This is a genomic window from Mycobacterium sp. DBP42, assembly GCF_005924235.1.
Taxonomy (GTDB): domain Bacteria; phylum Actinomycetota; class Actinomycetes; order Mycobacteriales; family Mycobacteriaceae; genus Mycobacterium; species Mycobacterium syngnathidarum.
Map to the genome: position 1 here is coordinate 1 of NZ_VCMY01000016.1, position 57452 is coordinate 57452.

Below are 57452 nucleotides of genomic sequence, written 5' to 3' on the forward strand. Positions count from 1 at the left end.
ACCACGTGCACCTGCTCGTCTCCTACCCACCGACGCTGGCGATCTCCACGCTGGTTCAGCGGCTCAAGGGCCGCGCCGCCTACGCGGTGCGCCACGAATACACCGGCGCGTGTGTCCGCGCTCGCATGCGCGGACACCTCTGGTCGCCGTCCTACTTCGCCGTCTCCTGCGGCGGCGCACCCTTGTCGATCATCAAGCAATACATCGACGGACAAGCCCGACCACCTTGAACGCCGGGCTACGCCCGCCGACAAACGGGATGGGCTCACCCCGGACTGAAGTCCGAGGCTTGCGCCCAAGAATCCGGTCACAATGCGTGGTGAATTCGGCGGGCACCGTCATCGATTTCATCGGTGTCGGCGTTCCATCGAATGTCTGCTTCGAGAAGTCGATGGACAAGTCGTAGGACTTGTATATCGGCGGCGGTTCGACCCGATCGGCGCGGGCGGCCGGCGACCCGAGCGCCAGCAAGGCTGCGGCGAGGGCTACTCCGAGCGTGGTTCTCACGCCGCTAGCCGTCCTTTTCATCATCGCGGTGTGCCGCCTCGATCACCTCGGGCGGCACCGGCTTTTGCAGCCAGGCACGAATGCGCAATAACCCACCGGCGACGACGCCGATGGCGAATACCGCGACGAGTACCCACAGCAGGGCGTCCATGGCACCGCATTATCCCGCCCCCGCCGCGCACCGCGGCGGATTACCCACGAGTAGGCCACTGCCGGATATCGCACACGTCTCAATAGTGGCCGACTATCGAAAATCGGAGGACAGTGATGTGTATCACACCACTTGCAAGAAGTCGGTTAGAACGAAAGGCAACGAGATGATCGGAGCAATTATCACCGCAGTCATCGTGGGCGCGATTATCGGCGCATTGGCGCGGCTCATCATGCCCGGCAGGCAGAACGTCAGCACACTCATGACGGTTGTGCTCGGCATTGCCGGAGCCCTGATCGGTTCGTGGCTCACCGCGGTCGTCGGATACACCAATTCGAACGGCGGGTTCGCGATCATTCCGTTCGTGGTGGGCGTGGTCGTCGCGATTGTGCTGATCGCGATCTACACCTCGCTGACAGGACGACGCGGCACACCCGTCGGCCACTGAACAACTACCCCACCGACTCCGCCGATCTCCCCCCTCGATCGGCGGAGTCGCTTATGCAGACGCCGCGCCCGAGCAAATACGTATTCTCCAAGTGGTTTTCCGCAGACAATCTCGGATCCCGAAATTCGCACCGCAGCCCGCGAATACGAATATGCGGTTCTCGGCCGCGCCACCGATCGAGTCGGGATCCGCTGAACCCGCGTCGAGGGGTGGCCTGTTTAGATCTTGTTGGCTGGGTCGGGTTTCGAATGACGGGGGCGCGCATGAACTATCCGCAGAGCGGTAACAGCTGGCAGCAGACGCCGCCCCCGAACATGCCGCCGCAGCCTTACCCGCCACAGCCGTATCCGCCTCAGCCCTACGCGCCGGGTTACTACGCGTCCCCACCGACGAGGAAGAAGAAAACCTGGCTGTGGGTCGTCCTGGCGATCGTCGTCGTCATCGCGCTGGTCTACGGCGGCCTCTTGGTGTTCGCTCGCTACCAAGCCTCTCGTGCCGTGACGGTGACGTACGAGGTCACCGGCACCGGTGACAAGGCATCGGTGCTGTATTCGATGCGCGACTTCGAAAACGTGACCACCGAGGAAGCGGTCGACCTGCCGTGGAGCAAGGACGTCGAGATCGTCGACGGCCTCACCAAGGCATTCCAATTCATGGCGCAGCCCCAACCGGGCGAAAGTGTCGAGTGCACAGTCACGGTGAACGGCAAGATCCGTGCGCAGGACAGATCTACCCTCGCGGGTAAAAAAGCGTTCTGCTTCGGCACCGCTTAGCCGTGTCCAGCGTCCGCGCACTCGCAGCCCGGGAACGCCAGGAATTCGCGGATCTGCTGGATGCACTGAGCCCTCGGCAGTGGCAGGCGCCGACATTGTGCGCGAACTGGACTGTCCGCGACGTCGCCGCCCACACCATTGCATATCTCGGACAGACCCGGCTGCAGCTCACCGCGGCAATGCTGGCCGCGCGGGGACAGGTGAACCGGATCAACGACCGCGCGCTTCGAGCCAACGCCGGATCCGGACCTGACGAACTTCGCAACCTGATGCGGGCGGGCGCAGACCCCTCTGGCGCGGGCGCACTGTACGGCTGCCGGGTCGCACTCATCGAATGCGTGATCCACCAGCAGGACATCCGGCGTCCGCTCAGCCTTCCCCGCCTCATTCCGGCCGATGCGCTGCTGGCTTGCCTCACGTTCGCGCGGGTCAGCCCGGTGATCGGCGGGGCTCGCCGCACCCGGGGTCTGCGCCTGGTCGCCACCGACCTCGACTGGTCGGCCGGCCGCGGGCTTGAGGTGCACGGACCGGGCGAAGCGCTGTTGCTCGCGATGACCGGGCGCATCCATGCGGTTACATCCGAGCTGGGCGGTCCCGGTCTGGCGCGGCTGAACGCCCGTTGAACCGCCCGCCGACTCGCCATCTTCTCGGCGAAACCGGCGACAAATCAGCGGCCGGCAACGCCCCCGAGCATCACGCCCCCGTCTCGAATGGCTTGCGATCCGTGCCGGAGGGGTGCTTCACAGGTGTCGGCCACCTACCGTGAGTAACAGGTGGGGACTGTCGACCGATCTTGAAGATGGCAGCGCAAATCTGACAGACAACGCACCGCTGCCGCAATACCACCGCACCTGTGCAGGAGACGAATGCCCGCCACGACCGTCATCGCAGGCACCTGCGCGCCGGAGTTCACCCGGGTGCGCGATGCCTTCGAGGACAACTTCGCCCACCGCCGGGAGGTGGGCGCCGCGGTCGCGGTCTGGGTCGAGGGTGATCTGGTGGTCAACCTGTGGGGCGGATCGGCCGATGCCGCGGGCACCCGGCCGTGGCAGCAAGACACCCTGGCCAGCGTCTATTCCGGCTCCAAGGGCCTGGCCAGCACCTGCATCCACCTTCTGGCCGACCGTGGCGAGATCGACCTGGACGCTCCGGTAGCGCGCTATTGGCCCGAGTTCGGCCAGGCCGGCAAGCAGGACATCACCATCGCGATGGTGTTGGGTCACCGTTCCGGTGTGATCGGCCCACGCGAACCGATGAATTGGCAGCAGGTCACGGACTGGGATGCGGTGTGCGCCCGGATCGCCGCCGCGACGCCATGGTGGCCGCCGGGCAGCGCGCAGGGCTACCAGGTGGTGACCTTCGGCTTCATCCTCGGCGAGATCGTGCGCCGGGTGACGGGCCGCACGATCGGTCACTATCTGCGCACCGAGGTGGCCGAACCGCTGGGCGCCGACATCCACATCGGCCTACCCGCCTGGCAGCACCACCGGTGTGCGGAGATGGTGAACAAACCGTCGGTACGCAGCCTGCTGGCCGACAATCAGGTGCACCGACCGCCCGCCTCCCTCCACGAGCATCCGATGGCCGGTTGGGCGGTGTCGATGGACTTCGTGCCGGACGACGAATTGGGCGTGCAGGCGCTGGACGCGTGGCGCGCGGCGGAGTTTCCGAGCACCAACGCGCACGTGTCCGCGCTCGGCATGGCGACGTTCTACAACGCGCTGGCCCAGGAAAAACTGTTGACTCGCGAGCACATGGAGCGCTGCCGGATCTCGCAGGGCGGATTCGACGCCGATGTGGTGCTCGGTGCACGGGTCGCCGACCATGGCTGGGGTTTGGGCTACATGCTCAACCAGCGTGGTGTGGCAGGGCCCAACACCGGCATCTTCGGCCACGGCGGGTCTGGCGGCTCGTTCGCATTCGTGGACCTGGAGCATCGGATCGGCTACGCGTACGTGATGAACTATTTCGACGCCACCAAGTGCAATGCCGACCCCCGCACGGTCGCGCTTTCCAACGAGGTGTACTCCGCTCTCGGCGTAATTTGAGTTCTCTACGAGGGCCCGGCAGCGTCGTTTTCCGTCGGTACGCTGGACGCCATGAACAGCATTTTGCTGGTACTCATCATCCTTGTCGTCGCCGCGATCGCGTTCGCTGTCTACAGCTCGTCGAAGGCCAACGGCCGTCGCTCCGCGGAGTCGCTGGCTGACGCCAAGGCCGACGCCCGCAGGCTGATCGAACGTCTCGGCGGCCAGGTGCTCAATCTGACCGGCTCCGACGATGCGTCCAAGCAGGCGTTGGCCGACGCCTCCGAGCGTTACACCGCGGCGTCCTCACAGATCGATCAGGCCACCACCGCCAAGCAGGCCGCGCTGGCCAAGGAGAGTGCCATCGAGGGCCTCTACTATGTGCGCGCGGCCCGTACCGCCATGGGCATGGATCCCGGCCCCGAGCTGGAGTCGTTGACCGGGCAGCGTTCGGCTGGGGCGGTGACCGAGGACCGTCGGATCAACTTCGAGGGCCGCGAGGTCGAGGCCTCGCCGAACCCGTCACAGCGCACCCCGAACTACTACCCCGGCGGCCGGGTCGCCGGACGCCCGGTGCCCGCCGGTTGGTATTCCGAACCGTGGTGGAAGCCGGCCCTGGTGGCCGGCGCCTGGGGTCTGGGCTCGGTTCTGCTGTTCGACGCGATGTTCTCCGGTATGCACGGAGTCGACTACGGCGCACAGGGTTTCGAGAGCGGTTACGGCGACGGCTATTCCGACGGTTTCGCCGCGGGTCAGGACTCGGGTGGATTCGATGGCGGCGCTGACGGTGGTGGCGACTGGGGCGGCACGGACACCGGCGGTTGGGATGGCGGTGGCTTCGACGGCGGCGGATTCGGCGACTTCGGTGGCGATTTCGGGGGTTTCTGACCTCCGCCGAGCAACCGGCTCACACCTGGCAGTCGGGGCACCAGAACAGGTTGCGGGCCTCCAGTTCCGCGGTGCGCACCGTCGCGCCGCACACCCGGCAGGCCTCGCCCGCCCGGCGATAGACGTAGGTGCGGGGCCGGCCCGGACCGTAGGACGGGGCACCGTGATCGTGCTCGGGGCGGACGACGACGATCTTGCCGCGGCGCACCCCGACCTTCATCAGCTCGACGAGATCGGTCCACATGGCGCTGAATTCGGCCTGCTGCAGGTGGGTACCCGGCCGGTATGGATCGATGTGATGACGGAACAGCAGTTCGCTGCGGTACACGTTGCCGACGCCGGCGATCACCGACTGATCCATCAGTAGTGCACCGATTGACCTGCGCGACTTGCTGATTCGCGCCCAGGCGAGCGCAGGGTCGGCGTCCTTGCGCAGCGGGTCGGGGCCCAGACGGGCCACCACATCGGCGATCTCGGGTTCGGTGATCACCTCACACACGGTGGGGCCACGCAGGTCGGTGCCGTACTCGCTGCCCACGATCCGCATCCGCACCTGGCCGACGGGCAGCCCCAAGGGAACGGGAGCCTCGGTGAACGTCCCGTACAGACCGAGGTGGATGTGCACCACCCGGCCACCGTCGTAGTGGTGGAACAGGTGCTTGCCCCAGGCGTCGGCCTGCTTGAACATCTGGCCGCTGACCGTGGCCGCACCGTCGGTGAAGCGGCCCTGCGGGCTGGACACCACGACGGGTTTCCGGCCGAACCGCTTCTGGTGCAGCCGGGCCAGCCGGTGCAGGGTGTGCCCTTCGGGCATGGGTCAGGCGGGCGCGCCGGGAACCGGCGGGGCGACGTGATCCTTCTCGTAGGCGGCCAGGATGTCGATGCGGCGCTGGTGGCGCTCTGCCTCCGACCACGGCGTCGACAGGAACGCGTCGACGATGGCCAGCGCCTCTTCCTCGGTGTGCATGCGTCCGCCCAGGCCCATCAGTTGCGCGTTGTTGTGTTCGCGGGCCAGCTTGGCGGTCTCGACGCTCCAGGCCAGGGCACAGCGGGCACCGGGCACTTTGTTGGCGGCAATCTGCTCACCGTTGCCGGAGCCGCCGAGCACGATGCCCAGGCTGCCCGGATCGGCGACTGTCTTGACCGCTGCGTCGATGCAGAACGCCGGGTAGTCGTCATCGGCGTCGTAGGTGTAGGCACCACAGTCGATCGGCTCGTGACCGGTCTTCTTGAGGTGCTCGATGATGGTCTGCTTGAACTCGAATCCGGCGTGGTCGGCACCGATGTAAACGCGCATGGCGGTCATTCTCGCAGACGCCACCGCACGCCCAGAGCTAACCGAGGGTGATGGCGTCCAGGCGTTCCTTGATGAAGGCCGACGACGTCACGGGCTCCAGGCTGCCGACCCTACCGACGGGCGGCTCCAGCGGGGTGACGACTGCGTCGTGGTTGGCCTCGTAGAAGTAGATCAGCGAAACCAGGTCTTCTTCGGGAGCGTGCGCCTGCGGCGGCAGTACGCGGTGGCGGCCCGACGGCCAGCGCCGTCCACTCCAATACTCCAAGAGGTCACCGATGTTGACCGTGAGCGATCCGGGCTCCCACGGCGCGTCCTCCCAGCCCTCCTGCTCGGAGTAGACCTGCAGTCCGCCGGCCCCCGGTTCGCGGTCCAGGACGGTCACCGTGCCGAAGTCGGTGTGCGGGCCGATGCGGAACTGGCCCGGCTCAGGCTCCCCCACCACGCTGACCGGCGGATAGTGGTTGATGTTCATGGTCCAGGTCGGCCGGTCTGCCAGGGCGACAAAAGGATTGACGGTCAGCCCGAGAGCGTGGGCGAACAAGGCCAGTAGGTCGTCGGACAGCTTCCGCATCGCGGTGGTGTACTCGTCGACCAATGCCTGCAGCGCGGGCACCTCGGCCGGCCACACGTTGGGCGCGAACCAGGTCCGGTCGACCTCGGGGTCACCCGTCGCCGTTTCGGCGCCCAGGCTGTAGCTCTCCTTCAGATCCGGCGGCGTCTCGGTGCCCTCCGCGTAACCGTTGGCCTCGGCCCCCGGCCCGATCCAGCCGTGCCCACCGACGGGTACCGAGTAGCACTGCTTGATGTGGTCGGGCAGCGCGAAGAAGTCCCGGCTGGCCGCACGCACCTTGGCCGCGAGGTCGGGGTCCACGCCGTGGCCGGTGACGACGATGAACCCGGCGCGCTGCAGCCCGGCGTCGACCTCGGCGGAAACCGCGTCGGCCTCGGACCCGCCGGCGTACCAGCGCGACATGTCCACGGTGGCAATGGCACTCATTCCCCGATGTCCTCCGCCCACAGGTCCGGCCGCTCGGCGATGAAGTCCTCCATCATCGCCACGCAGCGCTCATCGTCGAGCAGGGTAACGGAAACCCCGTGCTCGGCCAGCCAGTCGTGACCGCCGGTGAAGGTCCGGCTTTCGCCGATCACCACCGCGCCGATGTTGAACTGACGCACCAGCCCGCTGCAGTACCAGCATGGCGAGAGCGTCGTCACCATGGTCGTGGTGCGGTAGCCGCGCTGACGGCCGGCCGCGCGGAAAGCGTCGGTCTCGGCGTGGATCGACGGGTCGTCGTTCTGCACGCGCCGGTTGTGACCGGCACCCAGCAGGGTTCCGTCCGAGCTGAACAGGGCAGCGCCGATCGGAATCCCGCCCTCGGCCAACCCTTTCCGGGCCTCCTCGACGGCGATGTCGAGCATCTGTTCGGGGGTCATACGGCCACCGTCCGGTCCGCGGTGAGTTTCGACCGGCTCAGCACGAGGTAACAGGCGCCGGCCATCAGGAAGCCGACGAAGAATGTGATGTCGCCCAGCTCCGGAACCTCCCGCGCGATGTAGCCGACGAACTTCGCCTGGTTGCAGAACAATGTCACCGACACCACCAGGCCGACGAGGAACGACACCAAACCCGGCCAGTTGGTATAGGACCGGTCGTAGAGAAAGTGCGCGACGGGCGCATCGCCGCGCAGGTACTCGTCGGCGAACACCACACCGAGCCACGGTCCGATCCAGTACGCGATGATCAGCAGGAACGCTTCGTAGCTTGCGGCGGCGTCGGCCAGCGCCCACCACGCGATGAGGAATCCGACCACACCGAAGAACGCGGTCGCCAGGGCCCGGGCGATGTGATGTGGCAGCTTGATCCCGATGGTCACGAAAGCCATTGCGCCCGAATAGATGTTGATCGCATTCGCCGCGACCGCGCCGATGGCGATCGCCAACAGGGTCAGGCTCGCCAGCCACGGCGCCAGCTCCGAGGTGAACGCCGTAGTCGGATTGTCCGAAACCGCGGGGCCGATGGTCACCGAGGCCGCACCCACGGTCTGGAGCACCATGCAGGACACGAACAGCCCTGCGGCAGCGAAAAACCCGGTGCGTGGTCGGGCCTCGGCCCGCGGCAGGTAGCGCGTGTAGTCGGCGGCGTACGGCGCCCACCCGGCGACGTATCCGAACGCGGTGCCCACGGTCAGCAGGAAGCCACCCATGCCGCCGACACCACCGGTGACCGCGGGCGCGCCGAGGTCGGCCTTGGCCAAGATCACCACCGAGGTGATCGCGAAAATGACCGCGAGCACCGGGAAAGCCCACCGCTCGAACGCCTGAACCAGGTTGTGCCCGAACACGGCCAGCGCGGTCTGCACCACGACGACGAGCACCAGGGCCAGCACCGGCGCGATTCCGAACAGCGTGGAGAGCGCGAATGCGCCACTGACGCTGTTGGTGGCGAACCACCCGATACCCGCGGTCACCGTCATCAGCAGCGAGGGCACGGCGTTGCCCTTGAAGCCGAACGCCAACCGGCCCAGCACCATCTGCGGGACACCGTGCAGGGGCCCGCGCTTGGACAGGAAGTAGTGCGCGAGCGCCCCCAGGCCGGTGCCGATTCCCAGGCCGGCCACCGCCTGCCAGAACGTCATGCCGTAGACGGAGACCGCCAGCACGCCGAGGAAGATCGTGGCGAATTCCAGGTTCGGCGACGTCCATGTCCAGAACAACTGGCTGGGCTTACCGTGCCGGTCGGCCTCGGCGATGTGCTCGTTGCCGCCCGGCTCGACAGCTGCGATCCGGTCGCGGTAGGAACCGTCGGTACTGGGCTCAGCCGCTGTCATCCGTACACCGTGGCGTGAGCCGCGGTGTTACGCAACCGGAATCGCGATTTTGGGTGCGGTTCACCCCTCAGTCGAACTGGGGTGCCTCCGTGCGGGACCGCTTGAGCTCCCAGAAATGCGGGTACGACGCGAACGTCACCGACGCATCCCAGAGCTTGCCGGCCTCTTCACCGCGCGGGATCTTCGACAGCACCGGTCCGAAGAACGCGACACCGTTGACATGGATGGTCGGGGTGCCGACATCGTCGCCGACGGCGTCCATGCCCTCGTGATGGCTCTTGCGCAGCGCCTCGTCGTATTTGTCGGTGGTGGCAGCCTCGGCCAGTTCGGCGGGCAGGCCGACCTCCTCGAGCGACTGTGCGATCACCTGGTCGAGGTCCTTGTTGTCCTGGTTGTGAATCCGGACGCCCATGGCGGTGTAGAGCGGTCCGAGGATCTCGGGTCCCTTGAGCTGCTCGGCGGCGATCGCGACCCGGACCGGGCCCCACGCCTTCTTCATCAGTTCTCGATAGTTCTCCGGCAGGTCGCGGCCCTCATTGAGCACCGCCAGGCTCATGACGTGGAACTGCACGTCGATGTCGCGGACCTTCTCGACTTCGAGGATCCACCGGGAGGTGATCCAGCACCACGGGCACAGCGGGTCGAACCAGAATCCGGCGACATCTTTCTGAGCCATCTATGCGTCCTCTCGATGTGGTTCAGGGCACAACTGCATCCAGCACAACTGTGTACCCGCACCGGGATGTTCCCGACACGCGTAACTATCCGGGGACGGTTTACGACAACCTTGGTGGCTGGCATGTCGGACATGCATGCTGAAGTCACGGCAGCAGCACAGGAAACGCATAGTGCGTGAACCTTTACCGGAACGTGTTGTTCCTGTGACCCTGGTAAACCACTGTTGCCCAAGTGAGCAGAGCGATATAAGAGTTCTGCGTGATAGCTGAGGAGCTCAATATGGCCGCTCGTGCCCTTCTGGCGACCGCGGGTGCCGTGGCCGCCGCCCTCGCGTTGGCAGTCCCTGCGCAAGCCGATCCCATCCCTGTCCCTGCCCCGGCCCCTTCCCCTGGCAATCCGGCCGACAGCTCGTTCCTCAATGCGCTGAACGACGCAGGTGTGGGCTACGGCGATCCCAACGCCGCCGTTCAGATGGGCCAGGACGTGTGTCCGATGCTGGTCGAACCGGGCAAGGATTTCGCGTCGGTGGCTTCCCAGATGCGCGGCGACGGCGGCATGTCACCACAGATGGCGTCATTCTTCACCGGCATCGCCATCCAGATGTACTGCCCGCAGATGATGTCGTCGATCAGCGACGGTTCGATCCTGAACAACCTCGGCGCGCTGAACGGACTCGCCGGGATCGCCGGCTTCCCGCAGTAGGCCGGATCTTGTCGACGTCCAGCCACTAGGTTGGACGGGTGGCACTTCCCAATCTCACTCGCGATCAGGCCGTCGAGCGCGCCGCTCTGGTCACTGTCGACAACTACCGCGTCGTGCTCGACCTCACCGACGGCAACGGCAACCCCGGCGAACGCACTTTTCGGTCCACCACGACTGTGACGTTCGACGCACTCGCCGGCGCCGACACCGTCATCGACCTGGCGGCCGAGACCGTTCGCAGCGCAACGCTCAACGGCGTCGCACTGGACGTCTCCGGCTACGACGAGTCGACGGGCATCGCGCTGTCCGGCCTGGCCGCGCACAACGTTCTGGTGGTCGACGCCGACTGCCTGTACTCGAACACCGGTGAGGGCCTGCACCGGTTCGTCGACCCCGTCGACGACGAGGTTTACCTGTACTCGCAGTTCGAGACCGCCGACGCCAAGCGGATGTTCGCCTGCTTCGACCAGCCCGACCTCAAAGCCACGTTCGACGTGCAGGTCACCGCACCGTCGCATTGGCAGGTGATCTCCAACGGGGCGACCGTGGGCGCCGAACCCGCCGGGGCGGGCACCGTGCACACCTTCGCCACCACCCCGAAGATGAGCACCTACCTGGCGGCGTTGATCGCCGGTCCGTACGCGGTGTGGCGCGACTCCTACTCCGACACCCACGGCGAGATTCCGCTGGGTATCTTCTGCCGGGCCTCGCTGGCCGAATTCATGGATGCCGAGCGGCTTTTCACCGAGACCAAGCAAGGTTTCGGCTTCTACCACTCCAATTTCGGCACACCGTACGCGTTCGGCAAATACGACCAGTTGTTCGTGCCCGAGTTCAACGCCGGCGCCATGGAGAACGCCGGTGCGGTGACCTTCCTGGAGGATTATGTCTTCCGGTCCAAGGTGACCCGGGCTTCCTACGAGCGCCGCGCCGAGACCGTGCTGCACGAGATGGCGCACATGTGGTTCGGCGATCTGGTCACCATGCAGTGGTGGGACGACCTGTGGCTCAACGAGTCCTTCGCGACGTTCGCGTCGGTGCTGTGCCAGGCGGAGGCCACCGAATACGACACGGCATGGACCACATTCGCCAACGTGGAGAAGTCCTGGGCCTACCGGCAGGATCAGCTTCCCTCGACCCATCCGGTGGCCGCCGACATCCCGGACCTGGCCGCCGTCGAGGTCAACTTCGACGGCATCACCTACGCCAAGGGCGCCTCGGTGCTCAAGCAGCTGGTGGCCTACGTCGGGCTCGAAGAGTTTCTGTCCGGGCTGCGGGACTACTTCCGCGACCACGCGTTCGCCAATGCCACGTTCGGAGATCTGTTGGGCGCCTTGGAAAAGGCGTCCGGCCGTGACCTGTCGGGCTGGGGTCGACAATGGCTCAAGACAACCGGTTTGAACACGCTGCGGGCTGACTTCGACGTCGACGAGTCGGGTGCGTTCGCCCGGTTCGCCATCGCCCAGTCAGGTGCGACTCCGGGTGGCGGGGAGACCCGGGTGCACCGGTTGGCCGTCGGGATCTACGACGATGACCCGGCCGGCTCGGGCAAGCTTGTGCGCGTCCACCGCGAAGAGCTCGACGTCGAAGGCCCGATCACCGAAGTCCCTGCGCTGGTGGGCGTTTCGCGCGGAATGCTGATCCTGGTCAACGACGACGACCTGACCTACTGCTCACTGCGGCTGGATCCGGCCTCGCTGTCGACCGTGCTCTCGCGCATTGCCGACATCGCCGATCCGCTCCCCCGCACGCTGGCCTGGTCGGCGGCCTGGGAGATGACCCGCGAGGCCGAGATGAAGGCCCGTGACTTCGTCGCCCTGGTGATGAGCGGAGTGCACGCCGAGACCGAGGTCGGTGTCGCGCAGCGACTGCTCATGCAGGCACAGACCGCACTGAGTTCCTACGCCGATCCCTCCTGGTCGGCCGAAATCGGCTGGCCCGCATTCGGAGACGCACTGCTCGATCTGGCCGGCACGTCCGCGCCGGGTTCGGACCACCAGCTCGCATTCGTCAACGCGCTGTGCGCCTCGGTCCTGTCACCGAACCACGTCGCGGTGCTGTCGAGTCTGCTCGACAACGAACCCGCTGCGGTGAACCTGCCGGGCCTGGTGATCGACACCGATCTGCGCTGGCGGATCGTCACCGCACTGGCCCGCACCGGCGAGATCGACGCTGACGGGCCCGAGACGCCGTTCATCGACGCCGAGGCCTCCAACGATCCGACCGCGGCCGGCAAGCGGCACGCCGCGGCGGCCTCGGCCGCCCGCCCGCAGGACGAGGTGAAGTCCGCGGCGTGGGAGCAGGTCATCGAGGACGACACGATCGCCAACATCACCACCCGTGCAATCGTGGGCGGTTTCGTGCAGCCCGGCCAGTCAGAGTTGTTGGCGCCGTTCACCACGCGCTACTTCGCGGCGATCTCCGGGGTGTGGGAGCGGCGGTCCAGCGAGGTCGCCCAGACCGTGGTGATCGGGCTGTACCCGTCCTGGGACATCAGCCAGAACGGGCTCGACGCGGCGGACGCGTTCCTGTCCGATCCTGAGGTGCCGCCGGCGCTGCGCCGCCTGGTGGTCGAAGGCCGTGCCGGTGTGGAGCGTTCCCTGCGCGCCCGCGCCTTCGACGTCAGCTAGTTTCCCCGGCACCGCGAGGGTGCGCGTCTGCTGCCCGACACGCCGTGTCAGAGCAGCATTCTGCGCACGCTCGCGGTCATACGCTGTGCCGATGGCAGTCAGTCGAACCCGCGCGGCACGGGCTGCACGCAAGCGCAAGCGCCGGATGGATCTCGTGGTGCACGATCTCACCGACGACCAGTGGGAGACGCTGAAGGCCGCTTGGGGCGGGTGCGCGTACTGCGGCAGCACCGGCGGGCCGTTCCAGAAAGATTGCGTGATGGCGATCTCGCGGGGTGGGCGCTACACGGCGGACAACGTGGTGCCGGCGTGCGCATCCTGCAACGCCAGCAAGTGCAACTTCGAGGTCAGCACCTGGATGCGGCGCAAACGGCTCGACGAGCGTGCGTTCTTGACGCGCTACGTGGAGATCCGGGCCGGCCTGGCGCAGTGATCGCGGCGCTGTGCGAGCGTGCGCAAAACGCCGACCGCGAGCGGCGTGTCGGGCAACAGACACGCGCGCTCGCGGTGAAGGTGAATAGGACTAGGCAGGCGAGACGCCGGCCGACAGCACCCGTACGGCGCTGATCAGACCGTCGATCAAGTTGCCTTCCTTGAAGGAGGCGGCAGCCGCCGAGACGCCCAGCGGGGCGGCCTCTTCGATGCCACGGCCTTTGACGTCGGCGCCGTAGACCACCTCGATCGCATGCTGGTCGGGTGAGACCGCGAGCAGCACCGCGTTGTCGGGGGTCGGGACCTTGGCCAGGATCTCGCGTGCCGTGGCCGCGGTGTCGGCGCCCAGCGGTCCGATGTAGACGGCGAACCGAGCCTTGGCCGCCCTCGAGCCGTACTTCAGCGCATCGTCGAGCACGACCAGATCCATCGTCGGGAACGGGTAGTGCACCGAGAGCTCACCGGGCTCGGTAACCCCGGAGATCCGACCGCTGTAGGTCAGCGCGTAGCCGTAGGGCAGGTCCACATCCGAGGACGTCCGGGTCGCAGTTGTCACTTCACCACTTGCCACTTGCGCCGCCTCCGATCGTCACGCCGTGCGAATCATGCCCGCCGTGCCCGTGATCCTGCGGCTCCTCGGCAGCCCACAGAATGGGCTCGTGGGTCCACGGCTCGGACATCTTGTAGGTAGCCGGGTGCGGTCCCTTGCGGGTCAGGTAGATCAACGCCAGGACCACGAACAACACCAGCGGAACCCCTCCGAGGAGGGAATGGGTAAGTGCTGTGCTCACGCGCAAACCGTATCAGCCGCAATGCGCCGACGCGCCGAGAGTGCCCGGCAACACGACGTCAGGCCGCACCTTCTCCGAGATAGCGCACCCAGGCCGGGTCGAGCTCCTTGATCGTGGACAGCAGTCGCCAATGCTGACCCTTCGGCGGCATCGGCACACACCGCAGTGTCCAGCCCAGTTCGGCCAGCAGCCGGTCGGCTTTGCGGTGGTTGCACGCCGCGCACGCCGCGACGCAGTTCTCCCAGGAATGCTCGCCGCCGCGGCTACGCGGAATGACGTGGTCGACGGTGTCGGCCCGCCCGCCGCAGTACGCACAGCGGAAGCGGTCACGGTGCATGAGCGCAGCGCGGGTCATCGGGATGCGGGCCCGGTACGGCACCCGCACGTAGGTGCGCAGCCGGATCACCGAGGGCACCACGATGGTGCGGGTGGCCGAGTGGATGACCGGCCCGGACGGGTCGTCGTGCACGACGTCGGCCTTGCCGCACATCACCATGATCACCGCCCGCCGCAGTGGCAATGCGGTCAGCGGTTCGTAGGTGGAGTTCAGCAGCAGCACCCGGCGGCGGCCCCACAGGGAGGCGTCGGGATTGGTCGTAGGCAGGGCCTCGACGCTGTGCAAGGGCCGATTTGGCACATGGGGTCCCGATGGGCCGGGAATGTGGCCGGTCCGTCGCATATGGCTTTTTTTGCTGTGCGCCATGGAGCCTCCGAGGAGACAGTCCACCACGGATCAAGGAGATACGCACGAAAATTCTTTGTGTGTTCGCAGGTCAGTCCAATGAACACCAGGTGACCACAGTGCCGTGACCGGCCCGGACGTGCCGTCGGGCCACAATGGACCACAATGAGTGACGTGACACAGGTGCAGCGATCTTTCTACGACGAAGTCGGGGGCCACGAGACGTTCGCAGCGATCGTGTCAAGGTTCTATGAGCTGGTGCGCGAGGACGAGATTCTGCTGCCGTTGTATCCCGAGGACGACATCGACGGCGCCGAGGAGCGGCTGCGGATGTTCCTCGAGCAGTACTGGGGTGGGCCCCGGACGTACTCCGACCAGCGCGGCCACCCGCGGCTGCGGATGCGGCACGCACCGTTCCGGATCGGCTACCTCGAGCGCGACGCCTGGCTGCGCTGCATGCACACCGCGGTGGCCTCGATCGACTCGGAGACGCTCGACGACCCGCACCGGCGCGCGCTGCTGGATTACCTGAACATGGCCGCAGACTCGATGGTGAACTCGGCGTTCTGACATGCGCCGGTGGTGGGCAGACGCGGTGTTCTACCAGGTCTATCCCCGCTCGTTCGCCGACAGCAACGGCGACGGGGTCGGTGATCTCGACGGGGTGAGCGCCAGGCTCGATTACCTGGCCGCGCTCGGCGTGGGCGCCCTGTGGCTCAACCCGGTCATGGTGTCGCCGATGGCTGACCATGGCTACGACGTCGCCGACCCGCGCGATGTCGATCCGCTGTTCGGCGGCATCGCCGCGCTGGACCGCCTGCTCGACGCCGCTCACGCCCGCGGCATCCGGGTCACCATGGACCTGGTGCCCAACCACACCAGCTCGGCGCATCCCTGGTTCGTCGAGGCGCTGGCCGATCCGCGGCGACGCGACCGCTACATCTTCCGTGACGGCCGCGGCCCAGGCGGCGACGCGCCACCCAACAACTGGGTGTCGGTGTTCGGCGGCCCGGCGTGGACCCGGGTCACAGAACCCGACGGCAGGCTGGGCCAGTGGTATCTGCACCTGTTCGACCCCGGCCAGCCCGACCTCAACTGGAACCATCCGGAGGTGTTCGAGGATCTGGAGAAGACCCTGCGGTTCTGGCTGGACCGCGGAGTCGACGGGTTCCGCATCGACGTGGCCCACGGCATGGCCAAACCGCCTGAGCTGCCCGACATGGTGGTCACCGACAGCGCGCTGCTGCGCAACAGCGACGACGACCCACGATTCGACAACGACAGCGTGCACGACATCCATCGCTTCATCCGCAGGGTGTTCGACGATTACCCCGATGCCGTCGCCGTCGGCGAGGTCTGGGTGCACGGCAATGAGCGCTTCGCCAAGTACCTGCGCCCCGACGAGCTACACCTGGGCTTCAATTTCCGTCTTGTGCAAGCAGATTTCGACGCCACCGAGGTTCACGACGCGATCGACAACGCGATCGTCGCGGCCGATCTCGCCGGGGCGGCACCCACGTGGACGCTGTCCAACCACGATGTGGAACGTGAGGTCACCCGCTACGGTGGCGGCGCCCGTGGGTTGGCGCGGGCCCGGGCGATGGCCCTGGTGATGCTGGCACTGCCGGGAGCGGTGTTCGTCTACAACGGCGAGGAACTCGGGCTGCCCAATGTCGATCTGCCCGATGCGGTGCTGCAGGATCCGGTGTGGGAGCGCTCCGGTCACACCGAACGCGGGCGCGACGGATGCCGGGTGCCGATGCCGTGGTCGGGCGATACCCCGCCGTTCGGGTTCTCCTCGAACGCCGACACCTGGCTGCCGGCCCCTGCCGACTGGGCCCCGTTGACCGTGCAGCGCCAACAGGACGATCCGTCCTCGACACTGCATTTCTACCAGCGGGCGATCGAATTGCGTTCCAGTCGTGGGGAATTCACTGGCAGCCGGGTCGAGCTGGCAACCGCCGGCGATGTTCTGACGTTGCGACGCGGAGGCGGCCTGGTGTGTGTCCTCAACACCGGCGCGGTGCCCATGCCGCTACCGCCCGGCGAGGTGCTGCTGAGCAGCGGCGAATTGATCGATGGGCGGCTGCCCGCCGATACCGCCGTGTGGGTGGTCTAGCAATAGCGCCTCGGCACATGGTCGTCCGCCGCATGTTCGCCGGCGCATCGTCGCCCCTACGCATCGTCACGCCTACGCATGGTCGCCCCTACGCATTGTCACGCCAGAGTGGCCGTCGCCTCCCAGTGCCACTCCAGCGTGGCAAAGCAGCGCTGGAAGCCAAGCCAAGCCTCGCAGGCGCCACGCCAGCGTGACGCTCGGGCCCGAGAGCCACTCTGGCGTGACACGGCGGGACTCAGCCCAGGATCAATGCGGCACTTTCGCGACGGCGGTACACCGAGCCGAAGCGGGCGTCGATGCGCAGCCACGACGGGTGCGCGCGGACCCGTACGATCTCCTGCTCACTGACCTCATTGCCGGTCGGTGGCAGAAAACCCATGGCGGTCAATGCGAATACGCAGCGCATCGGCACCCCCACCCTGAAATCGCCTGCGCTGACCTGGATCACTTCCTGGTCCATCAGAGAGGCCGGCGGCCCGTGGGCGCTGCCGTGTTCGCGGGCCAATTCGCCACCCTGCTGGGCCAGATCCAGCATCACCCGGGCGGGCACGTCGTCGAGGTGGACGAACCCATCCTCGGGCGGCAAGCCACCGCGCCAAGCCGAGTCCATCGGGAAGCCGGGGTCGACGTATCCCTCTGTTGCAGACGACAACCCGTTCACCAGCGCGTCGGCCCCCGCGGACAGATCCGACGGACGCAGGCGGCCGGACACCACGCGGCTGGCCAGCACCTCCAACCCCGTCGCCACCCAGGCCACGGCCTGCCCGCCGGTACGCTCCCGCAACCGCACCACCGCAGCATCGTCGAGCCGCAGTGCACGGTCGAGGAACGTCGCGAGGTCCTTACGGTCGCGCGGATCGTCGATCCATAGGCCGCGCTCCGGGACGGTCATCGCAGATGGCTCTCCAGGTAGCCGCGCTGCTCAGGGGTCAGGCGTTCCAGTCGTTGCTCGCCGATGTGTACGGCGGCGAGCTGAGTCTCACCGATCACCGAAGGCTTGGAGTCCGCGGCGGCATTGACCGAGCGCACCTCGTAGCCGATGGTGAAGTCGACGGCACGCACCCGCTTGGACCACATGGTCACCTGAAGCGGAGAGTCAACCAGCCGCAGCTGCCCCTTGTAGGAGATGTTCACGTCGGCGATCAGTAGGCCGATGGTGTCAATCGTGGCGCCGAAGGGCTCACGCAGAAACGGGATCCGGGCCTCTTCGAGGATCGTCACCATGGTGGCGTGGTTGATGTGCTGGTACATGTCGATGTCCGACCAGCGCACATGCACCGGCGTTGTAAAACTCACGCAGTCGTTCCCGTTCCACTCGTTCGTGTCATGCTGCGGATCTGACGCGCTGCCACAGACAAAGTCGCCAGGTCCTGTTCACCATCTTGGTATATCTCGGTCAGCGTGCGTCGGGCGCGGGTCACCCGCGAGCTGTTGGTCAGCTCCCACTCGGCGATCTTCTCCTCGCCAGTCTCGTCAGGTTCGCCGACCGCGAGCACGTCGAAGCACAACGCGCGAAGAGAACCGTAGATGTCGTCCCGAATCGCCAACCGTGCCAAGGAATGCCATCGGTCATCTCGGCCGAGCCGCGATACCGCGCTGAGCAGGCCGTCGGCGCCCAGGCGGTCCATCAGCGCGAAGTAGGTGTCGGCGACCTCGGCGGCGTCGCGGTCGACGATGTCGGAGATGTCGATCACGTCGAGCAGGCTGTACTGGTACAGACCGGTCGCCACCGCATATGCCAGGTCGTCGGGGACGCCGTGCGCGACGAACTCACCCGCCTCCTTTTCGACGATGGCCTTGTCGTCACCACGCAGCCACTGCGGCATCTGCGGGCGCAGGGCCGACACCTGGGCGGCGAACCGGTTGATCTCGGCGCCGACGGCCAGCGGCTGCGGACGGTAGTTGAGCAGCCAGCGCCCGGCCCGGTCGACCAGCCGACGCAGATCCAGCGTCATGCGGTCGGTCACGGCCACCGGCACTCCGTCGTCACCGGCGGAACGAATCTCGCGCCATACCTTGCCGATTCCGAAGATGGCGTCGGTGGCGACGTAGCTGCGCACCGCGTCGACGGGGCCGACGCCGACATCCTCGGTGATCCGGTAGGCGTAGCTGATACCACTCGTGTCGACGAGGTCGTTGACCAGCATGGTGGTGACGATTTCCCGGCGCAGCTGGTGCGACCGGATCTCGCTGGTGAACTGCTCGCGCAGCTTCTCTGGGAAGTACTGCGGCAGCCGGGACGCGAACACCTCCTGATCGGGCAGGTCGCTGGCCAGCACGTCGTCCTTGAGATTGAGCTTGACGTGGGCCATCAGGGTGGCCAATTCGGGTGAGGTCAAACCGATTCCGGCATCGGCGCGGCGTCGGACCTCCTTCTCCGACGGCAACGCCTCCAGCTCGCGGTTGAGCCCACGGTTGGCCGCGAACTCCTTGATCATCCGGGCGTGGACCGAGAACATACTCGCGGAGTTGGTCCGGCTGGTGCCCATCAAGTCGTTCTGATCCTTGTTGTCGGTCAGCACCAGGGCGCCGACCTCATCGGTCATCGACAACAGCAGATCGGTGCGCTGACTGGGCTCGATCCGGCCCGCGGTGACCAGGGAGTCGATCAGGATCTTGATGTTGACTTCGTGGTCGGAGCAGTCCACGCCCGCCGAGTTGTCCAGCGCGTCGGTGTTGATCCGACCGCCGGCCAGGTCGAACTCGATACGCCCCAGCGACGTCACTCCGAGGTTGCCGCCCTCACCGATGACCTTGGCCCGCACCTCGTTTCCGCACACCCGGATCTGGTCGTTGGCACGATCACCGACATCGGCCTCGGTCTCGGCCTTGACATAGGTGCCGATCCCGCCGTTCCACAGCAGATCGACGGGCGCCTTGAGGACGGCCTTCATCAACGCCGGCGGGGTGAGTTCCTCGACGCTGCTGTCGATCCCGAGCGCCGCGCGGGCCTGGGGGCTGAGCGGGATCGACTTCTGCTGGCGACTGAAGACGCCGCCGCCCTCGCTGATCAGTGTGGCGTCGTAGTCTTCCCAGCTGGACCGCGGCAGCTCGAACAGCCGCTTGCGCTCCACCCACGACACCGCCGGGTCGGGGTTGGGATCGACGAAGATGTGTCGGTGATCGAAAGCGGCGATCAGCCGGATGTGCTTCGACAGCAGCATGCCGTTGCCGAACACGTCGCCGCTCATGTCGCCGACACCGACGACGGTGAAGTCCTGGCTCTGGGTGTCCACACCCATCTCCCGGAAGTGCCGCTTCACCGATTCCCAGGCCCCCTTGGCGGTGATCCCCATGGCCTTGTGGTCGTAGCCGATGGAGCCGCCGGAGGCGAACGCGTCACCGAGCCAGAACCCGTAGGACTTCGCGACCTCGTTGGCGATGTCGGAGAACGTGGCGGTGCCCTTGTCGGCCGCGACCACCAGGTAGGCGTCCTCCCCGTCCCGCCGCACCACATCGGGTGGGGTGACGACGGCACCGGTTCCCTTGTCGACGTTGTCGGTCACGTCGAGCAGTCCGGAGATGAAAAGCTGATAGCACGCAACGCCTTCGGCCCGGGTGGCCTCGCGGTCGACGGCGGCGTCGCCGGTCGGTACGGGCGGTCGCTTCACCACGAACCCGCCCTTGGCCCCGACCGGCACGATGACCGCATTCTTCACGGCCTGCGCCTTGACGAGGCCGAGGATCTCGGTGCGGAAGTCCTCACGACGGTCCGACCAGCGCAACCCGCCGCGGGCCACGAACCCGAACCGGAGATGCACACCCTCCACTCGCGGCGAGTACACGAAAATCTCGAACTTGGGCCGCGGCAACGGCAGTTCGTTGATCAGGCCGGGGTTCAGCTTCATCGCCACTGCGCCACGTTGCCGGGCCGAATTAGGCTGCTGCACAAAGTAGTTCGTGCGCAGAGTGGCCTGGATCAAGGTGGCGAAGGCGCGCAACACCCGGTCGGTGTCGAGGCTGACCAGGGCGTCGATGTCGGCGGCCACCGCAGCGGCCGCCCCCTGGGCGTCGCGGGAGCCCGCGGTCTCCTCGGACGGATCGAACAGCGCCTCGAACAGCTGGACCAATGACTGTGTGGTGTGCGGGTTCTCGTTCACCACCGATTCGATGTGCGACTGGCTGTACGGGAAACCGGCCTGGCGCAGGTACTTCGCGTATGCGCGCAGGATGACCACCTGCTGCCACGTCAGGTCGGCACGCAGCACCAGTTCGTTGAACCGGTCCACCTCGACCCACCCGTGCCAGATGGCGGTGACCGCATCGGCGAACCGCTGCGCGGTCGCCTCGCGCGCGGCAGCATCCGGCGCGTCGGGGATGCCGCGTTGCCGCATCACCTTGAACTGGTAGATCCACACCGGCAGGCCGTCGGCCCGGCGGACGGTGTACGGACGCTCCTCGAGGACCACCACACCCATCGACTGCAGCATCGGCAGCAGCTCGCTCAGCGAGGCCGACTGGCCGCCCAGGTACCAGGTGAGCTGGGCCGGACCGTCTTCCCCGCCCTCGTCGAAAACCAACTTCACCGAATTGTCTTGCAGCCCCTCGATGATCGCGATATCGGCGATGGCATCGGCCGGAGCGACGGCTTGCTTGTAATCTTCGGGAAGCGCCGTGGCATAGTGCTCGACCGCGGCCGGGCTCAACGCCGCGTGCGCTGCGGCGCTGGTCATGCGGTCCCCCCAGTTGCGGGCGGCCTCGGTCAGCAGATCCTGGATCCGGTTCTCGTTCTCCGCGGAGGTGTCCACCGAGTGCGAAGAGGTATCGTCGGGCAGCCGCACGATGAAATGGACTACCGCCCAAGGTGATTCACTGACCCGCGCCGAGTAGTCGATATTGTCGCCACCGAGTTCGCGCACCAGGATGTCCTGCATCTCCAGCCGCACCGCGGTGGTGTAACGGTCTCGCGGCAGGTACACCAGGCAGGACACGAAATGCGCCAGCTGATCTGCGCGCAGGAAAAGCAGGGTACGGCGCCGCGAGCCCAGATCCACCACGGTCAGTGCCATGTCCAGCAGCTGCTTGGAACTCAACGCGAACAGTTCTGGGCGCGGGATGGTCTGGATGATGTCGCGCAGCAGCTGCCCAGGATGGCTGGGGTCGCGGCGCGCCATGGCCAGAGCCTCCTCGACCCGGCGCGAGATCAACGGGATCTCCAGCACGTTGGCGTTCATCGCGGCCACGGTGAACAGGCCGACGAAACGATGCTCCGTGGCGGTGGCATCACGGCGCTCGCCGCCGCTCTCGCGGACGACGACGATGTAGGGGTTGGCGCCGTAGCGCACATAGCTCGGCATGGTGGCCTGAGCCAGCACCATCAGATCGTCGGCGGCGGTCAGCGGCGGAAGGACGTCCTCGCGCAGCTTGAGTACGCCGAGCCGGCTCGACGGTTCGACTGCGGCCTGCCCGTCGCTGATCGAGCACTGCTGGTAGCCCAGCAGCACGAAATGCCCGTCGGAGAGCCAGCGCAACAGCGCGGCGACATCCCTGCGGTCGGTGTTGGGAAACCGGCCCTCGACATCGGTGGCGACATCGTTGGCCAGGCCGTGCAGCGCCGCGCCCATGGCCGCGGCGTCCACCCCGATCTGCCGGGCCTCGGCCAGGACACGGGGCACCAGCCCGACCACGTCGGTCAGTGCCGGTCCGTCAGCCGCGCCGTGGACCGGGACCAGGATCCAGCATTCGTCGACGCCGTCGACACCGGTGGCTTCGGCGGCGGGCTGGAAATCCAGCAGAACACCCTCGGCGTCGCGGTGTACCCGGAAGACCGGGTTCATGATGGCCGGGTAGGCGATGCCGTGGCGGTGCAACAACACCGTCACCGAATCCACCAGCATCGCCGCCTGTTCGGTGACGATCTGCAGGGCCGGGCCGGAGTCGGCGTCACCGGGGTACACGATGACCTTGGTTTCGCCCGGCGCCCGCTGGCCGCCCAACGCATAGTGGGCGGCCACCACACCATCGGAGACAAGGCGCTCGGCCACCGCGGCCTGGGGACCGGTGGCGGCCACCCCCGGCGCACCGGCCTGCGGAGCCCGGTAGGTGGACAGGAACGCCTTGGCGAGCCGGTGGATCACCTCAGGTGGTGCCTGTGCGCGATCCCGGTCGCTAATTCCCTGTCCCCTAACAGCTCCCGGTTCGGCCGTCATACGGATCACTCCCTACTCACGCCCACACACCGGCACTGGTGCATAGCTGCGACATTAGTAGCGTCATCGAGCCCGCTGCGCCGTTTACCCTGTCACGGGTCAGTCGCGGGTCAGTCTCCGGTGGGTCACCCGGTGCGGCCGTGCCGCCTCGGCACCGAGACGCTGGATCTTGTTCTCCTCATAGGCACCGAAGTTGCCCTCGAACCAGAACCACTTGGCCTCGTTGTCGTCGTCGCCCTCCCACGCCAGGATGTGCGTGCAGGTGCGGTCCAGGAACCAGCGGTCGTGGCTGATCACCACCGCGCAGCCGGGGAACTGCTCCAGCGCGTTCTCCAGCGACGACAGCGTCTCGACGTCGAGGTCGTTGGTCGGCTCGTCGAGCAGGATCAGGTTGCCGCCCTCTTTGAGGGTCAGCGCCAGGTTCAGCCGGTTGCGCTCACCGCCGGACAGCACACCCGCGGGCTTCTGCTGATCCGGTCCCTTGAACCCGAAGGCGGACACGTAGGCCCGCGACGGGATCTCGTTCTGGCCGACCTCGATGTAATCCAGCTTGTCGGAGACGACCTCCCACACCGTCTTCTTGGGGTCGATGCCGGCGCGGCTCTGGTCGACGTAGGACAGCTTGACCGTGTCGCCGACCTTGACCGTCCCGCTGTCGGGCTGTTCCAGCCCCACGATCGTCTTGAACAAGGTGGTCTTGCCGACGCCGTTGGGGCCGATGACGCCGACGATGCCGTTGCGCGGCAGCGTGAAGGACAGGTCCTTGATCAGGGTGCGGCCTTCGAAACCCTTGTCCAGGTGCTCCACCTCGACCACCACGTTGCCCAGCCGCGGCGGGGTCGGGATCTGGATCTCCTCGAAGTCGAGCTTCCGCGACTTCTCGGCTTCGGCGACCATCTCCTCGTAGCGGCCGAGGCGGGCCTTGTTCTTGGCCTGACGGGCCTTGGCGCCCGAGCGGACCCAGGCCAGCTCGTCTTTGAGCCGCTTCTGCAGCTTCTGGTCCTTCTTGCCCTGGACCTCGAGCCGCTCGGCCTTCTTCTCCAGGTAGGTCGAGTAGTTGCCCTCGTACGGGTAGGCCCGGCCGCGGTCGAGCTCGAGGATCCACTCGGCGACGTTGTCGAGGAAGTAGCGATCGTGGGTGACCGCCAGGATGGCGCCCTTGTAGCTGGCCAGGTGCTGCTCCAGCCACAGCACGCTCTCGGCGTCGAGATGGTTGGTGGGCTCGTCGAGCAGCAGCAGGTCCGGCTTGCTCAACAGCAGCTTGCACAGTGCGACCCGGCGCTTCTCACCGCCGGACAGGTGGGTGACCGGCTCGTCCGGCGGCGGGCAGCGCAGCGCGTCCATGGCCTGCTCGAGCTGGGAGTCGATGTCCCAGGCGTCGGCGGCGTCCAGCTCCTCCTGCAGGTGGCCCATCTCTTCCATGAGCTCGTCGGAGTAGTCGGTGGCCATCAGTTCGGCGACCTCGTTGTACCGATTGAGCTTGGCCTTGATCGGTACACCGTCCTCGACGTTCTCCCGGACGGTCTTGTTCTCGTCGAGGTGCGGTTCCTGCATCAGGATGCCGACGGTGGCACCGGGCGCCAGCAGCGCGTCGCCGTTGTTCGCCTGGTCGATGCCGGCCATGATCTTCAGCACACTCGACTTGCCTGCCCCGTTGGGACCGACGACGCCGATCTTCGCGCCGGGCAGGAAGTTCAGGCTGACGTCGTCAAGGATGACCTTGTCGCCGTGCGCCTTGCGAACCTTGCGCATCGTGTAGATGAATTCGGCCATGCCGTGATGTGCCTTTCTGAAGCTTTCGGGAACGTCGGATGGGCGCTTGCGCGAAGGGTCGCGTCAAGCCCAACTCACTCGCGCCCATCCTAGGCGTGACCGAATGTGGCTAGGCCGACAGTGGCAGGTCGCCCTCGTCAGGCTCGGTTTCGGCGTCGCCGGCGTCGACGGGTTCGGGCTGGGGTACCGGGCCCGCCGACGGCTTTGGCAACGGCGCCACTTTGGCGGTGCAACGCGACAGATCCGGGCCGACGGCGGTGGCCCGCACCTCCACCGAGGAGCGGCGCACGCCGTCCTTGTCGTCGTACTCACTGGTGTGGATGTGGCCGACCACCACGACCGCGTCGCCCTTCATCAGCGAGGCACTGGCCCCCGTGGCCAGGTGGCCCCAGCAGTTGACCGTGACGTACAACGTGTTGCCGTGCTCCCACGTCCCGTCGGGGGTACGCCTGCGTGAATTGCTGGCCACCCGGAACTTGTACAACTCCTGATCCCCGAACCGCCGCCGGACCGGGTCGGTGATGATGTTGCCCACGATCGTGATCGGTGTCTCGAACATTTCTGGTTCCTTTCGCTTCACTCTGGCTCCGGCGGCCGATGTGGAAGCGTCGACCGCCTTACGCAGCCATTGACCGTCGGCGGCCCGACAGGAACGATGCCCCGGGGCCCGACGCACCCGTCGGCTGTGGATGAAACTCAGGCTGGGGATAACCGCGAGGTCAGCCGGAAGGACGGTCGCGTCGCGCCATCTCGGCGAGCATCGCGTTGTAGGCCGCCAGATCGGCGTCGTCGTCGCGGTCGGCGGCCCGGTCCAGCCGCTTGGCGGTGCGCTGATCGCTGCGCCGCCACTGAATCAGCAGTGCCAGCATCACGATGACCAGCGGAACCTCTCCGGCCGCCCAGGCGATGGCGCCGCCCAGGTGCTGGTCCCCGGCGAGGTCGGTGTGCCACGGCAAGTGCAATGACCGGTAGAAGCCTTCGCCGAGGACGGTGTCCATGCCCATCATCACCACGCCGAAGAACGCGTGCAGCGGCAGCGAGGCGAACACCATCCCGATCTTCACCAGGTGCGGAACGGGCCTGGGGGTCGGGTCCACTCCGATGACCACCCAATAGAACAGGTAACCCGAAAGCAGGAAGTGCACGTTCATCAGGATGTGCGCCGCGTGGCTGCTCACCGCGGAGTCGAATATGCCGCCGAAGTACAGGCCGTAGAAGCCGGCCACGAACAACACCGTCGCGACGATCGGATGGGTCAGGAACTGCGACACCCTGGAGTGCAACGCCGCCAGCAGCCACTCCCGGGGGCCCGGTGGCGATCCGCGGCCCGCGGCGGGCAGGGCGCGCAGCGCCAGGGTCACCGGGGCGCCCAGCACCAGGAGCACCGGCACCAGCATGGACAGCAGCATGTGGGCGATCATGTGCACACTGAACATCGCCGGCATGTAGCGACCGAGCCCTGATGAGGTCGTGAACAGCAGGACCGCGCAGCCCAGCAGCCACGCGACCGTGCGGCCGGTCGGCCAGGCGTCGCCGCGTCGGCGCAGCCGGTGCGTCGCGGCCAGGTACACCACCGCCCCGACGATCGCCGCGGTGCCGAACAACAGATCGAATCGCCAGTCGAACAGCACCCGAGCCACCGTCGGGGGCCCGGCGAAGTCGTACCCGATGGCGACTTCGGTGGCGCTGGGGACCCTCGGTTCGGGGGGCGGCGGGGTGCGCCCCAGCCCGACCGCGATGCCGAACGTGACGCCGAACAGTGCGGCCTCGGTCAGCGCCAGCCGGATCAGCGGTGTGCGGGCGCCGGGGTCGGCGGCCAGGGCGCTCAGGCTGACCCGTCGCTGACGCCAGCCCAGTGCGCCGAGCAAGGTGAGCGCGACGACCTTGGCCACCAGCAACCAGCCGTAGCTGGTACGCAGCAGGTCGGGCAGCTGGATGCGCACCAGCGCGTTGAGTACACCGCTGATGGCCATCGCGACGAAGCACCACAGGGCCAGCGCAGAGAAGCGTCGCGCAGCCAGTGCGGTGTTGGGGCCGTCAGACCCGCCCCCGGCCCGAAGGGCGTGGGCCGACAACGCCAGCAATCCGCCGGCCCACAGTGCGGCGGCCACCAGGTGGATGAACAGGCTGTTGGTGGCCAGATCGTGGGCACCGCCGGCCGAGGAATGTCCGGTCAGCACCAGCGGCATCAACGTCAGAAGTGACCCCGCCAGCAGCACCGGTGTCCACCCCCACCGCAATACGGGCAGGCTCGCGATAGTGACGGCCGCGGCCAGGAGCGCCGTCCACCGCCAGGCGACTGCGATATCGACCATTCCGGACGCCGACCACACATCGGCCGGTCCGAGGTGGTCGAGCAACGGCTGTCCGGACACATCGGAAACCGTCAACGGAACCAGCAGCGCGGCGCACAGCGTCCATACGCCCGAAGCCGCCGAGCCGAGGCGCAGTGCCCGGTAACCGGCGACGTCGAGGACGCCGTTGCTCTGGGGTGCCGCAAGGAACGCCGCAAACAGGAAGGACCCGACGGCGATGACGGCGGCAATCTCGCCGGCGGCCCGCACGAACGGCAGGCCGTAGGTGGTGACCGGGCCGGGATCGGGCAAACCGGTGGCGGTCAGCGCGTCGGCCAGTGACAGCGCGCCGATGCCCGCGGCCACCGCCCCGGCCAGCACGCCCACGCCGGCCAATACGGGCCACACCGCGCTGTTCCGCACACCGGATGCGGCCACCTGGCCGGCAGAAGTCATGGTCCAAGGGTATGGCGTGGACACCGCCACGCCCCCGCCGGCAGCCGGGTGGGCTAGTCGGAAAGGTCTCGCTGTGCGCGTAGCTGTTTATCCCGGATATAGAACTGCTCCCGGGCGATCTCGTCGACTTTGTCCATGTCGGAGACGATCCCGCGCAGTTCGTCCCGGAAGGCGTTGCGCCGCGCCCGCAGGTCGGGGCCGTTGACCAGCAGGTCCTGATCGGCGGCCACCTGCCGCGCGGTGGCGAACAGCAACGCCGAGACCGACTCGTTGCTGCCCACCCTGCCCTGGGCGACGTACTGGCGGCCGACGCCGAGCGCCCGCTTGGTCAGATCCCGCTCACCGATCTCGGGCGGGGCGTCCCGCAATACGTCGGCGACGATCCCGTAGGCCTCGAAGAACGGCCGCAACATGGCACCCACCAGCAGTGGTCGTTTGCGGCGCAACATCTGATAGATGTCGTCGCCCCCGGCTGAGACCTTCGCTTCCCAGCCGCCGGCCGCCTGTCCTTCCGTTGTGCGGTCGTACCAGGACATCTCTTCGGCGACGTTGTCGCGGAACGCCGCCGAATCGGCGAAATAGAAATCGAACTTGAGCAGGTCGCGCAGCCGCATCACCTGGGTCCAGAACGCCTGCAGCGGGTCGCCGGTGACTCGGGCGGCGTACGCCAGCGCCAGTTCGACGATCGATGTCTCCTGGAAGGCGTGGATCAGGGAGTTGCGGTAGAACGCCGCCTCCAGCTCGTCCTCGGGGGCGATGCGCCACACCGGCTCGCGCCCACTGTCCACCAACGTGACCGGGTGCCCGCCGGAGAGGGCGTCGACCGCCGAGCGCACACCCTCGGCGGTTCGCAGCCGCAGCGCGCTGTTGGTCATCGGGGTGTTCTTGCGCTCCAGGTAGTCCAGCGAATCCTGCAGCGTGTGATGCAGCTGATCCAGCGTCAGGGCAACCCCGCGGGCGCCCAGCAGCAGCGCCGAGACCAGGTTGGTCGCGTTGACCGGGGTGACCCGCAGAATCCGCCAGGCTACCTCGAAGGCCATCTTCTGCATGGCCAGGCGTTTCGCCGCCTCGTCGTGGGCCGTCTCGCCGCCTGGCTCGCCCAGGTGCTCGCGCATCGAAACCGCTTCGGGGAAGCGGACATAGATCTTGCCGTAGTTGCGCTCCCCCTGCGCCTTGATGAAGTTGTACAGCCAACTCAGGCCCTCGGGCGTCTTCTCACCGCCGCGGGCGTAGGCGGCGTACTCGGCCGTCTCGTGCAGCTGGTCGAAGCTGATCGACACCGGCTGCAGCAGGATGTCGTCGCTGCGGCCGTCGAGGTAGGCGTTGGCGACATAGGCGAGCAGTCCGAGCTTGGGCGGCAACATCTTTCCGGTCCGCGACCGGGTGCCCTCGATGGACCAGTTCAGGTTGAACCGCTTCTCCACGATGTAGCCGACGTATTGCCGCAGCACGTACTTGTACAACGGGTCGTCGAGTTTGCGGCGCAGGAAGATGACGCCGGAATGCCGGAACAGCGGCCCCATCAGGCCGAAGGACAGGTTGATCCCGGCGAACGTGTAGACCGGCGGCAGCCGGTTCTCCTGCATGGCCACCGGCACGATGACCCCGTCGAGATACGAGCGGTGGGAAAACAGCAGCACCGCCGGATGTTGTTCCAGGGCATGGCGCATCGACTCGATCTCGCCGCGGTCGTAGTCGATGCGCGGGTCGAATCCACGGCTGAAGATGGCCCGGCCCAAGGTCGGGATCAGATCCACCGAGAACCGGCTCCACCCGGTGGACAGCTCGTCGAGCATCTCCCCGGCCTTGTCGACCGTCGCACCGGGAATCTGCTCCAGCCCTTGACGGAAGCGTGCCGAGTCCAGCATCTCGGGTTTGACCAGCCGCGGCGACTTGTATTCGGGGCCCAGCAGGCGAAGTTCCACCCGCTCGATTGCCAGCACCGCGCGGCGAAGGACGAATCGTGCGAATTCCCGGGGGTTTTCCGCGACCGTGGTCTCGCTCCACTGCTTGCGCAGCTCCGATACCTTGGCCGGTTCACCGGCGACGATCCGTGCGCGCGTCGGGTCCTTACGCAGGATGCGACGCTGCAGGATCTCCGGCGGCCGGTAGGTGTCCCGCCCGGAGATCAGGCCGACCACTTTCAACCGGGTGGGCAACCCGCCGGGCACCCAGAACACCCGGACCGGCACCACCAGCCGGTCCTCGTCCGATTCCAACTCCTCGACCAAGCGGGCCACCACACCGGGGGCGGGTTCGTCGGTGGCGGGCAGTTGCAGTACCTCGACGGTGGTGTCGGGGTGTTCACGCCGTTGCGCCTTGAGCCAGTCGTTGAGCAGTTCGAGCTCGGCCGGTGACGACACCGATGCCAGCACCAGCGCATCGTCGGTGGTGCTGAAGCTCGGGTAATCCTCGATACCCGCGGTCACGGCCGGCCCTTGCGAGTCGGCCGCGGCGATGAGGTATCCGATCTGGCCGCAGGCTTTTTCGTGGGCGATTTCTTGGCCGGCGTCTTCTTCGCCGGTGCTTTCTCGGCGGCTCGGCGTGGCGCCGCTTTCTTGGCCGGCGTGGCGCGGGAGTAGACGTCGAACGTGGGCAGTTCGTCGTGCGGCCAGGATTTCAGCGTGTCGAGGTAGATCTGCCGGACCTCGGCGATGCGGTCGGAGAGGTTCTCGACCGTCCAGTCCGCCACCGATATCGGCGGGTACACCGCGACATCCACCTTGCCGGGGTTGAACGTGCTGGAATCGCGGTGCGCGATCACCTCGGCGTTGCGGATCACGATCGGCACGATCGGAATACCGGCGGCCATCGCGATGCGGAACGGGCCCTTCTTGAACGGGCCGACCTCGGTGGTGTCGAGCCGGGTGCCCTCGGGCGCGATCAGGATCGAGAGGCCTTTGCGGGCAAGCTCTTCCACCCTGTGCAGACTTTCGACAGCCTTCTCCGGATCGTCGCGGTCGATGAATGCCGCATCCATGACCTTGCCCAGCGGACCCATCAGCGGATTGCGCTCGAGCTCTTTCTTCCCGACCCCGGTGAAATCCACCCCGACCAGTCTGCCCGCGATCATCGGGTCGGCCTGGTTGCGGTGATTGAAGATGAACACCGCGGGGCGTTGGGCGGTCAGGTTTTCCTCGCCGAGAACGTTGAGTTCGATGCCCGTGGTGAGCATGAGCAGCTTGCTCCAGTTCGAGGTGAAGAAATTGACACCAGTGCGCTTGTTGCGGGTGAGCAACCCGAGTCCGATCGCCCCGGCGGCCACCGTCGGAATGGTGGCCAGGCTGGCCAGGGTTCGCAGCTGCGCAACGGGACTGCTGCCACTGCGGCTGCTGAACTTCAGCACGGGCCAGCCGCGCTTGGCGGCCACGGCAGCCAGCTTGCCGGCCGGATTCGTCGGCCGGGGGTGGCCCACCAGGTACATCAGGGCGACATCTTCGTCGCCGTCGGCGTAGAAGTAGCTCTTGGTCAGGTCCACTCCGTTGGCCGACGAGAAGTTCTGCACCGCACGGGCTTTGCCGGGGCCCCAGATCACCGGCGTCTCGACTTCGCCGGTGATCAGACCGTCCTCGTCGGTCTCGAACTTGTTGCACAGCACGTTGTCGATGCCCAAGAACCGCGCGACGGGCTCCACTTGAACTGTCAGCGCCGACGAGCTCAACACCACGGTGTGCCCACGGGCCATGTGGGCACGCACCATCGCGCGCATCTCCGGGTACATGCGGCCCTGCACGTGCTGGACGAAAAGTCGCTCGCCCAGCTCGTCGAGGTCGCTCAGCGAGTTGCCGCGCAGCATCCGGGCACCCTTGCCGATCAGGTCCTCGAACTCCGAGCGCCCCAGCTGATGGTTGAGGCCGGCCTGCACCATGCCGATGAACTCGCCGACGCCCATCTGGCCACGGCGCAACCGGTCCCGGGTCATGATCACGCCGGTGAACCCGGCCACGAGAGTTCCGTCCAGGTCGAAGAAGGCGCCGATCTCGGGGCCCTCCGGACTGCCCTCGATCTCGGCGAGGGTGCCCGGCAGCCGCATCTGCCGGGTTGCCTGTGCGTCCGAATCCTTCGAAGTCACTGTGCAGCACTCCCGCTCGTCGCCGACGCGTCGCTGCTGAAGGAGGCGGGCTCCGCTCGGCCGGCGCCGCCGAGCGCCAGCACCTCGTCGAAGCCGTCCAGCAGGCACTTGGCGAACAGTTTGTCGTCGGCGATGGCCGCCCGGTCGTAGCGGGTGGTGACCGTGATGTATCCCGATCTGGAGATCAGCACCACCATCATCGCGACTCCGGGCAACGGGCCGATCCCATAGTGACGCAATATCTTTGCCCCGGCGATGAAGGTATCGCCCGGGTAGACCGGAACGTTGCTTGCCTGCACGTCGGAATTCACCACCGAGCCGGCCACCGTCTCCAGCACGGCGTCGGGCAGCAGGCTCAGCACGGGCGCGATCGAGCCGACCATGTCGATGGCGCGCTCCTCGCGCTTGCTCGTCATCTGCGACCGGACGGCTTTGATCCGCGTCTCGGGGTCGACGATCCCGACAGGTGCGGCGAGGTTGACCCCGGCGAAGCGGTTGCCGCCGGCCGGATCGTCCTCGGACCGCAGGTTGACGGGCACGGCCATCGGCAACGTGTCGATCGAGATGCCTTTGGCATCGTGGTAGAGCCGCAGGGCGCCGCAGAGTCCGGCGAGATATGCATCGTTGATCGAACCGCCGGCCGCCTTGGCCGCGCGGTGCAAGTCGGCGAACGGGATGTCGATCGCTTCTGTGCGCGACGACAGGCTGCGGCGCCGCAACAATGGCGAGGGGTGGGCAGCAGGCCCCATCACCCGCGCGCCGGACCTCGCGTAGTCGACCGCACCGTTGACCGCGGAGACCGGATCACGCACCACCTTGGTCACCGCGCGGGCCGCTTGCCCGAGCGCACCGAGCACGCCGCCGGCGATCGATCCCGGCAGCCGGCTGATGCCCTCACGCATCAGGTCGTTGGGCGAGAGATCCTGCGGAATGGGCAGTGGCGCGGACGCAGCCGGTTCGGGATCGCGTTCGAGGTCGTAGATGTTGGCGAACATCTCGACGATGCCGACGCCGTCGGACACCGCATGGCTCAGGTGCAGGATGGTCGCCGCGCGGCCGTCGGCCAGCCCTTCGACGAGGGTCGCGCTCCACAGCGGGCGGCTGATGTCCATCGGCGATTGCAGCGCAACCTCGGCCAGGTCGAACACGTCGCGCAGCGTTCCGGGCTCTGGAACCCGCACCCGCCGCACGTGGTAGTGGAGGTTGAAGTCGGGGTCGACGACCCAGCGGGGAGCGGCGGTGGGCAGGGTCGGCATGACGACCTTCTGGCGCAGCCGCAGCACCTTCCGCGACGCCTGGTCGAGCCGGGAGCGGAATCGTTCCCAATCCGGTGTGGTGTCGAGGATCTCGACACCCAGGATCCCGGATCGAGTTCGCGGGTTTGCCTCACCCCGATGCAACAGCTGATCGACTGCGCTCAGCTCTTCGGGCAGTCCGGCCGCGTCCAACTCCGGCACGTCGCTCATAGCGTGGTCCCTCTCCCCTCCCCTGGCCACCAAGTGCAGCGTCCACGCTAGTCCGCCACCGGTGGCCGCGTAGGGCTTTGCCGGGCGTCCGACGCGCGTCACCGCCCCTTCACGCCGAGGTACGGGTTTCGTCGATCGGTGGGAGGTGTTTGTCCGGTAGGTCGCGAAACGGGGCGGCCGCCATCGGCTGCGGTTCGAGCAGCCCACGTGGTGCACATCCGTTTCGGTAGCGACACCCAACGCGGTGTAAATTGTGGTGGTCCGACTTGCCCCCGTGGCGCAACGGATAGCGCATCCGGTTTCTACCCGGTCGGTTGCAGGTTCGAATCCTGTCGGGGGTGCCATGGCTCGTTCGTTTGACGTGTGCGTCTTGTTCTTGAGCGCACCGGACCCCGCACATCCGACAACTCCATGTCGGTCGAGCGCTCGCTCAAAACAAGCTCAATACAATAGGTGAGCCTGCATCTCACGTAGCTCGTCTGATCGGCGGACACGCTTAGCGAGCACGCTCGTTTCGAGGTTAGCCTCGCCGGCCGGCGCGTTCGGCGAAAGCGTCAATCGCAGCAAGGACTTCAGGTGACCGCCACACTCGGTTGCGCGGTCCATTTGTTGTCTCGACGAGGATTCCCGCCTCGGCGAGTGGGTTGAGGTAGCGGTGCGCGTTGGTAGATTCGATGCTCAGCTCTTGCGCCAAGAGCGCAGCGTTCACGACAGGGCGGCGGGTCAATAAATCGGCGACCTTCCACACCGCGGAATCGGACCGTGCGGCGATTACGTCGTTCCACGTTTCCCGGATTTCGCGCAGATCGGTGACTAGTCGTCGCCCGTTGCCGATAGCCAGAACGGTAGCTTCGGCGAAGCGCTCGACGATCGGCGCTGCGTCTCCGTCGCGGTAGCTCGTCAACGCCGCGAAGTATGCGCCGGTGTCGGCCAGCAATCCGGCGGAGACCGGAACCGTGACCTGACGGGTCATATCTTTGTTGCGCAGCATCGCTTGTACCAACGCACGGCCCGTGCGGCCATTGCCATCGGTGAAGGGGTGAATGGTCTCGAACTGTGCGTGGCTTACTGCGATCTGCGGAAGCGCAGGAATGTCGGCGCGCTGCGCGAACGCGATCAGATCGCCGATCGCCCCAGGGATCAATTCATGGCGCGGACCGACAAACGTCGCGCCGATCGGAGTGGACCCACCGCCGATCCACACCGGCTCAGTGCGGAATTCGCCTGGGGTATGGCGCGGATCATTGACCATCAACGCGCGGTGCATGGTCAGGATGGCGTTGGCGTCCACGGCGTCGGACAAAGCAATCGCGGCTTGCATCGCGGCAGTGTTGGCGACGATCACCTCCGCGTTGCGCTTAGCCTTGCCACCGGGCAGCTCAGCCTCACCGATAGCGCGCGCCGACGCGGTCAAGTTCTCTATCTGCGAGCTGGCGGCCGACTCCGACCGCAGCAACACCGCAGCAAACGGAGCGATCTCGCCGCCAAGTTCGGCGTCAAACCGTCCGATCTCGCGACTGGCCAACTCAGCGTCGGCCAACACAGATGACGGCAGTTCTAGGACCAAGTCGGCAATGCTGGTTGGGACCGCGGGATGATAGGTGCCGTACCTGGGCGGCGCCGTGCTCGCATACCGCCTGCCCTGCGGCTCCCAGCGGACGTCCTCGTAGGTGACGGGCCGAAGTGAAGTCACTGACCCAGTGTAACTTCATTTATTGCTTAAGTGACGTTAGCAGCTCCGGTTGGCTTCAGTTGGCAGGGACCGTCGACGTTGCCGTTTCCTGCGCTTATGCCCGAGAACCGCTCTCCATCTGTGTGAGGTCGGCTGACGGTTGACACCTGCTTCGGTTGTCCTCGACACGGCACGCGGCCGAAACTCCACCGGCGAAAGATTGACGTGCATTAATGTCCTGGTCGTCCTGCTAAGCCGACAGTTCGGAGACAACATGAGCACGTATCGGACGATCGTGGTCGGGACCGACGGCTCGGACTCGTCGTTGCGCGCGGTCCACCGCGCCGGCGAGATCGCCGCGCAGGAGAACGCCAAGCTGATCATCGCGAGCGCGTATCAGCCCGTGGTGGAGAAGGGCGGCTGGTCACGTGCGCCGTCGCACGACCATGTGGTCGACACGCGTGCTGCCGACAGCCTCAAGGGAGAGGGCTACCGGCTGCACGGGGCCGCGCCCGTGTACGAGATCCTCCAGGTGGCCCGCGACCGGGCAAAGGCTGCCGGTGCCGGCGACATCAACGAGAAGGCAATCGAGGGCGCGCCGGTCGAGGCACTCGTCAAACTGGCCACCGACGTCAAGGCAGATCTGATCGTCGTCGGTGACATCGGACTGAACTCCGTCGCCGGACGTCTGCTGGGTTCGGTGCCCGACACCATTGCCCGCCGCGTCAAGATCGACATCCTGATCGTGCACACCGCGGACTGAGGCGCCACAGGTTACAACGGCACCCACATCAGCCGGTCGCCGTCGGAGACGACGGTGCCTGCGGTGGGTGCGGCGAAGTGGGTTCCGAGAAGGAGGGCCTGTTCGTCGGCGACACTCTGCAGCAGCCGCGCGCGCGTGACCGCGGCCGCACCTGGATCTTCGTCGGGCAACGGCTGCACCTCCGGATGCGTGATCTGCAGCGGGTGGTGGATGACGTCTCCGCTGATCACCGCCACTTCCCCGCCGGATTCGAGCCGCACCGCCATGTGGCCCGGTGTATGACCCGGTGTCGCGATCAGCCGGATCTCTTCGTTGATCGCGTGGTCGGTCTCGGTGAGCCGCAGAACATCGTGTGCGACAAGCGGTTCGACGGTCTCGGCGGCAGCTCGGTTCGGCGCCGAGGATTGCCGCCAGGACGCGTACTCGTCGGCGGCCAGTAAATAGGTCGCGTTGGGGTAGGTGGGTATCCAGGGCCCGTCCTGCCGCGTGGTGTTACGCCCGGCATGGTCGAGGTGAAGGTGGGTGCACACGACGGTGGTCACATCGCCCGGGGTGAATCCAGCTGCGGCCAGCGACTGGCCATACCGGTCCGGGTCCATCGGGATCTGGTACGGCAGGTCGTGGCCCTCCCCGAAGCAGCAGTCCACGACCACGAGCTCGTCACCAGATTCGATGAAGAACGACTGGATGGCCACCAGCAGGTTGCCCGCGTCGTCGACATAGTGCGGCTGCAGCCAGCTCGGGAGGTCCGACGGAAGCCCGCGAAACAGCCGGTCGGGTCGGGTCGGCACCAGCGTCTCGAGGACGGAATGAACTGTCAGCGTGCCGATGGTCCACTTCTGCATGGCTCACCGTATGAGACAAATCATTTGGAAACAAGGCTCCGGGGCTCCGTCAATCGGTCGGCCATCTGGCAGACTCGATGCGTGGCGCAGCCAAACGTCCGGTTCCAGCGACTTGCCGAACAGGTCGCCGATCAGTTGCGGCGCCGGATCCTGACCGGCGAACTGCCCGACGGCACGATCCTGCCCAAGGAAGACGAACTGCTCGTCGAGTATCCGATCAGCAAACCGTCGCTGCGTGAGGCGATGCGCATCCTCGAGGCCGAGGGGCTGTTGACGGTACGGCGCGGCAAGCTCGGCGGCGCGGTGGTGCACCGCCCCGATGCGGCAAACCTCGCTTACACCATGGGGTTGGTACTCGGCGCCGGGCAGGTCGGCCTCGCCGATGTGGGTACGGCGCTGCTGCAGGTCGAGCCGGCGTGTGCGGCGCTGTGCGCCCAGCGCCCAGACCGCAAGCGCACGGTGGTGCCCATTCTCCGTGAATTGCATGAAGAATCGGTCCTCTCGGTATCGGACCTCCGGCAAGCCACCTCGGCGAGCCGCCGGTATCACGAGGCGCTGGTGCGCCACTGCGGAAACGAGACGATGATCATCCTGGCGGGCGCGCTCGAGGCACTGTGGTCCGCCCACGAGCAAAACTGGTCCGCACAGGTGACCGATCATTCGACGGTGCCCGTCGAGGAGCGCCGGGCGGTACTGGAAGACCACCGGCAGGTGATCGACGCGATCGACGTGGGCGACGCGCAGCGGGCCCGCGATCTGGCCGCGGCACATCTGGTCAACGCTCAGCAGTATCCGGGCGTCGAGGGTGTCGTCGACCCGACGATGGTGCGCACCTGGGCACAGACCACCCCTCGAAGGCCGTGAGCTCCGATGGACGCTGTGACCGTTGACACAGCCTCTTATTTTCATATGATTCGGCCATGAAGGTCGGCGACGCCGTCATTGACGCCGAAGACGCGGCCCGCTACCGATCAGCCGGCTGGTGGTCTGACCGCACCCTGTCGCAGACGGTCAACGAACACGCGTTGACCCACCCAGACAAGCCGGCCTACGTCGACCACCCCGCCGGCGCGCATACCTGGAGCGAGTTCGACTCCGCTGCAACACTGCTCGCCACCCAGCTCACGGGCGCCGGGGTCACCCCGGGTGACCGGGTGGCGGTGTGGCACGGCGACACCGCCGCCATCCACGTGCTGTTCGTGGCCATCGAGCGCTGCGGCGCCGTCGTCGTCGGGATCGGTGCCCGCGCCGGTACCCGCGAGGCCGGCCAGATCCTGCGGACCACTCAGCCGCGCCTGCTGATCACCGACCCGGCGCGGCGGTCGTCGGCACAAACCACTGTGTCCGGACTGATGCCTGCGGTCAGCCCACTGGTGCTCGACGGTTTGTCCCTCGACACCGATGCCCCGCCGCGGCCACCGGCAACGAGTGTCGGTGCCGATGACGTATTCCTGATCAATTCGACCTCAGGGACCACGGGCCTGCCCAAATGCGTTGTGCACACCCAGAACCGGTGGCACTACTTCCATCAACGGGCCGTCGCCAACGGCGCCCTGAGCTCCGAGGACGTTTTCCTCCCGGTCATCCCTGCCCCGTTCGGGTTCGGCATCTGGACCGCCCACACCACGCCGATCTACCTCGGGGCCACCACCGTGCTGCTCGAGAAGTTCGATGCCAAGGCCGCATGCGAGGCGATCGCCCGCCACCGGGTCAGCGTGTTGTGCTGTGTCAGTACCCAATTGCTGATGATCATGGCCGACCAGGCATCGCGCGAGAACGACCTGAGCTCGCTGCGGGTGGTGTTCACCGGCGGTGAGGCGCTGCCGTATCGACGGGCTGCCGACTTCGAAGAACTCACCGGCGCCACCATCCTGCAGTTCTACGGCTCCAACGAAACCGGCCTGTTGAGCGGGACGACGTTGCGGGACTCCCGGGAGCGCAGGCTGCGGACCGCCGGGCAGCTGGTGCCGGAGATGGCGGTGCGCCTGTTCGACGGCGATGAAGACGTGACCTCAACGGGCCGTGGTCAACCGGCCTGCCGGGGGCCGGCCACCAGCCTCGGCTATCTCGGCGGGGTGGACCACGACAAGCTCTACACGCCTGACGGCTGGATGCGGATGGGTGACGTCTGCGAGGTCGACGCCGACGGCTACCTGTCCGTCACCGGCCGCACCTCCGATTTCATTCTCCGCGGCGGCAAGAACGTCAGTGCCGTCGAGGTCGAGGATGCGGTGACGACGCATCCCGCCGTGGCGGTGGCGGCGGCCGTGGCGATGCCGGACCCGGTGTTCGGCGAAAAGGTGTGCGTCTACGTCGAGAGCGCCAACGGCCAGGACGTCGATCTGCCCGGACTCGTCGAGCACCTTCTGGCGCAGGGCATGTCGAAGGAGCTGCTTCCGGAGAAGCTCATCGTGCTCGGCGAGCTACCCCGGTCCTCGGGTGGAAAGATCGCCAAAGGTCAACTCCGCGAAGATATCCGGACGCGGATGGGAGACGGCTATGAGCGTCGGTGAGATGCGTCAGGGCGGATTGAAGGTGTGGTCGCCGTCGGTGACCCCACCGATCGGCGTCGACCTGACCGAAGAGCAGGCACTGGCGGTGGCGTTCCGGCACCTGGCCGCCATCGGGTTCGCCGAGAACATGGCCGGCCACATCACCTGGCAACCCGAGGGCCGCACCGAGATGCTGGTCAATCCGTGGGGCCTGTGGTGGCAGGAGCTCACGGCATCCGACATCTGTGTGGTCGACGAGAACGCCGCGGTGGTTCGCGGACGCTGGGATGTCACCCCGGCCATCCACATCCACACCGAACTGCATCGTGTGCGCGACGATGCCCGCGTCGTCATCCACAATCACCCGTACTACGTGAGTCTCATCGCGGCGTTGGGGAAGCTGCCGGAGCTCGTCCACCAGACCGGCTCGCTGTTTCTCGATGACATGTGTTTTGTCGAAACCTATGACGGCGAGGTCGATTCGGCACCGCGGGCCGGCGAGCTGGCGGAGCGGATCGGTACGGCCAACCTCACCATCCTGGCCAACCACGGAGTGATCACCACCGGGGGCACCGTGGCCGAGGCCGTGTATCGGGCCGCCTCGATCGACCGGGTCTGCAAGCTGGCGTACCAGGTGATGCTCACCGGCCGTGAGCCCACGGCGATGAACCGCTCCGACATGTACGGCATGAAGGCCTCTCTCATCGAACGGGCGGCCGACGTGTACTGGGCCGGGGCGGCCCGCATGACCATCAAGGCCGACCCCGACGTGCTGACCTAGAAGGAGACTGCCTCATGAAGTCCATCGACGAGCTCGCCGGCAATCTCGACTTCACCACCGCGAACAAGGGCGCCGACCGGAAGGTGACCTTCCTGCCGGAACCCGAACGGGCCGAACGGCTCTACACCGTGATCTCCGTCGACGATCACATCGTCGAACCACCGGACACCTTCACCGACCGGGTGCCGCGCAAGTTCGCCGACCGTGCCCCCAAGGTCGTCGACACCGACAACGGTGGTCAAACCTGGATGTACGACGGACAGTCGCTGCCCAACGTCGGCTTCAACGCTGTCGTCGGGCGCCCGGTCTCCGAATACGGTTTCGAGCCTGCGCGGTTCGACGAGATGCGCCGCGGCGCCTGGGACATTCACGAGCGTGTCAGGGACATGGACCTCAACGGCGTGTACGCATCGTTGAACTTCCCGTCGTTCCTGCCCGGGTTCGCCGGTCAGCGGCTGCAGCAGGTGACCAAAGACCGGGATCTGGCGATGGCCGCGGTGCGGGCCTGGAACGACTGGCACCTGGAGGCGTGGGCCGGGGCCTACCCCGATCGGATCATTCCGTGCCAGCTGCCCTGGCTGCTCGACCCTGAGGTCGGTGCGCAGATGATCTACGAGAATGCCGAACGCGGTTTCCACGCTGTGACTTTCAGTGAGAACCCCGCCATGCTCGGCCTGCCGACCATCCACTCGGGCTACTGGGAACCGATGATGGCGGCGTGTGCCGAGACGGGCACAGTGGTCAATCTGCACATCGGATCCTCGGGCTCGGCTCCGTCCACCACCGATGACGCCCCACCGGATGTTCAAGGTGTGCTGTTTTTCGCCTACGCCATCACCGCCGCGGTCGACTGGTTGTACTCGGGACTACCCAGCCGGTACCCGGATCTCAAGATCTGTCTGTCCGAGGGCGGAATCGGTTGGGTGGCAGGTCTGCTCGACCGACTCGACCACATGCTCAGTTACCACCAGATGTACGGAACCTGGAAGGCGTTGGGTGAAACGCTCTCCCCCGCCGAGGTATTCGCGAGGAACTTCTGGTTCTGCGCGGTCGAAGACCAGTCGTCGTTCATCCAGCACGAGCGGATCGGAACCGACAACATCCTGCTCGAAGCCGACTACCCGCACTGCGATTCGACCTGGCCGCACACCCAGCGCACGATCCACGAACAGATTCACGGCCTGCCGGCCGACGCGATCCGCAAGATCACCTGGGAGAACGCCTCCCGCCTCTATCAGCATCCGGTGCCCGCGGCCGTGCAGACCGACCCGAACGCCTACTGAGCGATGACCGAACCGCTGCGCATCGCCGTCCTCGACGATTACCAGGGCATCGCCGCTACGGTCGACTGGTCACCCATCCCCCGGCCCGTCGAGATCGCCTCACTGCGTGAGCACATCGCCCCCGGTCCGGCCCTGGTCGAGACGCTGGCCGGCCACGAGGTCGTCGTCGCGATGCGGGAACGCACTCCGATCGACGCGACCCTGCTGTCCCAGCTGCCCGCCCTGAAGCTGCTGGTTACCACCGGCCCGTTCAACGCCGCCATCGACATCGCCGCCGCGCACCGCCTCGGTATCACGGTGTCGGGCACGGGCGGCGCCGTCACCCCGACCGTGGAGCACACCTGGGCGTTGATCCTGGGCCTGCAGCGGCACCTGGTCACCGAGGACCAACGCATCCGGAATGGGCAGTGGCAGAGCACCATCGGCAGCGATCTGCACGGCGCGACGCTGGGCCTGGTCGGGGTCGGCCGGATCGGCAGCCGGGTCGCCGCGATCGGCAAGGTCTTCGGCATGAACGTGATTGCGTGGAGTCCGAACCTTACCGACGAGCGCGCCGGCAAGGCCGGCGTGGTCCGCGTGGAGCGGGAGACGCTGTTCGCCGACGCCGATGTGGTGTCGTTGCACATGGTGCTCGCCGACTCCACCCGTGGCCTGATCGGTGCCGTCGAATTGGCCGCGATGAAGCCCTCGGCGATCCTGGTGAACACCTCACGAGGCGGTCTCATCAACGAGGAGGCGCTGGTGGACGCCCTGCGTGGCAAGCAGATTCGCGGCGCGGCCCTCGATGTCTACCAACATGAGCCCCTGCCCCCGGGGCACCCGTTGGGGACCCTGCCCAACACTCTGCTGACCCCGCACCTCGGCTACGTCACCGAAGGTGTGATGACCATCTTCTACCGCGACATCGTCGAGGACATCGCCGCCTATTGCGCGGGATCGCCGCTACGTCTACTCACCGCGTAGGTCATCAAAAAATTCCCTTTCGCAAACAACTGTGAGGTATCTCAAAATCCCTTAATGGAACGTTCTCGATCCACTTAGGGCCTGTTACGTTCGGCCGATCAAACGCGGTCGGATGGGGTTTCCGTCGGCGCGCGCCGAACCGGAGAGGTGGATCTTGCCGTGGCTGCGGTATTTCGGCTTGCGAGTCGCTTCTGGATTCCGTTGGTGCTCGTGGTCGCGCTTGCGATCAGTGGATTCGCGATGAACCGGATGCACGGGATCTTCGGCACCCACATCAACACCGAACCGGGGCAGTCCGCCGGCGACGACATCGTCGAGTTCAACCCGAAGCGCGTCGTCTACGAGATCGAGGGGCCCAGCGGCACCAGTGGCCACGTCAGCTACCTGGACGCCGATGCCCAGCCCCACACCGAGAGCTTCAGCTCGCTGCCGTGGCGGCACGAAGTGGTCACCACCCTGCCCACGGTGTTCGCCAACGTGGTCGCCCAAGGAGATAGCGAAGTGATCAGCTGCCGGATCATCGTCAACGGTGAGGTCCGTGACGAGCAGACCGTGAACCAGCACGACGCCCAGGCCTTCTGCTTGGACAAGGCCGCCTGATGAGTAACCACAGTGCCACTCCTGGTCACAACGGCGTCGCCCGTGTCATCCGGGTGGCATCAATCCCGATCATCCTGGCGTGGGTGGTGCTCGTCGTCGTCCTGAACGCCCTGATCCCCCAGCTCGAGGTCGTCGGGCACGAGCACGCCGTTTCCCTGTCACCGCAGGACGCACCGGCACTGGTGGCGATGAAGAAGATCGGTGAGCGATTCGATCAGTTCGACTCCGACACGATCGCGATGGTCGTGCTGGAGGGCGATCAGCCGCTCGGCACCGAGGCCCATCGGTACTACGACGAACTGGTCCGCACACTGCAGGCGGACACCGAACACGTTCAGCACGTGCAGAATTACTGGGGCGATCTGATCACCGCGGCGGGCTCGCAGAGCACCGACGGCAAAGCCGCCTACGTTCAGGTCAACCTCGCCGGCAACCAGGGCGAGACCTTGGCCAACGAATCGGTCGCCGCGGTCCGCAAGATCATCGACGAGTCCCATCCGCCCGCGGGCGTGAAAGCCTATGTCACCGGCCAAGGTCCGCTCACTACGGACATGAACGAAGCCGGCGACAAGAGCATGGTCAAAATCACCTTCGTCACCATCGCCGTGATCGCGGTGATGCTGATCGTGGTCTACCGGTCGTTCGCCACGATGTTGCTGATGCTCATCGTGGTGCTGCTGGAGATGTCAGCTGCCCGCGGTGTGGTCGCCGCTATCGGCCACGCCGGCCTGCTCGGCTTGTCGACCTTCTCGGTGAGCCTGCTGACCTCGTTGGCCATCGCGGCCGGAACCGATTACGCCATCTTCCTCGTCGGCCGGTACCAAGAGGCCCGCCAGAAGGGGCAGGAACGAGAAGACGCCTACTACACCGCATTTCACGGTGTCGGGCACGTCATCCTCGGCTCAGGTCTCACCGTCGCCGGCGCCATGCTGTGCCTGCACTTCACCCGTTTGAACTACTTCAGCTCGATGGGAATCCCGAGCGCCATCGGGATGTCGGTGGTGGTCCTGGCCTCACTCACATTGGCGCCGGCCATGCTGGTCGTCGGCAGCAGATTCGGCCGGTTCGATGCCAAACGCGAGATCCGTTCCCGCGGTTGGCGCCGCCTGGGCACCTCGGTGGTGCGCTGGCCGGTCCCGATCCTGGCGGCGGCCATCGCGGTGGCACTCGTCGGCCTGCTGGCCCTGCCCGGATACCAGACGTCTTACAACGAGCGGCTCTACATCCCCAAGGATCTGCCCTCCAACGTCGGATATGCCGCCGCTGAACGACATTTCACCGCCGCCCGCATGAATCCGGATCTATTGCTCGTCGACGCGGGCCGGGACCTGCGAAACCCGGCCGACATGATCGTGCTGGACAAGATCGCCCGCGAGCTGATCCGCGTGCCCGGCGTCGCGCGCGTACAGAGCATCACCCGCCCGCTGGGCCGCCCGATCGCACACAGCTCGGTGCCCTTCCAGGTGAGCATGCAGTCGGTGTCGATGACCGAGAACCTGCAGTTCCTGCGGGAACGCATGGGCGACATGAACACGCTCACCGATGATCTGGGCCGGATGATCGCCATCATGGAGAACATGCTGGGCCTGATGAACCGGATGACCGATATCACCCACGAACTCACGGCGAGCATGAACGAGATGCAGGCCAGCACCAACGAAATGCGGGATCACATGGCTGATTTCGACGATTTCATGCGCCCGCTCCGCAACTACCTGTACTGGGAGCCGCACTGCTACGACATCCCGATGTGTCATTCGATGCGCTCGATGTTCGACGGGCTCGACGGTATCGACACCATGACCGAGACCCTCTCGGAATCGGTGAAGAACATGAACGACATGGATCAGCTGATGCCGCAGCTGGTGGCGCAACTGCCGCCGATGATCGCCATCTCGAAGTCCATGCAGGGCACCATGAAAACGATGTTCAGCACGTTCAACGGCCTGGTCGACCAGATCGGCAAGATGACCGACACCGCGTCGGTGATGGGCCAGGCGTTCGACGAGGCCCGCAATGACGATTCGTTCTACCTGCCGCCCGAGGCGTTCGACAACCCGGACTTCAAACGCGGGCTGGAGCTGATGGTCTCGCCGGACGGTCAGGCGGCCCAGTTCATCATCACTCACGACGTGGATCCGGCTACCTCCGAAGGCATCTCGCATGTCGACCCGATCCTCAAGACTGCTCGCGAGGCGGTCAAGACGACGCCACTGGCCGACGCCAAGATCTACCTCGGCGGCACCGCGGCCACATACAAGGACATCCAGGTCGGCGCGCAATGGGATCTGCTGATCTCGGCCTGTGGCGCGATCACGTTGATCTTCATCGTGATGTTGTTGATCACCCGCGCGCTGATCGCGTCGTTCGTGATCGTGGGCACGGTGATCCTGTCTCTGGCCGCATCGTTCGGCCTGTCGGTCCTGGTGTGGCAGTACCTACTCGGAATCGACCTGCACTGGATGACCCTGGCGTTCTCGGTCATCATCCTGCTGGCCGTCGGATCGGACTACAACCTGCTGGTGGTGTCCCGGATGAAGGAAGAGGTCGGCGCGGGCATCAACACCGGCATCATCCGGGCCATGGGCGCCACAGGCGGCGTGGTCACCGCAGCGGGCCTGGTGTTCGCCTTCACGATGGCTTCGATGGCCACCAGTGATCTGATCGCGATCGGCCAGGGCGGCACCACCATCGGCCTGGGCCTGCTGTTCGACACCCTCGTCGTTCGCTCGCTGATGACTCCGACGATCGCCGCGATCCTCGGGCGGTGGTTCTGGTGGCCGCTGCCGGTCCGGCAACGTCCGGCACGGTTCCTGTCGGACCGGACCAGGCCGATACCGGTGGCAAGACCGTCGTGACGGTCGCCGATACCATCGACGGATGCGCATCGGCGAGCTCTCGGCTACTCAGGCGCGTACCCGCGCCGCGATCATCGAGGCCGCCGCCGTCGTCCTGGCCGATGACCGGACCGCGACATTGCCGGACATCGCCAAGGCGGCCGGCGTCGGCCGTACCACGGTGCATCGGTACTTTCCCGACCGGGAAAGCCTGGTCAACGCCACCATCGTCGACTCGGTGCGAGTCGTGTCCGACGCGGTGGCGGCCGCCGCGCCCGAAGATGGTTGCCCGGTCGATGCCATGCGGCGCGTCATCAACGCGATGATCTCGGTCGGCAACCGGCTGTTGTTTCTTTTCGACGACCCCAATGTGCTCCGTGACCTGCCGGCCGAGGCGATGCCTGACAACAGCTATCTCACGAATCTGATCGAACGCGGCCAGGCCGAAGGCATGTTCGACCCCGAATCGAGCACGCAGTGGCTCGAACACGCGCTCTACGGGTTGGTCATGTGGGCCTGCCAGGACTCCAAGAACGGCCTCATGCCCCAACACGCCGCCGCTCCCGCCGTCATCCGCACCTTCGAGCGCGGGATGCGTTGCCGCGATTAGATGCGCAACGAACCTATGGGGCGCCCGGTTTGTCACCGTCGGACAGGGCGCGGTAAGCGACAGTGAACGCTGTGGCTCCGCGAAGAAGATTGTTGCGCTCGACGCGCCCGAGGGCGGTGGTCACGCCTTCGAACAGCTCGACGCGATAGGCCACCAGATCGTCCAGGATGGCTCGGCCGTCATCGGTCAGATCCAGAAGGGTGGCCCGGCGGTTCTGCGGGTATACGGAGCGGGTGATCAGCCCGGCCTCGGCGAGCCGGTCGGCCAGCCGGCTGGCGGTCGACACCGCCACCTGTAGGTCCTGAGCCAGCGCGCTCACCAAACAGGGACCGATCCGGCCCAACGACTGCAGGGCGCGCAGCGACGACAGCCCGATGCGTTTCTCGAAGTGCTCCAGGGCGATGACGTTGAGCGCGAGCAGGCCGCGGGTGGCACGTTCGAGCTGGGCGGCGTACCCGTCGGTGTCGCCCGCGCCCCTGCCGTCGGTCATCGAGGAGTCAGTTTTCACGATCAGGCCAATTGTAGTTGCGATGTGCACGTTGTGCGGCTCGCACAACGTGCCGGTTTGGACCAATCGCTGATTGGAAACCCTTGCGCTATCCCCACCCCAGCAGCACTTGGAGCGGAGGGCTATGGCGCGAGGTGGTCGCAGCAGGGCATCAGAACAGGGCGGTCTGCGCCGGGTGAGCCTGAATCCGTCCCATTGGCATCAGGCGCGATGGATGCTGCGCATCGAGGCGGTCCCGGCCATCGTGATCGGTGTGGTCGGCCTGATCGACGCGTACGACGGAACGTCGTGGCTGCCACTGACTCCCGCGTTGAGCGCAACGCTGCTCGGCATCGGGGTGGCGGCCGCGCTCGCCTCGGTGTGGCGGCGCGTCGCTCTGGTCTTCAGCGCCACGCTCGCCACCGCGTCATTGTTCTTGGTGATCATCTCGGCAGTTGCGGCGGCTCACCATGAGTCCGGTCCCCTGGCCTTGACCAACGCCGCCATCCTGTTGTGGGCACTGCTGTTCTGCTATCACCTTGCAGTCGGGATGTGGTTGGTGCCGGACCGCATCGGCGGCCCGGCCTGGATTCCGTGTCGGAACACGTCCCGCACTCCGCGCGGCGCCTCTGGACATCGCACATGACCGAGTCCATCTTCGAACCACATGTGTTGCGTGAGTATGCACTGCTCGCCGACGGGCATCGGGGTGCGCTCATCGGACCGCGCGGAGACGTGTGCTGGATGTGTGCGCCGCGCTGGGATGACGACGCGGTCTTCGCATCGTTGATCGGCGGACGAAGCGTCTTCGCGATCACCCCCACCCAGCGGTTCGTCTGGGGAGGGCATTACGAAGAGGGCAGCTTGATCTGGCGCTCTCGCTGGGTGACCCACGACGGCATCATCGAATGTCGGGAAGCGCTGGCCTTTCCCGGTGACCCGCAACGGGCGATCCTGCTCCGCCGGCTCCTGGCAGTCCGCGGCGACGCCGATGTGCAGCTGGTGTTCTCACCGGCCGCTGGGTTCGACCGTCGCACGATGGCCCGCCTCGCACGCGATGATCAGGGCTGTTGGCATGCCGATGTCGGCGATCTGCGATTGCGGCTGGCCGGCGTCCCGCACGCCTCGGTGTCGCGCAAGGATGGCCTCGCATTGCGCGCGAACCTCACCGTTCCCGAAGGTGGGTTCCTCGACATCGTCGTCGAACTGTCTGTGGCCGCCCCGTCGGATCCGCTGCCGGATGCGGGAAAACTGTGGGAACGCACCGAAACCCATTGGCGTGCCACGGTTCCCTCCCTGGACACCAGTATCGCGCCCCACGATGCCCGGCACTCTTATGCGGTACTCAGAGGTATGACCCCGCCTGGTGGGGGCACCGTCGCCGCGGCGACGATGAGCCTGCCCGAACACGCCGACACCGGGCGCAATTACGACTACCGCTACGTGTGGATCCGCGACCAGTGCTATGTCGGGCAGGCGATGGCTGCCGACGGCCCGCATCCCCTACTCGACGATGCGGCCGGCTTCATCGCACAGCGGGTGCTCGCCGACGGTCCCGATCTCAAACCCGCGTACACAGTGGCCGGAGGCCCGGTGCCCGGCGAACGATCATTACGGCTACCGGGATATCCCGGAGAACGACGTACTCGGCAACCGCGCGCATCGCCAGCCTTGATCCCGTTGCTACACCGCAAATCCGACCGATCATGGCGGGAGCACGTGGAGGAACAGGTCAGCAGCTGGTGGACCACGGTTCAGCGCACCGCGATGACAGGGGCCGACCCGATCAATCCGATGCGCATCTTCTGGGAGCTCTCCCAACGCATTCCGGCTGACGCCATCGTCACCGCCGATTCCGGATCCGCGGCGAACTGGTACGCCCGTCATCTCAAATTCCCTGCCGGAGTACGAGGGTCACTCTCTGGGACCCTGGCCACCATGGGCCCGGGTGTGCCGTATGTGATCGGCGCAAAATGGGCCCACCCCGACCGGCCCGCCATCGCGTTCGCCGGCGACGGCGCCATGCAGATGAACGGTCTGGCCGAGTTGATCACCATCGCCAAATATTGGCAGCAGTGGTCGGACCCGCGGCTGATCATCGCCGTACTGCACAACAACGATCTCAACCAGGTCACCTGGGAGATGCGGGCCATGGAGAACTCCCCCAAATTCCCCGAAACCCAGAATCTTCCGGATGTGGACTATGCCGCTTTCGCCCGCAGTCTCGGCCTGCACGGCGCCAACATCGACGATCCCGAGGCACTCGGGCCGGCCTGGGACCAGGCTCTGGCGGCCGATCGACCCACCGTACTCGATGTGCGGTGCGACCCCGACGTGCCGCCGATCCCGCCGCACGCCACCTACGAACAGGTAAAGTCCCTGGTGCAGGCGGTGATCGGCGGAGACGAGGACACCAAGGGTTTCGTCAAGCAAGGCATCAAACAGAAACTGCAGCAGTACCTTCCGAACGAGAAGCAGGACCGGTCATGAACCCCGTCGGAGCTGCCGTACGGGCAATCCGGACGGGCCGGTTCGAGCGGACGCTCTCGGCACTCACCGCTGCCGGCGCAGCCATCACGACCGCCGAGATCTATCTGTCGCACGATGCGGCCAGCTTCGGCAACCGGATGATGTACTGGCCGATCGTCATCGTGCCCGCGGCGGTACCTGCCGGGCTGGCGGCATTCTTCTCACCCCGTGCCGCGCACACCGTGCTACCCGCCGCCAGCATCCTGATCGTCGCCAACGGACTGCAGGGAACCTATCTGCACCTCCGGGGCGTACGGCAGCGCCCCGGTGGGATCACCAAATACAACATGGAATCCGGCCCTCCCACCTTCGCTCCCCTGTTGGCCTCACTGGTGGGCGGCATGGGTTTGCTCGCCGCGGTCCTGCGCCGGGAGCACCCACTGGGTGAAGGACGGTCGGACTGATGCGGTTTCGCGCTCCCGGACAGCAGGGCATCACCCCGCACGGGCGAGGCAGATTCGCCGGTTTCGATGTGCTGGCCCGGGCCGACCAGTGGGACCAGGTGACCGCGGGAGCAGTGCTGGCCCGGTTGACGCTTCCGGCGGGCCTGTCCTTTTTCACCCCGGCAGAAGTGGCGGTGGCGAGCCCCATGCTGGATCTGATGCTGGCCCAGGACAGCGAGCCCCGAGTGCCGGTGCTGGCGCTCATCGACGAGCGGTTGGCCACCTTCGAGACCGACGGCTGGCACTACGACGACATGCCCGAAGACGGGCAGGCCTGGCGGGACAGCCTGGCCGGCCTCGACGCCGACGCCCATGCGCATTACGGCCACGGCTATGCCGAACTCGACGAGCGCAGGCAGGCCCGGCTCCTGCAACACGTCCAAGACCTGGCCGGCCGCGGCGACGATTGGCACGGGGTGACGGCCGGCCGCGTGTGGGGCTTGTGGACTCGCTACGCCTGTACCGCGTTCTATTCGCATCCGTGGGCGTGGAATGAGATGGGCTTCCCCGGGCCGGCTTATCCGCGGGGATACCTCAATCCCGGCATCAATGCGCGGGAGTCCTTCGAAGTGGGCGACCAACGGGCCGCCGCCCCGGTCCCGTTCGCCCGCCGCGTCGAGCGAGCCCGCCGGCACGACGACGACCTGCCCGAAAAGGACACCGATGGATAGCCCGCGCGCGGTACGGCACCGCAATGCCTCGGCGTGGCTCATCCCCAACGACGGTTCTCGGACCAACCACCAGCTGAGGGCCGACATGCGCCGCTACCGCAACGACGATGAGGTCGATGCGGTGATCGTCGGGGCCGGTGCCGGGGGCGCGACTCTCGGTCAGCGGTTGGTGCGGGCCGGCTGGAGCGTGGTGCTCATCGATGCCGGCCCGTTCTGGAGTCCAGATTCCGATTGGGTCAGCGACGAGCGCGCGTCCCACGGTCTGTACTGGACGGAGCCACGCCAGATCGGTGGTGCGAATCCGGTTCCCTTGGGGTCCAACAACTCCGGACGCGGCGTCGGCGGTTCGATGGTGCACTACGCCGGCTACACGCCCAGGTTCCACCCCTCGGACTTCCATACCTACAGCGTCGACGGGGTCGGGGCGGACTGGCCCATCGCCTACCAGGACCTACGCCACTACTACGAACAGATCGAGGCAGAGTTGCCGGTCGCCGGGCAGGACTGGCCCTGGGACGATCCGCAAGCGCGCGCGTGCCGTGGTGGTCGCCGGATATGCCATCGAAACCCCCCGGCTGCTGCTGCTTTCGGCCACGAACGGCTATCCGGACGGACTGGGCAACGACCACGATCAGCTCGGGCGCCACATCATGGTGCAGGGCGCCCCGCAGGTGGCCGGACGGTTCGAGGACGAGATCCGGATGTACAAGGCTCCGCCGCCAGAGGCCAGCACCGAGCAGTTCTACGAAACCGATCCCACCAAACGCTATCGACGGGGGTTCTCCGTTCAGAACGTCAGCCCGTTGCCGATCACCTGGTCTGAACATGTGGCTGCACAGGGGCACTGGGGACAGACACTGCGCGAGTACATGCGCGATTACGTGCACTGGGCGACTCTCGGCGCGCTGTGCGAACTGTTGCCGCAACCCGAGAACCGGGTGACGCTGGCTGACGAGAAGGACCGGCACGGCCTTCCGGTGGCGCACTTCAGCTACAGCCAGTGCGACAACGACAAACTGCTCATCGCCGCCGCCACCGAGTTGATGTCCGACATGCTGCGCGCCGCCGGAGCGCAGGAAGTCATCTCCATCGAGCGCTACGCGCATCTGGTGGGCGGCGCCCGGATGGCCGCCCGGCCCGAGAGCGGGGTCATCGATCGCGAGCATCGAGTCTTCGGCGTGCAGCGCCTCTACGTGGTAGACGGCAGCGTGATGCCCACTCAGGGCGCGGCAAACCTCGCCCTGACCATCATGGCGCTGGCCGCGCGGGCCGCCGACATCATGGTCGAACACGCCGCAAAATCCTGAACCTGCTTCCGCAAAAGGTATGCACACCAATGAATTCCACTTCGATCACACAGCTCGAGGCCACCACCTACACCGTCCCCACCCCCGGGCCGGAGTCAGACGGGACCCTGACCTGGGATGCCACCAGCGCGGTTGTCGTGCAGGTCCGGGCCGCCGGAGAAACCGACACCGGCTGGACCTACAGTTCACCGGCTGCGGCCGGTGTCGTCACGCACCACTTACGGGACGTGGTGCTCGGCCGACATACCGATGACGTTGCCGGCGCCTGGGCCGCGATGCACCGGGCTTGCCGAAACTACGGCACCCGGGGCCTGGTGATGCAGGCGCTAAGCACCGTCGACATCGCGTTGTGGGATCTCAAGGCCCGGCTGTACGGCCAGTCGTTGGGCAGCCTCATCGGCCCGGCACGTTCGGGCGTGCCCATTTACGGCTCTGGCGGATTCACCAACCTCGACCACGAACAGCTCGCCGAACAGATCGACCAATGGCAGGCTGCCGGTTGCACCGCAATGAAGATCAAGATAGGCCAGGGATGGGGCAGCGACATCGCCCGCGACCTGTCGCGCATCAATGACCTACGGCACCTGGCCGGCGACGGCGCGGAGCTGATGGTCGACGCCAACGGCGCCTACACTCCGGCACAGGCTCGGCGGATGGGCCATCATCTCGACGAGCTGGGTATCACCTGGTTCGAGGAACCGGTCAGCAGCGACGACACCGATTCACTCGGCCTGCTGCGGCACACGATGCGATGTGATGTGGCCGCAGGCGAGTACATTTCCGACAACTACGAGGCCCGGCGCTTGGCCCCCGTTGTCGACTGCCTTCAACTCGACGTCACGCGTTGCGGCGGCTACACCGGCTGGTTGTCGGCCGCGTCCGTGGCGGCTGCCCACAACCTTGAGGTCTCCGCCCACTGCGCTCCCGCGCTGCACCTGCCGGTCGCCGCTGCCACCGCGCACCTACGACATATCGAATACTTCATCGACCATGCCCGGCTGGACACCATTCTGTTCGACGGCGTCCCGATTCCCACCGACGGACACCTGTATGTCGACACCTCGGTGTCCGGCCACGGCATGACAGTGTCGGCACGAGCGTCAGACTACTGTCGCCCCTGAAAGTTCATCTCCGCCAGAACAAGTGATGAGTGACCGCGCCGCCCGGGCTCGGCACCACGTCATGGTGAAAGCGGTCGTCCAACTCCTCGGGTGACTCCCAGAGCCGAGACCCGCTGCCCAGCTTTCCCGGGGCAACCGCCACATGCAGGGTGTCGATCAGGTCGGCGTCCAGGAACTCCCGGATGGTGAACGCTCCCCCTCCCAGCCGGACATCCTTGCCCTGGGCGGCGGCCCGGGCCTGCTCTAGCACGGTGACCGGATCGGCATCGACGAAGTGGAACGTGGTGTCGGACAGGTTGAATGACGGCCGTGGGTGATGGGTCATCACGAAGACCGGGGTGTGGAACGGCGGCACGTCACCCCACCAGCCCTGCCAGTCGGCGTGATCCTGCCAGGGGCCGCGGTACGGACTGAACTTGTTGCGGCCCATGATCTCGGCACCGATGTTGTGGTGGAAGTCCCGGGTCAGATAGTCGTCGAGGCCGCGACTGCCGCCGGGCTCGGTCCGGTTGGGCCAGCTCGCCGTGGCGCCGGCCCAGGCGAACATCGTCCCCGGATCGGCGTGGCCGAAGGGACGCTCAAAGCTCTGGTTCTCTCCTGCGCCGAATCCATCGCTGGAGACGTTGAAATTCTGGACTTTGAGTAGTTGGGCCACGAGTTCTCTCCCGTTCGGTCAGCGCTGGATGCTGAGTTGACTCGGGACGAGGGTAAAACTCATCGCACGGGCCGCGCGTTCACCGCGCGGCCTCCAGTTGGCGACGGACCTCCAACCGCCGGAGCTTTCCTGACGACGTGCGTGGCAGCGACCCCGGCGACATCAACACGACGTCGGCGGGCGTCACGCCGCACACCGACACGATTCGCCGGATCACGGCGCTGCGGGTGGTGTCCTGTTCGGTGCCGGTGAACTCCGCCGCCACCAGAAGCCGCGACTGCGCGGCACCGGATTCCGTACCGACGGCGACCACCGCTCCTTCACGAACCCCGGCAACTTCGCCGACGACCTGCTCGATCTCGGTGGGGAAGATGTTGCGTCCCGCGATCGTGATGATCTCCTTGGATCGACCACAGATCACCAGTGCACCGTCGACCAGATAGCCGATGTCGCCCGTCGGGAACCATTGGCCGGTACCGCCCGCGTCGACGGGCGCGTTCCCCAGATAGGACGTCATCATCGAGGAGCCACGGATCTCGACCTCGCCGGAGGCGCCGGTCTCATCGTGAGCAGAGGGGACGATGCGGATCTCCATACCCGGCACCGGTCGACCCAGCAATGCGAAGCGCCGGCCGGTGTCCGCCGCGTCGGGAATATCGATGCGCAGACCTTCTCCCGGCGCGGGGATGGTCACCGCGCAGGTCGCCTCGGCCATCCCATAGGCAGGCGCCATCGCCGTCGCGTCGAAACCGAACCTGCTCATGCCGATGGCAAATCGATCGACACCGGCGCAGTCGACCGGCTCACCACCGTTGATCGCGATCCGCACCGCACCGAGGTCGACGTCGGAAACCCGGTTGGCGAATCTGCCGAGCACCGAATAGCCGAAGTTCGGCCCCGCGGTAAATGTGGCCGACGATTCGGAGAGCCATTCGGCCCACCGCAGCGGCGCGGCGGAGAAGGCACCCGTCGGCGCCAGCCACAGCGGCATACCGGACATGGTCGACGCCAACACCATCGCCAGCCCCATGTCGTGGTAGATCGGCAGCCATGAGCAGCCAACATCGTTGCGGCTCAGCGATAGTCGCTCGGTGACGGCCAGAATGTTGTTGAGTACCGCCTCCGGCGCAAGCATCGCGGTACGTGGTGTGCCGGTGGACCCGGCGGTGCCCTGCAGGATGGCCACCTCCGCGTGGTCGGGGTACGTCAGCTGCGCCGAGGTGGAGGTGCGTGCGGCATCGGCCACATCACACACCGTCAGCGGTGAGTCGACATCCTGTAGCAGCCGCAAGGTGGGGCCGTAGCTGAACACCGTCGTCACGCCGATGCCGGCGAACCGGGCCAGGGTGGCTCGTGCCCATTCGGACGGTTCGGCGCCCCGCTGGGGACGCGGAAGGATCGATACGCCCGATCCCGAAAGCCACGAGCCCTGAATGGCGGCAACCAGTTCCACCGTCGGTTCACCGACCAGGCCGACGGCGCCAGGATGGTCCCGCCGCAACAGGTAGGCCGCGACGTGCTCGGCGATCCCGTGTACCTCGGGCCAGGGGCGGCGCTGCCAGGTGTCGGTCTCGCGGTCCAGCACCACAAGGTCATGTGGCGAACCGACCATGGCCTCCCGCAGGGCGCCGGCGAGCGGGTTCATGCCGCGCTCCGCTCGTCGATCACCGACTGCAGATCACCTACGGTGCGGCAGGTGATGAGGTCTTCCTCGCTGAGCTGCACGCCGAACTTCTCCTCGATGGTCACCAGGCCCACCGCGAACGAGACCGAATCCATGCCGAGGTCGTCGACGAGACGTGTGCTGGCACTCAGCGATTGGCATGGCAGTTCGAGATCGTCCCGCAGGATGGAGACCAGCCCCTCGCTCACAGCGGACGATGTTGATGAATCGGTAGCGGTCATATATGTGTGTTACAGCGGGTCGATGAGACCAGCCTCACCTTTCGTTTCCGGTACGGCATCTAGTTGATTGCGTTGAAAGCGGCTGTCAGTCAGCCGTATTGACACGACGGGTTCAGGCCATCCATTTCCCGGCGGTGCTCCGGTCGAGTTGGTAGAGCGCCATCCTGCGATTGGACATCTCGTGCTCACCGAGGAACCGGCAACCGACGAACTCGCACAATCCACGCACGGTGGTGTTGCGGTGGTCGGGGTCGAACATGATCCGCTCGCAGTCGGGATCGGCGGCCAGGACGCTTGCGACGATCTTGGGCAGCAGCATCGGACCGAGACCCCGGTTGACCAACTCTTCGTCGGCGATCGCGCCGTGCAGACCGAGATCGTGGGGCTCGCTGTCATACCGGTCGGCAATGGAATCCTTCGCAGCGCGGTAGATTTCGAGATAGCCACGATCCACTCCACCGATGCTCAGCACGAGCGGCAGTGAATAGTCGCCTTCCACTTGGGCATTCAGATGCTTACGCCAGCGCTCCACCGGCCAGTCGTACTCCCAGGCCTTGGCGAGGTGCGGCCGGTTCATCCACTCGGCGATCATCGCGGCATCGCCATCGGTTGCCACTCGAATCTTGCTCGGTCGCAACAGCTGCGGTACGGGCGGTCCCGGCGTGAGGCGCACGGCGTCGGAGACGTTCTTCAGTTCCCGCGGCAGGACCGGGAAGCCCTCCCGCGATGACACCCACGCCAACTGCCCATCCCCCTGTCTCCCGCACAGGTCCGGGAGGCGCCACCTTGTGTGTGCGCCACCCCGGACCCGCGGCTTCCTCAGATCAGCGAGGGTGACACTAACCAAAACTTTTCCGTTGGTGGGGCGCCCCTTTCGGGACCCGTGGCGATGCCCGGTTCAGTTCAAAACCACCGTCAATATTCGGCGTCAATTTCCAAAACTGCAGCACAACAGTGCTTTTCGCGCCCCAGGAAAGGCACCCTCAGGCTTCCTGCCGACGTTGCTATCTGTGAATTGGCTGTGAGGGTCATTGCCGTGCGGCCTGTGGATCATGGCGAACGGCACTGCGCGGCAGCCAGGGTGGTTGTCGTCGGCTTTCGGCACCGAACGGCTCGTCACAGCCAAGCCTGCGGACGCAGACCGGCGCCCACGACGGTCTCGGTTCAGAAAACAATCGTCGAGGGCCGATTCGTGCGGCGGTGGTCAGCCCCAGATCGCCTGCAGCATCGCGATGGTGTCCAGTGTCTCCACGACATCGTGAACCCGGATGACATCGACGCCGGCGGCCCAGGCGGGCGCGACCGCGGCCAACGATCCGGCCAGCCGGTGCTCGACTCCGCGGCCGGTGACGTGCCCGATGAATGACTTTCGGCTGACACCCAGCAGCACCGGGAAGCGCCCGCTGCAGATCGCCGGAAGGTGACGCAGCAACTCCAAGTTGTGGTCGGCCGATTTTCCGAACCCGATACCGGGGTCGATCCACACGGGGTGCGCACCACCGGCGATAGCTGTCTGCGCGACGCCTGTGACAAAGCTGGTGACCTCGCTCACCACGTCGTCGTACTGCGGGAACACTCCTGCCAGGACGGGCACCGTATGCGAGTGCATGCTCACGTAGCCGACCCCGAGGTGCCCGGCGAGGTCGTAGAGCTTGCCCGAAACGTCGTTGATGATGCCGGCGCCGGCCCGCACCGCGGCCTCGGCCACTTCGCGATTGCGGGTGTCCACCGACACCGTGCCCAGGTGCACCAGCCCGGCGACGACGGGGAGCACGCGGGCGAGTTCCTCGTCGACCGATACCGGCACCGCGCCCGGTCGAGACGATTCGCCACCGACGTCCACTGCCCACGCCCCGGCGTCGAACATCCGCCGTCCGGCCGCGACCGCAAGTGCAGCGACGTCGAATCTGCTGTCAACCCAGAATGAATCGGGGGTGGCATTCAACACCCCCATCACCCGCATCTGGGTGGGACAGGACCGTGCGTTCATCCCGGTCCGCTCAGGACGACTGCCCGGGCGACCAGTAAGCCAGCATCTCGGCGAACGTTTCGAACGCGGGCCTCGAAACACCGTATGGCACTTCGAAGTGCAGACTCACGGGGTAACCCAGGTCGGCCAATCCATCGATGACACTCTTATAGAGGTCAACCAGTTGCCGCCGTTTGTCGGCGGGCTCACCGGCGGCCAGCGATTTGACGAAGGCCTGTTCCTGCGCGACGGCTTTATTGCCCGGGTCCTGGATCAGCCAGTCGATGAGGCCAACTCTGCTCTCCACCTTGGGTACGAACCCGAACGACAACAGAACTTCCGGCCGGTGATCATTC

General features: G+C 66.4%; 53 protein-coding genes, 1 tRNA gene and 1 pseudogene (1 of these 55 running past the window's edge). 27 read left to right on the forward strand and 28 right to left on the reverse strand.

Features of this window, described 5'->3' with window-relative positions:
* Positions 1 to 230, forward strand: a 230-nt coding sequence (gene tnpA, locus E0T84_RS16290; RefSeq protein ID WP_138744953.1) for an IS200/IS605 family transposase, incomplete at its 5' end; no start/stop codon positions are given.
* Between the two features lie 281 nt (positions 231 to 511).
* Here the strand turns inward: tnpA and E0T84_RS31850 are convergent.
* Positions 512 to 658, reverse strand: a complete 147-nt coding sequence (locus E0T84_RS31850; protein WP_171055054.1) for a hypothetical protein — start codon at positions 656 to 658, stop codon at positions 512 to 514.
* 166 nt (positions 659 to 824) lie between these two features.
* Between E0T84_RS31850 and E0T84_RS16295 the strand changes: the two genes are divergently transcribed.
* The 5 genes from E0T84_RS16295 (at position 825) to E0T84_RS16315 (ending at position 4794) form a co-directional block, all read left to right on the forward strand.
* Positions 825 to 1106, forward strand: a complete 282-nt coding sequence (locus E0T84_RS16295; RefSeq protein ID WP_070189020.1) for a GlsB/YeaQ/YmgE family stress response membrane protein — start codon at positions 825 to 827, stop codon at positions 1104 to 1106.
* 263 nt (positions 1107 to 1369) lie between these two features.
* Positions 1370 to 1879, forward strand: coding sequence for an MmpS family transport accessory protein (locus tag E0T84_RS16300; protein ID WP_171055055.1), 510 nt, complete (start codon positions 1370 to 1372; stop codon positions 1877 to 1879).
* A gap of 2 nt (positions 1880 to 1881) precedes the next feature.
* A complete protein-coding gene (locus tag E0T84_RS16305) occupies positions 1882 to 2502 on the forward strand; it encodes a maleylpyruvate isomerase family mycothiol-dependent enzyme (protein ID WP_138744955.1) in 621 nt (206 codons plus the stop codon).
* Positions 2503 to 2745: 243 nt separating this feature from the next.
* Complete coding sequence (locus E0T84_RS16310) at positions 2746 to 3927, forward strand: serine hydrolase domain-containing protein (RefSeq protein WP_070189017.1); 1182 nt, start codon at positions 2746 to 2748, stop codon at positions 3925 to 3927.
* Positions 3928 to 3978: 51 nt separating this feature from the next.
* Positions 3979 to 4794, forward strand: coding sequence for a hypothetical protein (locus tag E0T84_RS16315; protein WP_070189016.1), 816 nt, complete (start codon positions 3979 to 3981; stop codon positions 4792 to 4794).
* Positions 4795 to 4813: 19 nt separating this feature from the next.
* On the opposite strand, the gene E0T84_RS16320 is transcribed toward E0T84_RS16315, so the two are convergent.
* The 6 genes from E0T84_RS16320 to E0T84_RS16345 all read right to left on the reverse strand — a co-directional run bounded on the left by E0T84_RS16320 (position 4814) and on the right by E0T84_RS16345 (position 9595).
* The gene (locus E0T84_RS16320) at positions 4814 to 5608 is read right to left on the reverse strand and encodes an Fpg/Nei family DNA glycosylase (protein WP_138744956.1); all 795 of its coding nucleotides are present in this window, start codon (positions 5606 to 5608) and stop codon (positions 4814 to 4816) included.
* Between the two features lie 3 nt (positions 5609 to 5611).
* The gene (locus E0T84_RS16325; RefSeq protein WP_019348553.1) at positions 5612 to 6091 is read right to left on the reverse strand and encodes a ribose-5-phosphate isomerase; all 480 of its coding nucleotides are present in this window, start codon (positions 6089 to 6091) and stop codon (positions 5612 to 5614) included.
* Positions 6092 to 6128: 37 nt separating this feature from the next.
* Positions 6129 to 7088: an isopenicillin N synthase family oxygenase gene (locus E0T84_RS16330; protein ID WP_138744957.1), complete on the reverse strand. Its 960-nt coding sequence runs from the start codon at positions 7086 to 7088 to the stop codon at positions 6129 to 6131.
* Entirely contained in the window at positions 7085 to 7525 is a 441-nt protein-coding gene (locus E0T84_RS16335; protein ID WP_138744958.1) for a nucleoside deaminase, read from the reverse strand. The genes E0T84_RS16330 and E0T84_RS16335 overlap by 4 nt, the downstream gene beginning before the upstream one ends.
* A complete protein-coding gene (locus E0T84_RS16340; protein WP_138744959.1) occupies positions 7522 to 8919 on the reverse strand; it encodes a cytosine permease in 1398 nt (465 codons plus the stop codon). Before E0T84_RS16340 ends, E0T84_RS16335 begins: the two co-directional genes overlap by 4 nt.
* A 67-nt stretch (positions 8920 to 8986) precedes the next feature.
* Complete coding sequence (locus E0T84_RS16345; protein WP_138744960.1) at positions 8987 to 9595, reverse strand: DsbA family protein; 609 nt, start codon at positions 9593 to 9595, stop codon at positions 8987 to 8989.
* A 281-nt stretch (positions 9596 to 9876) separates the two neighbouring features.
* On the opposite strand from E0T84_RS16345, the gene E0T84_RS16350 reads away from it, so the two are divergent.
* The 3 genes from E0T84_RS16350 to E0T84_RS16360 all read left to right on the forward strand — a co-directional run bounded on the left by E0T84_RS16350 (position 9877) and on the right by E0T84_RS16360 (position 13362).
* Complete coding sequence (locus E0T84_RS16350) at positions 9877 to 10299, forward strand: DUF732 domain-containing protein (protein WP_138744961.1); 423 nt, start codon at positions 9877 to 9879, stop codon at positions 10297 to 10299.
* 38 nt (positions 10300 to 10337) lie between these two features.
* Complete coding sequence (gene pepN / locus E0T84_RS16355) at positions 10338 to 12929, forward strand: aminopeptidase N (RefSeq protein ID WP_138744962.1); 2592 nt, start codon at positions 10338 to 10340, stop codon at positions 12927 to 12929.
* 91 nt (positions 12930 to 13020) lie between these two features.
* Entirely contained in the window at positions 13021 to 13362 is a 342-nt protein-coding gene (locus tag E0T84_RS16360; RefSeq protein WP_070189008.1) for an HNH endonuclease, read from the forward strand.
* A 90-nt stretch (positions 13363 to 13452) separates the two neighbouring features.
* Here E0T84_RS16360 and E0T84_RS16365 read toward each other — a convergent pair whose 3' ends face one another.
* Genes E0T84_RS16365 through E0T84_RS16375 form a run of 3 tightly spaced genes read right to left on the reverse strand, consistent with a single transcriptional unit; the run spans position 13453 to position 14855 of the window.
* A complete protein-coding gene (locus tag E0T84_RS16365) occupies positions 13453 to 13932 on the reverse strand; it encodes a DUF5130 domain-containing protein (protein WP_138744963.1) in 480 nt (159 codons plus the stop codon).
* Entirely contained in the window at positions 13919 to 14152 is a 234-nt protein-coding gene (locus tag E0T84_RS16370; protein ID WP_070189006.1) for a hypothetical protein, read from the reverse strand. Before E0T84_RS16370 ends, E0T84_RS16365 begins: the two co-directional genes overlap by 14 nt.
* 58 nt (positions 14153 to 14210) lie before the next feature.
* Positions 14211 to 14855: an HNH endonuclease gene (locus E0T84_RS16375; protein ID WP_070189005.1), complete on the reverse strand. Its 645-nt coding sequence runs from the start codon at positions 14853 to 14855 to the stop codon at positions 14211 to 14213.
* 162 nt (positions 14856 to 15017) lie between these two features.
* Between E0T84_RS16375 and E0T84_RS16380 the strand changes: the two genes are divergently transcribed.
* Both E0T84_RS16380 and E0T84_RS16385 read left to right on the forward strand, forming a co-directional pair.
* Entirely contained in the window at positions 15018 to 15404 is a 387-nt protein-coding gene (locus tag E0T84_RS16380) for a globin (protein WP_165617723.1), read from the forward strand.
* Between the two features lies 1 nt (position 15405).
* Positions 15406 to 16953 carry a glycoside hydrolase family 13 protein gene (locus tag E0T84_RS16385; RefSeq protein ID WP_138744964.1) on the forward strand — a complete coding sequence of 516 codons (1548 nt, stop codon included), beginning with the start codon at positions 15406 to 15408 and terminating at the stop codon, positions 16951 to 16953.
* Positions 16954 to 17188: 235 nt separating this feature from the next.
* Here the strand turns inward: E0T84_RS16385 and E0T84_RS16390 are convergent, their stop codons facing one another.
* The 9 genes from E0T84_RS16390 to E0T84_RS16430 form a co-directional block, all read right to left on the reverse strand.
* Positions 17189 to 17845, reverse strand: coding sequence for a hypothetical protein (locus tag E0T84_RS16390; RefSeq protein WP_138744965.1), 657 nt, complete (start codon positions 17843 to 17845; stop codon positions 17189 to 17191).
* Positions 17842 to 18249: a thioesterase family protein gene (locus E0T84_RS16395; RefSeq protein WP_083284066.1), complete on the reverse strand. Its 408-nt coding sequence runs from the start codon at positions 18247 to 18249 to the stop codon at positions 17842 to 17844. Before E0T84_RS16395 ends, E0T84_RS16390 begins: the two co-directional genes overlap by 4 nt.
* Positions 18246 to 23102 carry an NAD-glutamate dehydrogenase gene (locus tag E0T84_RS16400; protein WP_249383658.1) on the reverse strand — a complete coding sequence of 1619 codons (4857 nt, stop codon included), beginning with the start codon at positions 23100 to 23102 and terminating at the stop codon, positions 18246 to 18248. Before E0T84_RS16400 ends, E0T84_RS16395 begins: the two co-directional genes overlap by 4 nt.
* A gap of 99 nt (positions 23103 to 23201) precedes the next feature.
* Entirely contained in the window at positions 23202 to 24875 is a 1674-nt protein-coding gene (ettA, locus tag E0T84_RS16405; protein ID WP_138744966.1) for an energy-dependent translational throttle protein EttA, read from the reverse strand.
* Positions 24876 to 24984: 109 nt separating this feature from the next.
* Positions 24985 to 25434, reverse strand: coding sequence for a single-stranded DNA-binding protein (gene ssb, locus E0T84_RS16410; protein ID WP_138744967.1), 450 nt, complete (start codon positions 25432 to 25434; stop codon positions 24985 to 24987).
* 160 nt (positions 25435 to 25594) lie between these two features.
* Positions 25595 to 27625 carry a cytochrome c oxidase assembly protein gene (locus tag E0T84_RS16415; protein WP_138744968.1) on the reverse strand — a complete coding sequence of 677 codons (2031 nt, stop codon included), beginning with the start codon at positions 27623 to 27625 and terminating at the stop codon, positions 25595 to 25597.
* A 53-nt stretch (positions 27626 to 27678) separates the two neighbouring features.
* A complete protein-coding gene (locus E0T84_RS16420; RefSeq protein WP_070185902.1) occupies positions 27679 to 30054 on the reverse strand; it encodes a glycerol-3-phosphate 1-O-acyltransferase in 2376 nt (791 codons plus the stop codon).
* Positions 30051 to 31658 carry an HAD-IB family hydrolase/lysophospholipid acyltransferase family protein gene (locus E0T84_RS16425; RefSeq protein ID WP_070185915.1) on the reverse strand — a complete coding sequence of 536 codons (1608 nt, stop codon included), beginning with the start codon at positions 31656 to 31658 and terminating at the stop codon, positions 30051 to 30053. Before E0T84_RS16425 ends, E0T84_RS16420 begins: the two co-directional genes overlap by 4 nt.
* Before the next feature lie 35 nt (positions 31659 to 31693).
* Positions 31694 to 33163, reverse strand: a complete 1470-nt coding sequence (locus E0T84_RS16430) for a wax ester/triacylglycerol synthase family O-acyltransferase (RefSeq protein ID WP_070185901.1) — start codon at positions 33161 to 33163, stop codon at positions 31694 to 31696.
* A gap of 268 nt (positions 33164 to 33431) precedes the next feature.
* Between E0T84_RS16430 and E0T84_RS16435 the strand changes: the two genes are divergently transcribed.
* A tRNA-Arg gene (locus E0T84_RS16435) sits at positions 33432 to 33507 on the forward strand.
* A 176-nt stretch (positions 33508 to 33683) separates the two neighbouring features.
* Here E0T84_RS16435 and E0T84_RS16440 read toward each other — a convergent pair.
* Positions 33684 to 34856: a Fic family protein gene (locus E0T84_RS16440; RefSeq protein WP_070943491.1), complete on the reverse strand. Its 1173-nt coding sequence runs from the start codon at positions 34854 to 34856 to the stop codon at positions 33684 to 33686.
* 253 nt (positions 34857 to 35109) lie between these two features.
* On the opposite strand from E0T84_RS16440, the gene E0T84_RS16445 reads away from it, so the two are divergent.
* Positions 35110 to 35598, forward strand: a complete 489-nt coding sequence (locus E0T84_RS16445; protein ID WP_070185899.1) for a universal stress protein — start codon at positions 35110 to 35112, stop codon at positions 35596 to 35598.
* A gap of 11 nt (positions 35599 to 35609) precedes the next feature.
* On the opposite strand, the gene E0T84_RS16450 is transcribed toward E0T84_RS16445, so the two are convergent.
* Positions 35610 to 36443, reverse strand: a complete 834-nt coding sequence (locus E0T84_RS16450; protein ID WP_070185898.1) for an MBL fold metallo-hydrolase — start codon at positions 36441 to 36443, stop codon at positions 35610 to 35612.
* Between the two features lie 81 nt (positions 36444 to 36524).
* Between E0T84_RS16450 and E0T84_RS16455 the strand changes: the two genes are divergently transcribed.
* From E0T84_RS16455 to E0T84_RS16490, 8 genes are all read left to right on the forward strand, one after another.
* Positions 36525 to 37307, forward strand: a complete 783-nt coding sequence (locus E0T84_RS16455) for a FadR/GntR family transcriptional regulator (RefSeq protein ID WP_070185897.1) — start codon at positions 36525 to 36527, stop codon at positions 37305 to 37307.
* A 56-nt stretch (positions 37308 to 37363) separates the two neighbouring features.
* Positions 37364 to 38956 carry a class I adenylate-forming enzyme family protein gene (locus E0T84_RS16460; protein WP_138744969.1) on the forward strand — a complete coding sequence of 531 codons (1593 nt, stop codon included), beginning with the start codon at positions 37364 to 37366 and terminating at the stop codon, positions 38954 to 38956.
* Positions 38943 to 39716: a class II aldolase/adducin family protein gene (locus E0T84_RS16465; protein WP_070185895.1), complete on the forward strand. Its 774-nt coding sequence runs from the start codon at positions 38943 to 38945 to the stop codon at positions 39714 to 39716. Before E0T84_RS16460 ends, E0T84_RS16465 begins: the two co-directional genes overlap by 14 nt.
* 14 nt (positions 39717 to 39730) lie before the next feature.
* Positions 39731 to 40999 carry an amidohydrolase family protein gene (locus tag E0T84_RS16470; RefSeq protein ID WP_070185894.1) on the forward strand — a complete coding sequence of 423 codons (1269 nt, stop codon included), beginning with the start codon at positions 39731 to 39733 and terminating at the stop codon, positions 40997 to 40999.
* 3 nt (positions 41000 to 41002) lie between these two features.
* Positions 41003 to 41962 (forward strand): D-2-hydroxyacid dehydrogenase family protein, encoded by a 960-nt coding sequence (locus E0T84_RS16475; RefSeq protein ID WP_171055056.1) that lies wholly within the window; start codon positions 41003 to 41005, stop codon positions 41960 to 41962.
* Between the two features lie 159 nt (positions 41963 to 42121).
* Entirely contained in the window at positions 42122 to 42562 is a 441-nt protein-coding gene (locus tag E0T84_RS16480) for an MmpS family transport accessory protein (RefSeq protein ID WP_171055057.1), read from the forward strand.
* Positions 42562 to 45420 (forward strand): RND family transporter, encoded by a 2859-nt coding sequence (locus E0T84_RS16485; protein WP_138744971.1) that lies wholly within the window; start codon positions 42562 to 42564, stop codon positions 45418 to 45420. The genes E0T84_RS16480 and E0T84_RS16485 overlap by 1 nt, the downstream gene beginning before the upstream one ends.
* A 22-nt stretch (positions 45421 to 45442) precedes the next feature.
* Positions 45443 to 46009 (forward strand): TetR/AcrR family transcriptional regulator, encoded by a 567-nt coding sequence (locus E0T84_RS16490; protein ID WP_138744972.1) that lies wholly within the window; start codon positions 45443 to 45445, stop codon positions 46007 to 46009.
* A gap of 13 nt (positions 46010 to 46022) precedes the next feature.
* Here E0T84_RS16490 and E0T84_RS16495 read toward each other — a convergent pair whose 3' ends face one another.
* Positions 46023 to 46517: a MarR family winged helix-turn-helix transcriptional regulator gene (locus E0T84_RS16495; protein WP_234998238.1), complete on the reverse strand. Its 495-nt coding sequence runs from the start codon at positions 46515 to 46517 to the stop codon at positions 46023 to 46025.
* 124 nt (positions 46518 to 46641) lie between these two features.
* On the opposite strand from E0T84_RS16495, the gene E0T84_RS16500 reads away from it, so the two are divergent.
* The 6 genes and pseudogenes from E0T84_RS16500 (at position 46642) to E0T84_RS16530 (ending at position 52567) form a co-directional block, all read left to right on the forward strand.
* Positions 46642 to 47142 (forward strand): hypothetical protein, encoded by a 501-nt coding sequence (locus E0T84_RS16500; protein WP_070185891.1) that lies wholly within the window; start codon positions 46642 to 46644, stop codon positions 47140 to 47142.
* Complete coding sequence (locus E0T84_RS32340) at positions 47139 to 48986, forward strand: thiamine pyrophosphate-dependent enzyme (RefSeq protein WP_249383659.1); 1848 nt, start codon at positions 47139 to 47141, stop codon at positions 48984 to 48986. Before E0T84_RS16500 ends, E0T84_RS32340 begins: the two co-directional genes overlap by 4 nt.
* Entirely contained in the window at positions 48983 to 49429 is a 447-nt protein-coding gene (locus E0T84_RS16515) for a hypothetical protein (protein WP_070185890.1), read from the forward strand. Before E0T84_RS32340 ends, E0T84_RS16515 begins: the two co-directional genes overlap by 4 nt.
* Positions 49429 to 50139 (forward strand): gluconate 2-dehydrogenase subunit 3 family protein, encoded by a 711-nt coding sequence (locus tag E0T84_RS16520; RefSeq protein WP_138744973.1) that lies wholly within the window; start codon positions 49429 to 49431, stop codon positions 50137 to 50139. The genes E0T84_RS16515 and E0T84_RS16520 overlap by 1 nt, the downstream gene beginning before the upstream one ends.
* A gap of 85 nt (positions 50140 to 50224) precedes the next feature.
* Positions 50225 to 51446, forward strand: a pseudogene (locus E0T84_RS16525) (GMC oxidoreductase).
* Between the two features lie 29 nt (positions 51447 to 51475).
* Complete coding sequence (locus E0T84_RS16530) at positions 51476 to 52567, forward strand: enolase C-terminal domain-like protein (protein ID WP_138744974.1); 1092 nt, start codon at positions 51476 to 51478, stop codon at positions 52565 to 52567.
* A gap of 4 nt (positions 52568 to 52571) precedes the next feature.
* Here the strand turns inward: E0T84_RS16530 and E0T84_RS16535 are convergent, their stop codons facing one another.
* The 6 genes from E0T84_RS16535 to E0T84_RS16560 all read right to left on the reverse strand — a co-directional run.
* Positions 52572 to 53222 (reverse strand): dihydrofolate reductase family protein, encoded by a 651-nt coding sequence (locus tag E0T84_RS16535; protein WP_138744975.1) that lies wholly within the window; start codon positions 53220 to 53222, stop codon positions 52572 to 52574.
* Between the two features lie 79 nt (positions 53223 to 53301).
* Complete coding sequence (gene mbtM, locus E0T84_RS16540; protein WP_138744976.1) at positions 53302 to 54867, reverse strand: long-chain-fatty acid--ACP ligase MbtM; 1566 nt, start codon at positions 54865 to 54867, stop codon at positions 53302 to 53304.
* The gene (locus tag E0T84_RS16545) at positions 54864 to 55127 is read right to left on the reverse strand and encodes an acyl carrier protein (protein WP_070185885.1); all 264 of its coding nucleotides are present in this window, start codon (positions 55125 to 55127) and stop codon (positions 54864 to 54866) included. Before E0T84_RS16545 ends, mbtM begins: the two co-directional genes overlap by 4 nt.
* A gap of 112 nt (positions 55128 to 55239) precedes the next feature.
* On the reverse strand, positions 55240 to 55860 hold the full coding sequence (locus E0T84_RS16550; protein WP_305801191.1) for a GNAT family N-acetyltransferase: 621 nt from the start codon (positions 55858 to 55860) through the stop codon (positions 55240 to 55242).
* Between the two features lie 471 nt (positions 55861 to 56331).
* On the reverse strand, positions 56332 to 57117 hold the full coding sequence (gene folP, locus E0T84_RS16555) for a dihydropteroate synthase (RefSeq protein WP_070185883.1): 786 nt from the start codon (positions 57115 to 57117) through the stop codon (positions 56332 to 56334).
* A gap of 10 nt (positions 57118 to 57127) precedes the next feature.
* A protein-coding gene (locus E0T84_RS16560) for a mycobacterial-type methylenetetrahydrofolate reductase (protein WP_070185882.1) crosses the window boundary here: on the reverse strand, positions 57128 to 57452 show its end. It continues 578 nt past the right edge of the window; the window shows 325 of its 903 coding nt (coding positions 579-903); its start codon lies off the right edge, out of view; its stop codon occupies positions 57128 to 57130.

What these genes read in the sequence shown, in the direction of transcription:
- E0T84_RS31850 (WP_171055054.1), bottom strand. Translation starts at nt 658, where the DNA reads ATGGACGCCCTGCTGTGGGTACTCGTCGCGGTATTCGCCATCGGCGTC.
- E0T84_RS16295 (WP_070189020.1), top strand. Translation starts at nt 825, where the DNA reads ATGATCGGAGCAATTATCACCGCAGTCATCGTGGGCGCGATTATCGGC.
- E0T84_RS16300 (WP_171055055.1), top strand. Translation starts at nt 1,370, where the DNA reads ATGAACTATCCGCAGAGCGGTAACAGCTGGCAGCAGACGCCGCCCCCG.
- E0T84_RS16310 (WP_070189017.1), top strand. Translation starts at nt 2,746, where the DNA reads ATGCCCGCCACGACCGTCATCGCAGGCACCTGCGCGCCGGAGTTCACC.
- E0T84_RS16315 (WP_070189016.1), top strand. Translation starts at nt 3,979, where the DNA reads ATGAACAGCATTTTGCTGGTACTCATCATCCTTGTCGTCGCCGCGATC.
- E0T84_RS16320 (WP_138744956.1), bottom strand. Translation starts at nt 5,608, where the DNA reads ATGCCCGAAGGGCACACCCTGCACCGGCTGGCCCGGCTGCACCAGAAG.
- E0T84_RS16325 (WP_019348553.1), bottom strand. Translation starts at nt 6,091, where the DNA reads ATGCGCGTTTACATCGGTGCCGACCACGCCGGATTCGAGTTCAAGCAG.
- E0T84_RS16330 (WP_138744957.1), bottom strand. Translation starts at nt 7,088, where the DNA reads ATGAGTGCCATTGCCACCGTGGACATGTCGCGCTGGTACGCCGGCGGG.
- E0T84_RS16335 (WP_138744958.1), bottom strand. Translation starts at nt 7,525, where the DNA reads ATGACCCCCGAACAGATGCTCGACATCGCCGTCGAGGAGGCCCGGAAA.
- E0T84_RS16340 (WP_138744959.1), bottom strand. Translation starts at nt 8,919, where the DNA reads ATGACAGCGGCTGAGCCCAGTACCGACGGTTCCTACCGCGACCGGATC.
- E0T84_RS16345 (WP_138744960.1), bottom strand. Translation starts at nt 9,595, where the DNA reads ATGGCTCAGAAAGATGTCGCCGGATTCTGGTTCGACCCGCTGTGCCCG.
- E0T84_RS16350 (WP_138744961.1), top strand. Translation starts at nt 9,877, where the DNA reads ATGGCCGCTCGTGCCCTTCTGGCGACCGCGGGTGCCGTGGCCGCCGCC.
- E0T84_RS16360 (WP_070189008.1), top strand. Translation starts at nt 13,021, where the DNA reads ATGGCAGTCAGTCGAACCCGCGCGGCACGGGCTGCACGCAAGCGCAAG.
- E0T84_RS16375 (WP_070189005.1), bottom strand. Translation starts at nt 14,855, where the DNA reads ATGGCGCACAGCAAAAAAAGCCATATGCGACGGACCGGCCACATTCCC.
- E0T84_RS16385 (WP_138744964.1), top strand. Translation starts at nt 15,406, where the DNA reads ATGCGCCGGTGGTGGGCAGACGCGGTGTTCTACCAGGTCTATCCCCGC.
- E0T84_RS16390 (WP_138744965.1), bottom strand. Translation starts at nt 17,845, where the DNA reads ATGACCGTCCCGGAGCGCGGCCTATGGATCGACGATCCGCGCGACCGT.
- E0T84_RS16400 (WP_249383658.1), bottom strand. Translation starts at nt 23,102, where the DNA reads ATGACGGCCGAACCGGGAGCTGTTAGGGGACAGGGAATTAGCGACCGG.
- ettA (WP_138744966.1), bottom strand. Translation starts at nt 24,875, where the DNA reads ATGGCCGAATTCATCTACACGATGCGCAAGGTTCGCAAGGCGCACGGC.
- ssb (WP_138744967.1), bottom strand. Translation starts at nt 25,434, where the DNA reads ATGTTCGAGACACCGATCACGATCGTGGGCAACATCATCACCGACCCG.
- E0T84_RS16415 (WP_138744968.1), bottom strand. Translation starts at nt 27,625, where the DNA reads ATGACTTCTGCCGGCCAGGTGGCCGCATCCGGTGTGCGGAACAGCGCG.
- E0T84_RS16425 (WP_070185915.1), bottom strand. Translation starts at nt 31,658, where the DNA reads ATGCGGCTGCCGGGCACCCTCGCCGAGATCGAGGGCAGTCCGGAGGGC.
- E0T84_RS16430 (WP_070185901.1), bottom strand. Translation starts at nt 33,163, where the DNA reads ATGAGCGACGTGCCGGAGTTGGACGCGGCCGGACTGCCCGAAGAGCTG.
- E0T84_RS16445 (WP_070185899.1), top strand. Translation starts at nt 35,110, where the DNA reads ATGAGCACGTATCGGACGATCGTGGTCGGGACCGACGGCTCGGACTCG.
- E0T84_RS16450 (WP_070185898.1), bottom strand. Translation starts at nt 36,443, where the DNA reads ATGCAGAAGTGGACCATCGGCACGCTGACAGTTCATTCCGTCCTCGAG.
- E0T84_RS16460 (WP_138744969.1), top strand. Translation starts at nt 37,364, where the DNA reads ATGAAGGTCGGCGACGCCGTCATTGACGCCGAAGACGCGGCCCGCTAC.
- E0T84_RS16465 (WP_070185895.1), top strand. Translation starts at nt 38,943, where the DNA reads ATGAGCGTCGGTGAGATGCGTCAGGGCGGATTGAAGGTGTGGTCGCCG.
- E0T84_RS16470 (WP_070185894.1), top strand. Translation starts at nt 39,731, where the DNA reads ATGAAGTCCATCGACGAGCTCGCCGGCAATCTCGACTTCACCACCGCG.
- E0T84_RS16475 (WP_171055056.1), top strand. Translation starts at nt 41,003, where the DNA reads ATGACCGAACCGCTGCGCATCGCCGTCCTCGACGATTACCAGGGCATC.
- E0T84_RS16485 (WP_138744971.1), top strand. Translation starts at nt 42,562, where the DNA reads ATGAGTAACCACAGTGCCACTCCTGGTCACAACGGCGTCGCCCGTGTC.
- E0T84_RS16490 (WP_138744972.1), top strand. Translation starts at nt 45,443, where the DNA reads ATGCGCATCGGCGAGCTCTCGGCTACTCAGGCGCGTACCCGCGCCGCG.
- E0T84_RS16500 (WP_070185891.1), top strand. Translation starts at nt 46,642, where the DNA reads ATGGCGCGAGGTGGTCGCAGCAGGGCATCAGAACAGGGCGGTCTGCGC.
- E0T84_RS32340 (WP_249383659.1), top strand. Translation starts at nt 47,139, where the DNA reads ATGACCGAGTCCATCTTCGAACCACATGTGTTGCGTGAGTATGCACTG.
- E0T84_RS16515 (WP_070185890.1), top strand. Translation starts at nt 48,983, where the DNA reads ATGAACCCCGTCGGAGCTGCCGTACGGGCAATCCGGACGGGCCGGTTC.
- E0T84_RS16520 (WP_138744973.1), top strand. Translation starts at nt 49,429, where the DNA reads ATGCGGTTTCGCGCTCCCGGACAGCAGGGCATCACCCCGCACGGGCGA.
- E0T84_RS16530 (WP_138744974.1), top strand. Translation starts at nt 51,476, where the DNA reads ATGAATTCCACTTCGATCACACAGCTCGAGGCCACCACCTACACCGTC.
- mbtM (WP_138744976.1), bottom strand. Translation starts at nt 54,867, where the DNA reads ATGAACCCGCTCGCCGGCGCCCTGCGGGAGGCCATGGTCGGTTCGCCA.
- E0T84_RS16545 (WP_070185885.1), bottom strand. Translation starts at nt 55,127, where the DNA reads ATGACCGCTACCGATTCATCAACATCGTCCGCTGTGAGCGAGGGGCTG.
- folP (WP_070185883.1), bottom strand. Translation starts at nt 57,117, where the DNA reads ATGAACGCACGGTCCTGTCCCACCCAGATGCGGGTGATGGGGGTGTTG.